The 47,387-nt window shown below is 47.7% G+C and carries 40 protein-coding genes and 2 pseudogenes; 30 read left to right on the top strand and 12 right to left on the bottom strand.

Annotated features, from left to right (window positions below; genetic code table 11):
• The first annotated feature begins 592 nt into the window (after positions 1-592).
• The 10 genes from A6049_RS27785 to A6049_RS27740 all read left to right on the top strand — a co-directional run bounded on the left by A6049_RS27785 (position 593) and on the right by A6049_RS27740 (position 11,351).
• The gene (locus A6049_RS27785; protein ID WP_053783970.1) at positions 593-982 is read left to right on the top strand and encodes a GntR family transcriptional regulator; all 390 of its coding nucleotides are present in this window, start codon (positions 593-595) and stop codon (positions 980-982) included.
• A complete protein-coding gene (locus A6049_RS27780; protein WP_063567699.1) occupies positions 975-1,877 on the top strand; it encodes an ABC transporter ATP-binding protein in 903 nt (300 codons plus the stop codon). Before A6049_RS27785 ends, A6049_RS27780 begins: the two co-directional genes overlap by 8 nt.
• Positions 1,852-3,876 (top strand): hypothetical protein, encoded by a 2,025-nt coding sequence (locus A6049_RS27775; RefSeq protein ID WP_063567698.1) that lies wholly within the window; start codon positions 1,852-1,854, stop codon positions 3,874-3,876. Before A6049_RS27780 ends, A6049_RS27775 begins: the two co-directional genes overlap by 26 nt.
• 441 nt (positions 3,877-4,317) lie before the next feature.
• The gene (locus A6049_RS27770; protein WP_145921963.1) at positions 4,318-5,211 is read left to right on the top strand and encodes a hypothetical protein; all 894 of its coding nucleotides are present in this window, start codon (positions 4,318-4,320) and stop codon (positions 5,209-5,211) included.
• Positions 5,212-5,319: 108 nt separating this feature from the next.
• On the top strand, positions 5,320-5,793 hold the full coding sequence (nikR, locus tag A6049_RS27765; protein WP_063567696.1) for a nickel-responsive transcriptional regulator NikR: 474 nt from the start codon (positions 5,320-5,322) through the stop codon (positions 5,791-5,793).
• A 346-nt stretch (positions 5,794-6,139) separates the two neighbouring features.
• Positions 6,140-7,783 carry an ABC transporter substrate-binding protein gene (locus tag A6049_RS27760; protein ID WP_063567695.1) on the top strand — a complete coding sequence of 548 codons (1,644 nt, stop codon included), beginning with the start codon at positions 6,140-6,142 and terminating at the stop codon, positions 7,781-7,783.
• A gap of 41 nt (positions 7,784-7,824) precedes the next feature.
• Positions 7,825-8,820, top strand: coding sequence for an ABC transporter permease (locus tag A6049_RS27755; RefSeq protein WP_063567694.1), 996 nt, complete (start codon positions 7,825-7,827; stop codon positions 8,818-8,820).
• Positions 8,817-9,800: an ABC transporter permease gene (locus A6049_RS27750; protein ID WP_063567693.1), complete on the top strand. Its 984-nt coding sequence runs from the start codon at positions 8,817-8,819 to the stop codon at positions 9,798-9,800. The genes A6049_RS27755 and A6049_RS27750 overlap by 4 nt, the downstream gene beginning before the upstream one ends.
• Before the next feature lie 2 nt (positions 9,801-9,802).
• A complete protein-coding gene (locus A6049_RS27745; protein ID WP_063567692.1) occupies positions 9,803-10,759 on the top strand; it encodes an oligopeptide/dipeptide ABC transporter ATP-binding protein in 957 nt (318 codons plus the stop codon).
• A complete protein-coding gene (locus A6049_RS27740; RefSeq protein ID WP_063567691.1) occupies positions 10,749-11,351 on the top strand; it encodes an ABC transporter ATP-binding protein in 603 nt (200 codons plus the stop codon). The genes A6049_RS27745 and A6049_RS27740 overlap by 11 nt, the downstream gene beginning before the upstream one ends.
• Positions 11,352-11,591: 240 nt before the next feature.
• Here A6049_RS27740 and A6049_RS27735 read toward each other — a convergent pair whose 3' ends face one another.
• Entirely contained in the window at positions 11,592-12,788 is a 1,197-nt protein-coding gene (locus tag A6049_RS27735; protein ID WP_063567690.1) for a MalY/PatB family protein, read from the bottom strand.
• A 330-nt stretch (positions 12,789-13,118) separates the two neighbouring features.
• On the opposite strand from A6049_RS27735, the gene A6049_RS27730 reads away from it, so the two are divergent.
• Positions 13,119-13,811, top strand: coding sequence for a stalk domain-containing protein (locus A6049_RS27730; RefSeq protein WP_063567689.1), 693 nt, complete (start codon positions 13,119-13,121; stop codon positions 13,809-13,811).
• A 247-nt stretch (positions 13,812-14,058) separates the two neighbouring features.
• On the opposite strand, the gene A6049_RS27725 is transcribed toward A6049_RS27730, so the two are convergent.
• Positions 14,059-16,059, bottom strand: a complete 2,001-nt coding sequence (locus A6049_RS27725; protein ID WP_063567688.1) for a S9 family peptidase — start codon at positions 16,057-16,059, stop codon at positions 14,059-14,061.
• Between the two features lie 343 nt (positions 16,060-16,402).
• Between A6049_RS27725 and A6049_RS27720 the strand changes: the two genes are divergently transcribed.
• The 6 genes from A6049_RS27720 to A6049_RS27695 all read left to right on the top strand — a co-directional run bounded on the left by A6049_RS27720 (position 16,403) and on the right by A6049_RS27695 (position 20,538).
• The gene (locus A6049_RS27720) at positions 16,403-16,972 is read left to right on the top strand and encodes an STM3941 family protein (RefSeq protein WP_063567687.1); all 570 of its coding nucleotides are present in this window, start codon (positions 16,403-16,405) and stop codon (positions 16,970-16,972) included.
• Positions 16,973-17,009: 37 nt separating this feature from the next.
• On the top strand, positions 17,010-17,876 hold the full coding sequence (locus tag A6049_RS27715) for an aldo/keto reductase (RefSeq protein WP_063567686.1): 867 nt from the start codon (positions 17,010-17,012) through the stop codon (positions 17,874-17,876).
• Between the two features lie 190 nt (positions 17,877-18,066).
• Positions 18,067-18,477 carry a GntR family transcriptional regulator gene (locus tag A6049_RS27710; RefSeq protein WP_063567685.1) on the top strand — a complete coding sequence of 137 codons (411 nt, stop codon included), beginning with the start codon at positions 18,067-18,069 and terminating at the stop codon, positions 18,475-18,477.
• On the top strand, positions 18,470-19,168 hold the full coding sequence (locus A6049_RS27705) for an ABC transporter ATP-binding protein (protein ID WP_063567684.1): 699 nt from the start codon (positions 18,470-18,472) through the stop codon (positions 19,166-19,168). Before A6049_RS27710 ends, A6049_RS27705 begins: the two co-directional genes overlap by 8 nt.
• Positions 19,165-19,905, top strand: coding sequence for a hypothetical protein (locus A6049_RS27700; RefSeq protein WP_063567683.1), 741 nt, complete (start codon positions 19,165-19,167; stop codon positions 19,903-19,905). The genes A6049_RS27705 and A6049_RS27700 overlap by 4 nt, the downstream gene beginning before the upstream one ends.
• A 135-nt stretch (positions 19,906-20,040) precedes the next feature.
• The gene (locus tag A6049_RS27695) at positions 20,041-20,538 is read left to right on the top strand and encodes an LURP-one-related/scramblase family protein (RefSeq protein WP_063567682.1); all 498 of its coding nucleotides are present in this window, start codon (positions 20,041-20,043) and stop codon (positions 20,536-20,538) included.
• 151 nt (positions 20,539-20,689) lie between these two features.
• Here the strand turns inward: A6049_RS27695 and A6049_RS27690 are convergent, their stop codons facing one another.
• Together A6049_RS27690 and A6049_RS27685 are read right to left on the bottom strand one after the other, a co-directional pair.
• Positions 20,690-21,583 (bottom strand): WYL domain-containing protein, encoded by an 894-nt coding sequence (locus A6049_RS27690; protein WP_095206237.1) that lies wholly within the window; start codon positions 21,581-21,583, stop codon positions 20,690-20,692.
• Positions 21,531-22,886 (bottom strand): helix-turn-helix transcriptional regulator, encoded by a 1,356-nt coding sequence (locus tag A6049_RS27685; RefSeq protein ID WP_063567681.1) that lies wholly within the window; start codon positions 22,884-22,886, stop codon positions 21,531-21,533. Before A6049_RS27685 ends, A6049_RS27690 begins: the two co-directional genes overlap by 53 nt.
• A 435-nt stretch (positions 22,887-23,321) precedes the next feature.
• Between A6049_RS27685 and A6049_RS27680 the strand changes: the two genes are divergently transcribed.
• The 4 genes and pseudogenes from A6049_RS27680 (at position 23,322) to A6049_RS27665 (ending at position 26,383) form a co-directional block, all read left to right on the top strand.
• Entirely contained in the window at positions 23,322-24,815 is a 1,494-nt protein-coding gene (locus A6049_RS27680; protein ID WP_063567680.1) for a TROVE domain-containing protein, read from the top strand.
• A 24-nt stretch (positions 24,816-24,839) separates the two neighbouring features.
• The gene (locus A6049_RS33800) at positions 24,840-25,646 is read left to right on the top strand and encodes a nucleotidyltransferase domain-containing protein (protein WP_063567679.1); all 807 of its coding nucleotides are present in this window, start codon (positions 24,840-24,842) and stop codon (positions 25,644-25,646) included.
• Positions 25,630-25,884, top strand: a pseudogene (locus tag A6049_RS33795) (polynucleotide kinase); the annotation flags it as partial. The gene A6049_RS33800 and the pseudogene A6049_RS33795, both read left to right, overlap by 17 nt.
• 247 nt (positions 25,885-26,131) lie before the next feature.
• Complete coding sequence (locus A6049_RS27665) at positions 26,132-26,383, top strand: RNA-binding protein (RefSeq protein WP_063567677.1); 252 nt, start codon at positions 26,132-26,134, stop codon at positions 26,381-26,383.
• Positions 26,384-26,578: 195 nt separating this feature from the next.
• Here the strand turns inward: A6049_RS27665 and A6049_RS27660 are convergent, their stop codons facing one another.
• Entirely contained in the window at positions 26,579-27,499 is a 921-nt protein-coding gene (locus A6049_RS27660; protein ID WP_063567676.1) for an AEC family transporter, read from the bottom strand.
• A 120-nt stretch (positions 27,500-27,619) separates the two neighbouring features.
• Here A6049_RS27660 and A6049_RS27655 point away from each other — a divergent pair, with 120 nt between their 5' ends.
• From A6049_RS27655 to A6049_RS27645, 3 genes are all read left to right on the top strand, one after another.
• Positions 27,620-28,135: a mismatch-specific DNA-glycosylase gene (locus tag A6049_RS27655; RefSeq protein ID WP_072735185.1), complete on the top strand. Its 516-nt coding sequence runs from the start codon at positions 27,620-27,622 to the stop codon at positions 28,133-28,135.
• A 199-nt stretch (positions 28,136-28,334) separates the two neighbouring features.
• Complete coding sequence (locus A6049_RS27650; protein ID WP_063567674.1) at positions 28,335-28,907, top strand: RNA polymerase sigma factor; 573 nt, start codon at positions 28,335-28,337, stop codon at positions 28,905-28,907.
• The gene (locus A6049_RS27645; RefSeq protein WP_063567673.1) at positions 28,888-30,489 is read left to right on the top strand and encodes a DUF4179 domain-containing protein; all 1,602 of its coding nucleotides are present in this window, start codon (positions 28,888-28,890) and stop codon (positions 30,487-30,489) included. The genes A6049_RS27650 and A6049_RS27645 overlap by 20 nt, the downstream gene beginning before the upstream one ends.
• A 112-nt stretch (positions 30,490-30,601) precedes the next feature.
• On the opposite strand, the gene A6049_RS27640 is transcribed toward A6049_RS27645, so the two are convergent.
• Entirely contained in the window at positions 30,602-31,660 is a 1,059-nt protein-coding gene (locus A6049_RS27640) for a LacI family DNA-binding transcriptional regulator (RefSeq protein ID WP_063567672.1), read from the bottom strand.
• Between the two features lie 247 nt (positions 31,661-31,907).
• Between A6049_RS27640 and A6049_RS27635 the strand changes: the two genes are divergently transcribed.
• Positions 31,908-33,227 (top strand): glycoside hydrolase family 125 protein, encoded by a 1,320-nt coding sequence (locus A6049_RS27635; protein ID WP_063567671.1) that lies wholly within the window; start codon positions 31,908-31,910, stop codon positions 33,225-33,227.
• A gap of 299 nt (positions 33,228-33,526) precedes the next feature.
• Here A6049_RS27635 and A6049_RS27630 read toward each other — a convergent pair whose 3' ends face one another.
• A complete protein-coding gene (locus A6049_RS27630) occupies positions 33,527-34,582 on the bottom strand; it encodes a Gfo/Idh/MocA family protein (RefSeq protein WP_063567670.1) in 1,056 nt (351 codons plus the stop codon).
• A 75-nt stretch (positions 34,583-34,657) separates the two neighbouring features.
• Positions 34,658-35,545, bottom strand: a complete 888-nt coding sequence (locus A6049_RS27625; protein WP_063567669.1) for a sugar phosphate isomerase/epimerase family protein — start codon at positions 35,543-35,545, stop codon at positions 34,658-34,660.
• 130 nt (positions 35,546-35,675) lie between these two features.
• On the opposite strand from A6049_RS27625, the gene A6049_RS27620 reads away from it, so the two are divergent.
• The gene (locus tag A6049_RS27620) at positions 35,676-36,563 is read left to right on the top strand and encodes a helix-turn-helix transcriptional regulator (RefSeq protein ID WP_063567668.1); all 888 of its coding nucleotides are present in this window, start codon (positions 35,676-35,678) and stop codon (positions 36,561-36,563) included.
• 126 nt (positions 36,564-36,689) lie between these two features.
• Here A6049_RS27620 and A6049_RS27615 read toward each other — a convergent pair whose 3' ends face one another.
• Positions 36,690-37,373 carry a hypothetical protein gene (locus A6049_RS27615; protein ID WP_063567667.1) on the bottom strand — a complete coding sequence of 228 codons (684 nt, stop codon included), beginning with the start codon at positions 37,371-37,373 and terminating at the stop codon, positions 36,690-36,692.
• Between the two features lie 263 nt (positions 37,374-37,636).
• Between A6049_RS27615 and A6049_RS27610 the strand changes: the two genes are divergently transcribed.
• Positions 37,637-38,554 carry a PD-(D/E)XK nuclease family protein gene (locus A6049_RS27610; protein WP_063567666.1) on the top strand — a complete coding sequence of 306 codons (918 nt, stop codon included), beginning with the start codon at positions 37,637-37,639 and terminating at the stop codon, positions 38,552-38,554.
• Between the two features lie 151 nt (positions 38,555-38,705).
• Here A6049_RS27610 and ald read toward each other — a convergent pair whose 3' ends face one another.
• On the bottom strand, positions 38,706-39,839 hold the full coding sequence (gene ald, locus A6049_RS27605; RefSeq protein ID WP_063567665.1) for an alanine dehydrogenase: 1,134 nt from the start codon (positions 39,837-39,839) through the stop codon (positions 38,706-38,708).
• A 190-nt stretch (positions 39,840-40,029) separates the two neighbouring features.
• Between ald and A6049_RS27600 the strand changes: the two genes are divergently transcribed.
• Positions 40,030-41,700 carry a PucR family transcriptional regulator gene (locus A6049_RS27600; protein ID WP_063567664.1) on the top strand — a complete coding sequence of 557 codons (1,671 nt, stop codon included), beginning with the start codon at positions 40,030-40,032 and terminating at the stop codon, positions 41,698-41,700.
• 54 nt (positions 41,701-41,754) lie between these two features.
• Here A6049_RS27600 and A6049_RS33040 read toward each other — a convergent pair whose 3' ends face one another.
• The gene (locus A6049_RS33040; RefSeq protein WP_139295722.1) at positions 41,755-42,039 is read right to left on the bottom strand and encodes a hypothetical protein; all 285 of its coding nucleotides are present in this window, start codon (positions 42,037-42,039) and stop codon (positions 41,755-41,757) included.
• A 345-nt stretch (positions 42,040-42,384) separates the two neighbouring features.
• Between A6049_RS33040 and A6049_RS27590 the strand changes: the two genes are divergently transcribed.
• Entirely contained in the window at positions 42,385-44,454 is a 2,070-nt protein-coding gene (locus tag A6049_RS27590) for an nSTAND1 domain-containing NTPase (RefSeq protein WP_063567662.1), read from the top strand.
• Positions 44,455-44,749: 295 nt separating this feature from the next.
• Here A6049_RS27590 and A6049_RS27585 read toward each other — a convergent pair whose 3' ends face one another.
• The gene (locus A6049_RS27585) at positions 44,750-46,444 is read right to left on the bottom strand and encodes a sigma-54 interaction domain-containing protein (protein ID WP_063567661.1); all 1,695 of its coding nucleotides are present in this window, start codon (positions 46,442-46,444) and stop codon (positions 44,750-44,752) included.
• Between the two features lie 455 nt (positions 46,445-46,899).
• Here A6049_RS27585 and A6049_RS33035 point away from each other — a divergent pair.
• Positions 46,900-47,387 (top strand): annotated as a pseudogene (locus A6049_RS33035) (YVTN family beta-propeller repeat-containing protein); the annotation flags it as partial.

The raw sequence follows: 47,387 nt of genomic DNA, 5'->3' as shown, positions 1-47,387 counted from the left end.
ATACACGCTTTGTCGATGCTGTGGATGTCGAATTTGTTTCAAAGCTACTTGACAAGCTTGCAGTTTCTGGGCGATTACGTTCTATAGAATCATTCTGTTTCTGTTCATTCATCCCGAATTCTCCCTCATGAGGTTTTTATAAAGCCATCTATAAAATATGTACGCATAGGCCAGACGGAGTGAAAACTGTACTGACAACGAGCGAAGCGAGCACGTGAACCAGTAAATGAGCACAACGTTCTTCTCCATCATAACGGAAGGGGAAAGATCAGAACAAGCTTTGAACGTATTTAGCGAGATAAGCGATTTAACGAACAGTAGCAACCCGCCCGAACCAACCAAACTGAACCCAAAATCACGCCTTTTAAATACGGGAGTGATCTATTTTTATTTGCCTATATGTCACTTTAATCATATATATAAACCTAACGCGAATCATACGAGAAGTCAAAGTAAATGGTTGACAATCTGTATTAACTGTACTAATAATAGTAATACAGTTAATACACCTTAGGATTGGATATATACACTTCAATATACAGTCATCGTTCATCAATAGGGTATTACAACTTTTATAGAGAGGAGGTGCGGGATGTTCGAATTGGATGTACGCAGCCGTAAGGCGATCTATGAGCAACTAGTAGACAAAATCAAAGAAATGATCGTGTACGGTGTTCTCCAACCCGATGAGCAGCTGCCTTCCGTTCGCACACTGTCCGGGCAGCTTACGGTTAATCCGAATACGATTCAGAAGGCGTACCGGGAACTTGAACGTGAAGGTTATATCTATTCATTGCAGGGAAAAGGGAGCTTCGTATCATCGTCCGTGGAACATCCGAATGCAGCCATGAGAGATGAAATCAGAGCCGCTCTGGTGAAGCTGATTGCGGAAGCTTCATATTCCGGTTTGAGCAAAGCCGATATGACGCTTTTATTTGAGGAAGCGATGGCCCGTATAGAGAAGGGGGAGCCACATGATTGAGCTGAATCAGGTCATTAAGGCATTTGAACAGGAAAAAGCCGTTGATGGCGTCACGATGCAAGTACATAAGGGATCGATCTACGGTTTACTCGGTTCCAACGGGGCAGGAAAAACGTCGCTGCTCAAAATACTGGCAGGCATCTATCGTCAGGATAGCGGAACGGTTCGCATTGAGGGACAAGAAGTATTTGAAAATATGGACCTCAAGGGACGCACCATTTTTATGGCGGATGCGCCATACTTTTTCCCGCAATCGTCCATCCATCAGATGGCTGCCTTCTACCGTTCGGTATATCCGCGCTGGAATGAGGAGCGTTTTGTACAGCTCGGCAGTGTATTTAAACTGGATGTGAAACGTAAACTGCATCGCATGTCCAAAGGCATGCGCCGTCAGGCAGCCGTATGGCTTGGACTTAGCTGCATGCCTGAAGTGCTGCTCATGGATGAGCCAATTGATGGGCTTGATCCGGTCATGCGGCAGCAGATCAAGAACCTGCTGTTCCAGGAAGCAGCGGAGCGTCAGGTGACGATTCTGATCTCGTCTCACAATTTGCGCGAGATTGAAGACCTATGCGATCATGTTGCCATCATGCACAAAGGGCGGATTATCGTAGAGAAAGATCTGGATGATCTGAAGGCTGATACACATAAAATTCAGGTCGCTTTCCGCCATCCTGATCATGCCAAGGCTATGGACGAACAGGTGAATATTTTGCATGAAGAGCAGCGTGGAAGTGTATCCCTGTTTATTGTGAAAGGCAATCGCGAGGCTGTGACGGAACGGTTCCGTGCATTTGATCCCTATCTGCTGGATGTGCTGCCGCTGACGCTGGAAGAAATATTTATCTATGAAATGGAGGATGCAGGATATGATATTCAACCGATTGTTCTGTAACCGGGGCATCCTGTTCCAAAATTTCAGGCAGCATGGATGGATTGGCATTTTGTATCTGCTCACGTTGTTGTTTTCGCTGCCGCTCTATATCGGTACAGAATACCGGGAAGTACCACAGCGGATTACCAGCTTGTTCCAGGCGAATGGGGAAGTGCAAATTCTGTTTGCCATTACGTTCCCGGTAGCTGCGGGTATATTTTTATTCCGTTATATGCAATCTGGTGCACCTTCGGATCTGTTCCACAGTTTGCCGCTGCGCCGCAAGCATCTGTTAACCGTTAATTTGTTGACGGGGTTCGTCGTGATTTTGGTTCCGGTCTGGATTACCGCAGCAATAACCGGTTGGGTGTGGGCAGTACTGGATCATCCAGCTTTTACTTTCGGTGGTAGTTCAATCTGGATGTGGGGCCTCAGTATGAGCATCTACTCGCTGTTTATGTTCATGCTGACCGTGGTGGTAGGCATGTGTATCGGACAGTCCGTATTACAGGGACTCACCGTATACGGCATCCTGATGTTACCGGTCGTTATCTGGTTTGTTTTCTCACTGCATCTGCACCACTATCTTCTGGGGTATGTTTATGAAGACGTGGGCTTTAATGCAGAGAAACTCTCACTTGTCCTGCGTATGGGTTCCATCAGCAGTGCTCCTGTAATTCGTTTGGAACTTATCATTTATTCGGTTCTAGCCATTTTGTTCATCCCTTTGGCATATGTAATTTATGCTAGAAGACAAGTGGAGTCCGCCACTCAGGCAGTCACGTTCCGTATTGTAAAACCGATATTCCGTTTTGGATTTATGTTTACACTGGTTCTGATAGGTGGGGCTTATTTCACCTCGATTGCACCCAGAGCTTCTGTAGGGTGGGACGTATGTGGTTACGTCCTTGGTGGAATTGTGGGCTATATTGGAGCAGAGATGATTATCCGCAAAACCTGGCTCATTTGGACCAGCAGATTGGTTCCGAAATTGGTTCTATACGGTATCGTGGCTGGATTGATCTTGTATGTACCCGTCGCTGATTGGAACGGATATGCTGCCCGGGTGCCTGATATAAGCAAGGTCAACAGTATTAAGCTTGGCGGAGATCGTTACATTTATAGCAATGGTATTAATGTGAAGGTGGATGATAGTCCATTCTATTCGAATGATCCGGAATATATGGAAGCAATCATCGCTCTCCATCAAAAAATTGTCGATACCGATCTGCCTTTGAGAGATCCAGTTAATCCGGACGATGATTATGATGAGAATGTATATATCAACTACAAACTGGAGAACGGCAGGGTGATGAAGCGCAGATATAATATCCCCGAAACCGAATTCCACAAGGAATTGATGGCTGTAAAACAGACAATAGATTACAAAAGGGTTGCGTATGATACGTTCAAATTGGATGAGGATGCGCTGAGTATTGGACTGCGCTCAAGTCTGAGTCCGTATCGTAAGGTATACATTAGCAATCCCAAACAAGTTCGTGAGTTCAAAGAATTGATGAAACAGGACATCTTGGATCAGACCTACGAAGAACAGCGCTCCCTTTGGCAGTCCTTTGCCTACGCGGAATTGAATCAGAGTTCAACATCTTCCGATCCTTATCAGCCGAAAGAGATGTGGAATTTTGATATTAAACCGAGTTATAAGCGAGTACTGGCATGGTTGGAAGAGAACAACTTATACGACCAGCTTCAAGTCCCGGCAGACGAAGTCGCTTCGGCACAATTTGTGAAGCAGGAGATTGATAGTCCGGGTAAGGCGAAGTGGGTTTACTCTGATTCGGATTATATAGACGGGAATTCAAGCGGTAACAAACAGATCGCAACTAAAAACAAAAAAATAATAAGCGATCTGCTTCAACGTCAACGAGCCGGATATCGGACAGAGAAGGATACGGTCTACCATATCAAGCTTAATTTCATTCGTGGTGAGAATGTGTACATGATACTGACGGAAGAGGACCTGACGGAAGAAATGAAAGCCATCCTGGCCGGACAGTAAGTTAATCTGCAAGCGGGAAGGGTTCTCCCGGTAAATATGCTGATTTCTCGATCTGACTTGACCAGAATACAAGTATGGAATATATTAGAAAAAGGTAATGATTCGATTCGAGATGATGACCATTTCGGCGAATCCCATATGGAACGGCTTATGAGGGAAGCACCCGTAAGAGCAGGCAATACGCCTGACTTGCGGGTGCTTTTTTTGTTTTTTGCCAGTTTGTATATCAGGGATCGTAATTGAATCACCGCACAGATACGCCAGCAGGTTCTAACTATCAATTCACATGGAAGGGAGCAGAAGAGAATGCAAACTGGAATTTTGGAGGACAATGCAAGTCATCGGGGGGGCCATTGTTCAAGTTCAGTGCAAGCCAGGCAAAGCCTTTTAAATGAGGGCAATGACAACCAAAAGATTATGAATCAATCACTTATGAGGAGCATGAAGAATCATAGTTTCATGAGCAACCTGAGCAACCGATACGGGTTACGCCCAAACCTTCACGCTAACGTTTGGACCCGTATGAGCCTGGGACTCATCATCATATTCAGTATGAGTGTGATGTATTATTCCTCCGCTGCTGAAGCGGCAGGCCCTGAGCTCGGCGTAACAGCCCAGAAGGCGTGGGAAACCGTGCTGAGCAAGGCTGATTCGCAAACCAAGTTGTCCCTGCAACGAGCGTACGAGAACGTTGGCAACTGGACGACGCAGGAACAAGCTTGGGAACAAAAGACAAAAACCATTCATGCCGCCAATACCAAGGAGCTGGAACAATTACGTGTGAGTATAAGGCAAATCGATGATGCAAAGATCGCTGGTTTAATCGAAAAGGTAAAACAAACCGAGGCACGGTATGAGTCTTTGTTTGCTTTGTACAGTTCAGTGAATAGGCAGCTCGATGCTGCCAAAGCGATCAAAAACAAGGAATGGAGTGCGGCTATTCGCACCCAAGCGGATACGTTGAAACCAGTTGTTCAGCTTGCCCGAGAAGACATTCGTTTCAAGAAAAAGGAGCTTGCCGAAGCCCGCAAACGAAAGAGCACAGAAGTGAAACGGTTGCGTACTTTACTGGCTGGAGCTGATCCGGTGAAGAAGCAGATTCAAACGGGCAAAAAACAGGCGAGCCTATCGAAAGAGCGATATTCAAACGCGTTACAGCAATTCAAACAGAGTGCAAAACTAGGCCAGTCATCACGCGTATTAAGCTCATTGAACTCCTTATCCGCAGCAGCAGAGAAATGGGCAGGCTCCAAACAACATATCTATACACTGGAACAGAAGGTAAGTGCTATCTATGCCAAAGTCAGACAGGAACTGACCAAGAGACCTAAATAAAAGCGAGATACATTATCTTTTTTGCCACTACCGAGAAACAACAGTATAGTCGATGAGAAGACAGGACTGTGGTACACTCGAAGCAAATGAGGCGGCAGGAGGATATGAATGGCAGACAAAGAAGATTTGACCCGGTTCGGTGTGGCATTTCCCACGCCTCTGATCGAACAGTTTGACAGCTATATCGAAGAGCAGGGATACAAGAACCGTTCGGAAGCTTTTCGTGATTTGGTCCGTAAAACATTGCTGGAGCCCTCTGCATTGCATTCCGAGCAGGATGTAGCTGGAACCATTGTGATGGTGTATGACCACCATATCAGTGATCTTCCTATTCGATTAATGGAGCTGCAGCACGAGGCGCACCATGACATCATCTCCAATATGCATGTGCACCTGAACCATGATCAGTGTCTGGAGGTCATTGCGGTACGGGGCAACCTAGGACGATTGCGTCATCTGCATCAGCAGATCCAGGTTCAAAAAGGAGTACTGTATGCAGAGCTGTCCGTAACGTATGTGGATGAGCTCAACAAAATGGCAAGCCACCACAGTCCTCACAATCATGATCACAGCCAAAATTAATAATCATCACCATCATCCTGATTCCTCAACGGATTAACTTTTAAAAATTCAATAACCGATTCATTGGCTTTAGCCCACTTTGTCCATAGCACGTATTTTGAACAGCAGATTATTGGTCCAATACCGATAATCTGTTGTTTTTTTGTGTTGTTATAATACCTGACTCCAATCAGGGTGTCGTCTATTTATACCTCTGTTAATCTCATTTAAATTCCCTATAAATGAAAATAAATGGATTTTGAAGTTAAGTTTGTTGACACAATAAATCTATTTTGTGCTACAATTTTCAAAAAAAGTAACACGGAATTGGATTGAATCGTAAAAATTAGAGGGGGGAACAACGTAAATGCGTGGATTTTCATGGGGGAAACGATCAGTTAGAGCGGGAGTAGGCATTTTACTGATATGCACAGTTGGGCTGTCGGGATGTACACAGGGGACATCCTCAACAGAGAGCGTCCATCAGGCGGCGACTTCTCTTCCCAAAGAAGAATTGGTGCTGGCCGTTGGCACGGAACCGGAAGGTGGATTTGATCCCACTACGGGTTGGGGACAGTACGGTTCGCCGCTCTTTCAGAGCACTTTGCTGAAAAGGGATGCCAAACTCCAACTGGTCAATGATCTGGCGACAGATCATTCCGTCAGTGAAGATGGGCTGACTTGGACCGTCACACTGCGGGATGATGTAAAGTTCTCCGATGGTGAGCCACTGACGGCCGAAGATGTCAGGTTTACATTTGAAACGGCTGCCAAGAGTGGTTCGGTCATTGATCTTACCAATATGGCTGATGTGGAAGCACCGGATACAACAACTGTCGTCTTTACATTGAAGTCGCCGCAGTCCACGTTTATCAGTCTTCTGACTACACTCGGTATTGTGCCTGAGCACGCCTATGGTCCTGATTATGCCGAGCATCCGGTTGGGTCTGGTCCATACAAGCTGGTGCAGTGGGATAAGGGTCAGCAGGCGATCGTCGAGGCTAACGAACAATATTACGGGAAAAAGTCCACATTCCATAAACTGACGTTCCTCTATCTGGATGAGGATGCAGCCTTTGCAGCGGCGCAAGCCGGAACAGTCGATATTGCGGCTATCCCGGCGGCATTCAGCAAGCAACAGGTAAGCGGCATGAAGCTGGAATCAGTGAAAACAGTCGATAACCGGGGCATCATGTTCCCGATGCAACCCGCAGGAGCTAAGTCTGGTGACGGCCTGCCGGCAGGCAATGATGTTACTTCCGATATCTCCATTCGAAAAGCGGTAAATGTCGCGATTGATCGCACTGCATTGGTGGAGGGGGTACTGGAGGGGCAAGGTCGTCCAGCCTACTCGGTCAGCGACGACCTGCCGTGGAGCAATCCGGATTCTGTTTTTGCAGATGGGAATCTCGATGAAGCGAAGCAGATTCTGGCTGATGGCGGCTGGGTGGATACAGATGGTGATGGAATTGTAGAAAAGAACGGCATAAAGGCCGAGTTCAATCTGATTTATTTTGCAGGGGATCTAACGAGACAATCTTTAGCGCTGGCTGCTGCGGATATGGTGGCCCAGGCAGGGATCAAGGTCAATGTAGAGGGAAAGAGCAGGGAAGAGACGAAAAAGCTGGCCTATACTAATGCCGTATTATTTGGGTGGGGAAGTCATGATTCGCTTGAGACATACAACCTCTACAGTAGTACCCATAAAGGGGAAGGTTACTACAACACTGGATTGTACAGTAACCCAACTGTGGACAACTGGATGCAACAAGCTCTCCAAGCGACAACGGAAGAAGAAGCACTGCCCTTCTGGCAGAAAGCGGAGTGGGATGGATCGACAGGATTTAGTTACCAAGGCGATGCGCCATGGGCATGGCTGGTGAACATTGACCATCTGTATCTGGTGAAGAATGGTTTAAATATCGGTGAACAGCAGATCCATCCACATGGTCATGGGTGGCCTGTGACATCCAACCTGGAAGAATGGTCCTGGGAGGAAGAATTGAAATAGAAACGCTGCGGTAGCTTTAGCCTGAATTGGGGAGAGATTGGATGGAGGACAGGATGGGATGGGCCAGATTTGTCGGATTTAAAATGCTGCGGCTGTTATCTTTGCTGGCAGGAGTCAGTGTGGTGTCTTTTATATTAATGCAGTTCTCTCCAGTGGACCCGGTGGAGGCTTACATAGGTGGAGATATGATCAGGGTGAGCGCAGAACAACGCAGTCTTATTGAAGAACGTTGGGGACTCAATGATTCACCCGTAGAACGGCTGTTTTCTTGGGGGCAGGCACTAGTTCAGGGGGATCTGGGAACATCGATGATCTATAGACAGCCGGTTGCGGACATCATCCAGGAACGATTCATGAATTCTGTCGCTCTTATGGCGGTGGCATGGGTGTTATCCGGTCTGATTGGATTCGGTCTGGGTGTCGCTGCTGCTATGAGGCGGGATTCGCGGCTGGATCGTCTGATCTGTTGGTACTGTTACACACTGGCTTCCACACCGGTATTCTGGATTGCGCTGTTACTGCTCATGGTATTCGGTGTATGGCTTGGCTGGCTGCCAATCGGACTTGGTGTACCTGCGGGCATGGTAGCAGATCAAGTGACATGGGGAGATCGGGCTATGCACATGATTCTGCCTGCGCTGACGTTGAGTCTGACGGGCGTAGCCGCTATTGCCTTACATACCCGGCAGAAGCTCGTGGATGTGCTGGACTCCGATTATATTCTTTTTGCGAGGGCACGAGGTGAGCGAGGTGTTCAACTGTTTCGTCGTCATGGGTTCAGGCATGTGGTACTGCCAGCTTTGACGCTGCAATTTGCTTCATTTAGTGAATTGTTCGGTGGAGCTGTGCTCGCGGAGCAAGTGTTTTCCTATCCCGGATTGGGGCAAGCAACAGTCCAGGCTGGATTGCGCGGTGATGTGCCGCTGCTGCTTGGACTTGTGTTGTGCAGTGCGATCTTTGTGTTTACAGGCAATATGCTGGCCGATATTCTGTACCGTATCATTGATCCGCGCATGAAGGAGGAGGCTATAGGATGAAACAGACATTGGAACGTCCCTCCCGGCCTGCGGCTCAGACTGCACAGCATCCGAAAGTTATCTCTCCCGAAAGTGAGGCGGGGAACAAGAGAAATTGGAGGTCAGTACATCCACGTACTCATGGTGGGAAAGGTTATTCAGGTGGCAGTAATTCTCGTTTCCGTAATCCGCGCAAATGGGCGATAATCTGGGGTGGCCTGGGTGTGACATGGATTGCAACCGTGTGGCTGACAGGCAGACTGCTGCCCGCTGAATCGACGCTGACCTCCTTGATGGATCGGAATCTGGCTCCGGCTTGGGCGCATCCTTTCGGTACGGATTGGCTGGGACGAGATATGTTCATGCGCACATTGAAAGGATTGGCAACGAGCATTCAGGTGGGGTTACTCGCGGCTTGTGGCGGCGGACTTATCGCGCTATTGCTGGGTCTTGCTGCTGCTTCAGGGAAAGCTGCGGACCGGGTCATTTCATGGATCATTGACCTCTTCCTGAGTGTTCCTCACCTGGTATCGCTGGTAATGCTGGCCTTTGTGTTCGGTGGAGGTTTGCCTGGGGTGGCGTTAGCCATTGCCCTGACCCATTGGCCGAATCTGGCCCGCATTGTACGGGCAGAGATGATTCAGCTGAGATCAGCAGAGTATATTCACATCTCACGCAGATTGGGTCATTCGCGAAGGCGTATTGCGGTGCAGCACATGCTGCCCCATCTGATCCCGCAGTTATTCGTGGGAGTGCTGCTGATCTTCCCTCATGCCATTCTGCATGAGGCAGCGATTACGTTTCTAGGGCTGGGGCTGTCACCGCAGCAGCCAGCGATCGGTATTATTTTATCGGAGTCGATGAGATATTTATCCGCAGGGATGTGGTGGTTGGCTTTTTTCCCAGGTCTCGCATTGTTGTTGGTTGTTCGTGCGTTTGATGTGTTGGGCGGTAGTCTGAAGACATTAACGGGAACCGGCAGTTCAAGGGAGGTGGTGTAAACATGGCTCTTCTTGAAGTAGAGGGAGTGTCGGTTTCGTTCCGGCGTGCTCGGGGATGGTTTGGGCACGAGGAGAACCATGTTATTCAGGATCTGAATCTGTCTGTCAATGAAGGGGAGATTGTCGCCGTTGTAGGGGCAAGTGGATCTGGCAAAAGTGTGCTGGCGCAGGCGATCATGGGCATTCTTCCTGCCAATGCGACGATAGAAGGTCGGATTAGCTATGCAGGCGAGCCCCTGACCATGGATCGGCAGCTTCATCTGCGTGGAGATGAACTGGTGTACATTCCGCAATCGGTCAGTTATTTGGATCCGTTGTTGAAGGTGGGCAGGCAGGTTCAACCTGTAAGCCAAAAGACAGGGCGTAAGCACGGATCGACGCTCCGATCCACGATGCAAAAGGCAGAGCAGGAACTGACGGGACGTTATGGATTGCCACAGGGCACGTCGGGCAAATATCCGTTTGAGCTGTCAGGTGGTATGGCTCGGCGGGGGTTGATGGGCACGGCCACCTCCGGGGCTCCAAAACTCATTATTGCAGATGAGCCAACACCTGGCATTCATCCCGAAGTGCTGGCTGAAACGATGAAGCATTTTCGTCAACTGGCCAATGAAGGCGTCGGCATCCTTTGGATTACCCATGATATTACGACTGCTTTGACGGCAGCAGACCGCATATCCGTATTTTACGCAGGCTCCAATGTGGAGACGGCGCAGGTTTGTGATTTTACGGGAAAGGGCGAAAGATTAAGACATCCATACACGAAGGCGCTCTGGAATGCATTGCCGCAAAATGATTTTCAAAATCTGTCTGGTACCCAGCCTGCAGCAGGTCGGCAGCAGGTAGAAGGATGCTCATTTGCACCACGCTGCATTGGAGCGACCATGGCTTGCACGAACGAACGTCCTGAGCTGCGCAAAGTTCGTGGTGGGGAAGTGAGGTGCGTTCATGCCACTTGAAGCTAGAAATGCAGGGTATCGTTATGGTAAAGACGCTTGGGTATTTCAGAATATAAGTATGGAAGTACAGCAGGGAGAAGTCGTTGGTTTGTGGGGTCCCAGTGGCTGTGGCAAAACAAGTCTTGGACGAATCCTTGCAGGTTATATGGAACCGATGGTAGGTCAAGTGCTGCTGGATGGGAAGTCGCTTCCGCTAACCGGAGCCTGTCCGGTCCAACTTGTATTCCAGCATCCGGAGAAAGCGGTGAATCCACGCTGGCGCATGCGCCGTGTCTTGAAGGAAGCCATGATCGAGGATCAGGAGCTGCTCGATGACTTGGGTATCCAGATGAATTGGCTGGATCGAAGGCCCGGTGAGTTGTCAGGCGGAGAATTGCAACGATTCTGCGTTGCACGTGCACTCGGCACAGCAACTCGTTACGTGATCGCTGATGAGATGACCACCATGCTGGATGCGATCACACAGGCACAGATCTGGCATACCGTGATGAATATCGCGCGTCAGCGTAACCTGGGACTGTTGATCATCAGCCATGATTGGGAGTTGCTGGACAGGTTATGTGATCGGATTGTGCAGATGCCAATTTCATAGCTTACGGGTATAAACCGTTTTCCAATATAAAAGGGGTGTCCGAGTAGTCCATCATGAACGTTAATCATGGATATGACTACGGGGACAGCCCCTTTTTGCAATTTTAAAGAAACCAATGCTTTAACGAAACTAGCGCACGCTATTAGACGGAATTCTACACTTTCGGTGTTGGAACGAATCGTAGACACCTTATATGCCCGATTCGTTAGCGTCTTTAATTTCCTTTAAAAGTATCTCAACTTATTTGTTCGACAGTCTGCCCACCAGCACAGACAATCTGCGCATCGCTTCTTCCACTGTTGAACGTGGGCAGGCTACATTCATGCGCATGAATCCTATGCCTTCTGCTCCGAAGATACTTCCATCATTAAAGGCGAGTCCCGCTTCCTTAAGCAGCATCGTACACAGCTGTGCATGCGGAATATTCAGCTTCCGGAAATCCATCCACAGTAGGTAAGTTGCTTCCGGAAGCCGGATTCCGATTTGCGGCATATGCTCTGCGACATACTCCTGCACGTAATCCATATTTCCGCGGATATAGGCAAGACAGTCATCCAGCCATTCTTCGGCACCGTTGTAGGCCGCTTCGGCTGCAACTGCTCCCAACGTGGAGATGTTGGCAAGTCCCATCGTTTTCACGCCCTGCATGAATGATTCCCGTAGCTTGGCGTTTGGAATGATGATATTCGAGGTGCAGAGACCGGGTATGTTGAACGTTTTGCTTGGTGCTGTACAGATGATGCTGAGTTCAGCGACAGCTTCAGAAATAAGGGCCAGCGGTGTATGTGCACCGCGTTGGTGTACCAGATCGGCATGAATCTCATCCGAAACGATAATTACATTATATTGCACGCAGAGTGCAGCAAGGCTTTGAAGTTCTTCATGAGTCCATACCCGTCCAACCGGGTTGTGAGGACTGCACAGAATTAACATTTTGACCCGACCCGTCTTCAGGCAGGATTCCAGATGCTCCAAATCCATGGAGTAATGTCCATCGTTCTCCACCAACGGATTGGTCATCAGTTCTCTGTCTTGACCACGTACCACATCATAGAAGGGTGCATATACCGGAGTCTGAATTACTACTGCATCTCCCGGTTTGGTGAACCGTTGTACAGCAATGCTGAGTGCAGGCACAATACCTGGGGTGAATACAACCCATTCATCGTTAATGCTCCAGTTGTGACGTCGCTCCATCCATCCCGATAGCGCTGCGTGATACGCATCTGTTCGCACCGTATAGCCAAAAATTCCATGTTCCATTCGAGTCTTCAACGCTTGAATGACCGACGGCGGAGCGGCGAAATCCATATCGGCAACCCACATGGGGAGTGCATCTGCAACACCAAAAATCTCCTCAAGCGCATCCCATTTCTCTGATCCCGTGGAGAGCCGATTAATCGGCTCGTCAAATGTATGATTATTGTTCTTGCTCATTGCTTAAATCCCCCTTGAAATCCGTTCCTTCGACTACAATCGACAGATTATTATCTAATAAATTTGGTGTTTTCGCAACTTGTAACCGTCAGATGGATTCCATTTTGTATAGAGCTGCATCCAGGAATATATTCATGTAATAACAATGATTCGAGCGTGCGTAAAACAAAATAATGAAACGACTAATTTTGTGCGCCGCTGGTCCTGTTTTCCTCTTAAATCATGTACAAGCTCTCACCAGATGGTATTATGATTCCAACCTTTGGTTTAACAACGAAGCAGCAACCGTACATATATTTTCGGTAATAAAACAATCAGGAGGTATTTCGGATGAAAAATAAAAGGTGGATGTTAACCGCTGGTGTCTTAGGCATGGTGTTAACGGGATCAGCAGGGGTATATGCAGGAACGCAATTGGAAACCATTAAGGCTTATTTGAACCATGGGTTAGGCATTGAAGTGAACGGACAGAAGTTCACACCAACAGGTGATCAGGGCAAGAAGCTCATTCCTATTACATATCAAGGCAGTACGTATCTCCCAGTTCGTTCCATTGCAGATACGTTGAACACGGAAGTCACGTATGATTCGAAAACTAATAAAATAAGCATCGGTTCTACAAGTTCCTCCAGTGGGTCCAGTTCCACAAGCAACAGCGGCTCAACTTCAACATCAACAGATAAAAACAATCAGGCTGAAATTGTGAAGGCCAAATATTTACCAGCTGATTTACCTTTACCAACGGATGCCAAGATAATTAGCCTGATAGAGTCTAGTGTAGACGGCGGCAAGAACAAAATCGTCTTTACATATACAACAAAAGAAACGCTGCTGACGGTAGGCACTTCCTACAAAGGTTATTACCAGAACAAAAACCTCACTCAATACAGCCAAGACGTACAGGGTGAAGGATTCAACGTTATTGCCCGTAAAGAAGGGAAATTTGCCGTATCCATTACTGGGTCCACTTCCACAACCGACAAGGATGTTAATGAAATAACTGTTGTATGGGAAGATGAATAAGAAATCGTGACAACAAGTACTCGTAGCCATGCTTTGATAAAAATAAACTTGGGATAGTAACGTAGAACGCAGTAACTGTCCTATTTCCAAACGTCCAAACAGTAAAAACCACCAGAGAAGGTCAGGATATGACCGATTCTACTGGTGGTTTTTTTGCTGATCCTGGATTCTTCTCGCTCAGGCAGACATGAAGAGCAGGAGGAAGAATATTTATTTTTTATTTCATAAATGTGATCTTATTATGGCGTTACAAGTGCTCGTTAAACCATCCGGCAATATGCTCCAGACGACGTACCCTTAAGTGCGGGTGACCTCCACGGGACAGCTCGTGATTGGCTCCCGGGAAACGAACGAACCGAGTGGTCTGTTTGCGCCGCTTCAAGGCAACATACAGTTGTTCAGCCTGTTCAATCGGACAACGCAGATCCTGCTCACCATGCAAAATCAGCAGCGGCGTGCTGACATTACCCACATATGCAAGCGGGGAGTGTTTCCATAACTTCTCGGTGTCATCCCATGCATTACCGCCAATCTGGTCTTCCGTGAAAAAGAATCCAATATCACTGACTCCGTAGAACGAGAGCCAGTTAGAGATGGAGCGCTGAGTGACGGCTGCCTTGAAACGATCAGTATGTCCAACAATCCAGTTAGTCATAAAGCCACCATAGCTGCCGCCAGTGACGCCCAGACGGGACTCGTCGATAAACGAATATCGGGACAACGCATAATCCATGGCTTCCATCAGATCACGATAATCCCCGCCGCCATAGTCACCCCGGCAGGCATTCACGAATTGCTGCCCGTATCCGAGCCCACCTCTTGGATTAATATATACAACAGCATAGCCCTGTGCTGCGAGGATTTGGAACTCATGCATAAACGTAAAGCCATACATCATATGTGGACCGCCGTGAATTTCAAGGATGGTTGGGACTTTGACTCCTTCCACCATACCAGCCGGTTTCAGCATCCAGCCTTGCAGTCGCAGGCCATCAGAGGAATCGAACCAGAAGGTCTCGGGTGTGCTAAGTTGGATTTCTTCATCCAGTTGAGGATTGCTATGGGTCAATTGTATAGGCACGGCCCCAACTTCATCAGGTTGAGTATATAGAAAGAGATCACCAGGACGAAGTACGTCTGCTACGCCTGCCACAATCTGTCCATTTTCCAGCTCAGCAAACTGATAGAACTCTTTCTCGTCCGGCAAGATGTATTCGGCATGACTGCCATCTCGTGCGAATCGGGCAATCCGGACGCTACCTTCAATAGTAGCAAGACAGAGAATGGATGAACCATCACGACTGAATACCGGACCCGTATTAGTTAAGTGTGAGCGCATATCACCAACGAGGCTATGATTGATCTGTACATCCCAATCCTTACTCAGACATACGGGTTGGCCGCCTGAGACCGGAAGGGTATAGAGCTTGACCAACGTAGCATTTCCATAGGAACGGTCGCTGGCAAGCAGTGCAAGGGATTGTCCATCAGGTGCGTACGACAGCCGGCCGAAAGAGTATCCTTCCGGAGTCAACTGCTGCACGTCAGATCCGTCAGCCTTGGCACGATACACATGGTTTGTCAGGGTGTAATCGTTATGCTGCTCGCCTTCTTCCGGAAACTGAGCGATCCAGGCAATGGACTCTCCATCCGGCGACCACGCATAGTCCCCGACGTCATAATGGCCTGTAGTTACAGGGATCGCTTCTCCGCCTTCAGTTGGAACACGGAAGAGATGGGTTCGTCGACCGTTCCACAATCCACCGCTGTCAGATTTCATTCGAATTCGATCCACGACAAGTTCTTGCAGCAGTTTTTTATCTATGTCTTCAGTTTCATCTTCGTCTTTTTCACTCATGTCCACAGATGATTTAACAAGCAAAGTGAGCCCATCCGGTGACCAGAGCAGGGAGCTAACGCCATGCTTTAAATGGCTGACTTGCTGTGCTTCTCCACCATCTGAGGCGATCAGCCACACTTGTGTTTTGCCTTCATGTTCTCGTAAAAAAGCAAGCTGTGAACCATCCGGCGACCAAGCAGGAGCGTGATCCTTATCTCCGGATGTGAAAGCTCTGTCCTTCTGGTTCTCCAGGTTAAGGAGTCTCAGGTGAGAAGAATAACCGTCTCGTGCTTCGTTTGTTTTCCGACTTACATATACCAGTTGTCCGCCCTGAGGAGACGGAGTTGGATCATTAACCCATGTAATCTGAAAAAGATCTTCCGATGTTATGCCGCGCAGACTATTCATTGTTTGTCCTCCCACCACGATCAAATTGTTTTAATTTCCTAACCTTTCCATTTATATTAACGGAAAGCATGAGGCAGGACAACTCGATTCTGAACGAACGTACTCCTATTTCTTAACAATATCACCTGTGCCCGAAAGGAATTATTGGAAGCATGACGAATCCTAATGTTGAATAGTCATGAAATAGACGAAATGCTGTCTGAAAATGATGTTTAATGTCAGTTGAATCTGTTTAATGAACAATGCTATTTAGGTATATTTGGTAATACAGCTCATTTAATGAGCTGTACCCCGTTTATATAGATCATTCTTGTCTCAGTCACCATGAAGGAGGAGCATCACTTTGTCCACATCCTATGATCAACAGCACGTGGAATACCCGAGCCGGAAGCGAATGGCATGGCTTACAGTGGGGGCGGCACTTTTTGTAGCAGCCGGATTTTTTTTGATGTTTGATGGTTCTTCAGCCAAGGGATCTGCCATTTCTTCCGTTATAGGCTTGTTCTCCATTATATTTTTTGGGCTTTGTCTCTGCTACAGCCTGGTGAAGATGATTAAGAAGGAACCTTCCTTTGTTGTCGATGAACATGGGTTTGTAGATTCATCTTCTTACACATCAGGAGGGTTAATTGCCTGGAAAGATGTTGAGAATATTTTTATGTATGAATTCATGGGACAGAAGATGATTGGGGTTAAATTGTGGGACGAGAGAGCGTTTCTTGATCGTCAGAATGGGATGAAGCGCAAAATAATGACGGTAAATAGCAGCATGGTCGATGCTACGGTAAGCATTGCCCAGAACAGCCTCACGTTACCACTGGATCAGTTGTATATCATGATGGTGGAGCGTTGGAAGCGATCGAATGAAAGGGCGAGTGAAGGGAGTAGCTTTGATCTGTTTAATAATCAATAGATAGGAAGAAGAGTATTCTCAGATTGGAGGAGTACAGATGCAACAAGGAAATCAAACGCGTACGATCCAACTGCCCGATGGGACAACACTGCCTGCAATCGGACAGGGAACATGGTACATGGGTGAGAAACAATCCAGTCGGAGAGAAGAAGTTCAGGCACTGCGTCACGGTATTGAACGTGGAATGACAGTAATAGATACGGCTGAGATGTATGCTGAAGGCGGGGCGGAAGAGGTCACTGGTGAGGCTACAAAAGACTGTCGCGATGATGTATTTCTGGTATCCAAGGTGTATCCTCATCATGCGGATCGGAAGCAGATGATTACCGCTTGTGAGCGCAGCCTTTCGCGTCTGGGTACAGATCGCTTGGATCTGTACCTGCTGCACTGGCGTGGAGGTGTGCCGTTGGAAGAGACGGTTGAAGCTCTGGAACAGCTGAAACAATCAGGCAAGATTCTGCGCTGGGGTGTTTCGAATCTGGATACAGAGGACATGCAGGAGCTATGGAACATTCCAGCTGGTCAGCATTGTGCAGTGAATCAGGTGCTGTATCATGCAGCTTCTCGTGGTATTGAATACGAGCTTCTTCCCTGGTTGAGGGAACGCCGTATTCCTGTTATGGCCTATTGTCCGCTGGCCCAAGGTGGCAGGCTTCGTAAAGAATTGTTGGAGCATTCAGTCATCCGTGAGATTGCCAAGGATCGAGGAGTCAGTCCTTCGCAAATTGCGTTATCCTGGGTTATCAGGGATGGAGACATAATGGCCATCCCGAAAGCCGTACAGCTGAATCATGTTGCGGAAAATGCTGCGGCGATGGATGTTATTTTGACCCAAGATGAAATTGTTCGGTTGAATGAGGCATTCCCTGCACCTAAGGGCAAAGTGCCTTTGGATATCGTATAGAAAACTTCTTGTCAGACCGATTACATCATACAATGAACGAAGTTGAAAGAATCAAGAGTAATAAGAGCAGATCTGAGGATCTGTTCTTTTTTTTGCATTTGAGGCCATTTTAAATAAATGGGCTTTACAACAACAAATCACTAGTGTACTATGTAACTAACACACAGATACAGAGAGGAGCGAGGACATTGTGAGCATCGAATTTGACAACAACTTGCCAATCTACCTGCAGATTATGCAGTACATCAAAAGACAGATTGTGACCGGAACACTTAAGGCAGGCGATAAAATTCCTTCGGTTCGTGAGCTCGCGGCCGAATTACAGATCAATCCCAATACAGTGCAGCGAACATTTCAGGAGTTGGAGCGGGAAGAAGTGGTTGAAACCAAGCGAGGTCTGGGTCGATACGTGACAAGTGAGGAGTCGAAAATTATGACGATCAAAAAAGAGATGGCTGGTGAATTGCTGGAGCGTTTTCTGACAGGAATGCAGGAACTGGGCATCGAAGAACAGGATATCGTAAATATCGTGGCGGATGCCGTTGCAGAGGGAAAGCAATCACTGCATCGTGATGGAAGAGGAGGAACAGGGAATGAGTAATATTCTTGAGCTGAACCATGTGAGCAAAACGTATGGCGGCAAGAAAGCACTTCATGACATCACGCTTGATATCGCACCAGGCCGAATTGTAGGTCTGCTGGGCAGTAACGGCAGCGGTAAAAGTACGTTGATGAAGCTGGTTGCAGGGCTTCTGCACCCCAGCAGTGGAGATGTTCGTGTTACGGGAAAAGCGGTAGGTTTGGAAACGAAGTCGCTGGTATCCTTTATGCCGGACCGCCCATTAACCGAGAGTTGGATGAAGGTACGGGACGCGATTGCGTATTACCGCGATTTCTACGCTGATTTTGATCAAGAGAAAGCGAGAGAGATGCTTGATTTCATGAAGCTTGGAGAGGGAGATAAGGTAAGACATCTGTCGAAAGGCATGAATGAACGACTGCAATTAACACTGGCTCTTTCCCGTAAAGCTCGTCTTTATCTGCTCGATGAACCGATTGGCGGGGTAGACCCGGTTGCACGTGGCAAAATTCTGGATGCGATTGTGAAGTTCTATGACGAAGACAGCAGTCTGATCATCTCTACACATCTCGTAACGGATATTGAACGAATTTTTGATGAAGTGATCTTCATTCGTGAAGGTGAATTGGTGATGCGGGAAGAAGTGGAGACACTGCGTCTCAAGTACGGTAAAAGTGTGGATGAGATGTTCAAGGAGGTCTATGCGGAATGATGACATTGCTGAAGTATGACTTTAGAAGGAATTGGAATACGCTTTTGGCTGGGTTAGCCGTATTGATTATCGTTCAAATTGGGCTGGCATTGTTTTTTTCTGAAGTAACAGGGAGTGTTATAGGTGTCATTGCATATGTCGGAGCAGGTGTGGCCATTTATGTGAAAATGATCAAGACATACCGATCCAATATCCGTTCGTTCAACCGTCGTCTTGTGCCGGTAACAGGGCTGTCTCACGTCTTGTCTCCGATCATATTCGGAACACTCTGCTGGTTGGGCTTAATGGTTGTTGCTGCCATTCACTACTTTATTTACAGTACAACGCATACAGGGATTAACTTTACCAGCTACATTAACGATTCGGGTATTCATGTTTCGGAGATTCTTAATGTGTTGCTGTTTCTCTGGTGGGTGGCTATGTTCAGCATCATAATCATCTTCCTCTCCATTTCTATCGGAGGCAGCTTCCGCTTTAAAACAGGACCGTGGATCAGTATTGTCGCATTTTTCGTACTAGTCAATGTCATTAGCTGGCTGGAGAATATCATCTTCTCGGGTCGTTTTAATTCGAACGAATTATTTCATTTCACTGAAGAAAGCACAGCGCTCTCCTTTACGTCCAATCGGATTACATGGTCAGATGGAACATGGGCCAGTATTATTTTTGAAATCATCGTGGCTGTGATTTTGGTTGGTGTTGCTGTGTATCTGAATAATAAAAAAGTTGAAGTTTAAGATAAGATTCTGTCAGCTGCAATTTAGCTGGCAGATTTTTTTATTTGAAGCAATTCCCAGTTCTTATACGTAAATAGGGATATATGTCGTTTTACAATATGGAAGAAGGTTTATTTCTTGTAAGGGAGGAATTCCATGGAACTCTATTTCAGAGATAATTTCTTTAATGCAGGGTACACCGAGATTATGAACCGTGAACAGGAACAGGCAGGTCATCTCGATTTGAAAAGTGCCTTTGGTTCATCGCTTGATGTATTCGATAACTTGGGACTCATTTGTAATGGTAAATTCCGCATGTTAAGTAACCGTTGGGATGTGACCTCAGCCGATGGAAGGGAATGGGGTGTCTTACGGGCGAGAATCAGTTTCCTCAGTAAGAAGTATGAGTACGATGCAGGACCGCGTGGTGTGTATGATGTCTCCGCTCCGGCGTTTTCATATGAATATGATATCACCGGGATGGGCGGTAAAGTTGTGGCAAGCTTCAGGCGTACAAGTGGCTGGTTCGGTTCAGGCGCATTTGTGTTAGACAACCAATCAGAACATCTGGATACGTATGAATTGATAGCGGTTGTGATGGGTGTGCATGCGACTAATAAAAGAAGGAACTCGGCTGCCGGTAGTGGTGCGTAGAGAAAACATATGAACAAAGAGGCTGTCCCTTAGGTCGTTAGTATAACGGGGGACAGCCCTTTTTGTATTATATTATTCTAATGAAACGAACACACGCTATTTGTCCCCCTATGCATAAGTTGGACGTTTAACGAATCACAACTAACAAGAGCTATGCAGAATCACTGCCGTCTGCATTGGCGAAAGGCTTTTCAATGGGGTGGCTCCGTACTCCTCCAGAAGTCCGTTCAGGCATTGCTTCAAGCTCGGTTTCCGCATAGCGTGCCAATACTTTGGCGGCTGTCTCGGACATTCGCTCTCGAAGCGCAGCATTGTCTGCAATCCGTACTCTTTTGCCCAAAAAACGCATTTTGGACAGCACATAATCCATCTCATTCCGCGGGATGGTCAGTTCAATGCGGTACGTCTGTTGGGCTTCCACAAATTCCACCTGCTTCTCGAAGCAGGAAAAGGCATACAGAATTCGCGACAACTCCTGATTGAACTCCGGCAGCACTTCGATCATTACGGTCGTCTTCCGGTTTTCCGTTAAAATCGCGATTTTGGCAGCATATTGAGAAGCAGTTTCCGGTTGAAGCGGCTGAGCTTCCGCGGTAATGATGCTGTGCAGCTTGGTGGACATCAGTTTGTTGTAGAGTGGAGCATACCAGAGTACGTACCATTCTTTTTTGACCATGGAATATTCGAGCTTGTAGGGGTATCCAAACTGATCCTGACTGATTCGTCCATTGCGTACACGCCCTGTCAAGCGAAACCCCTGATGATGCAAAATCATCTGCCGTAATGGTTTGAGCAGCGGATGAAAGACACTGTTCTCTTCACTTTTGGCTTTTTCGGTCAGGTAATCCTGAAGGTCCAGATCCTGCTCTGCATCCAGCATGTCATGCATTTTGTGCAACGTATCAGGATGCAGCGCTTCTGGTGCGGCAGGGTGATTCAGCATCATGCGCAGCCAGGCTCGTTCCTGGGAAGTCCAGGTGAACAGTCCGGTTTCATTCAATCTCGTCATCATCTGGTAGTTGAACATCTTCTCGAACAGATTCATAATATTGCGCAATCTCCTTCCATTCCTTAATCATCTCCTGACGCAGCCTCTGTGGAGCGATCACCTCACAGCTTGAGCCAAAACTCCGAAGCCATGGCTTAATCTCGGTGATCCCGTTGACCTGGATTTCATACAGAAAGGTATGTTCCGTTTCGGGCGTAATCGTTCCCCATTGGCCTTGCAAACGAACCCGATCCAGAATGAAGTTACGCTGGCCGTCCTGAGGATGGAAGAATCGTGCTTGAACCGTCACGGTATTCCCTGTATCCACCAGCCAGCTGTAATTGCTAATCTCGGCCCACTGTTGCTTCAATTCGAGCATATATTGTTCTTCAATCGAATCCTGTTCCTCCAGCTGTGTAATGCCTTCCATCCGGAATTTCACAAAGCCACGGCGTCCCTGATATCCAATGACATACCAGCGACCATACTGATGGTCATAGACCACTTCAAGCGGTACGATCCGGTTGGATCGTCCGCCTGCTTCCCGTTCAAAGCGTGGATTCGTATTCTGCGAACTGTAGCTGGACGGTTTTTTCGGTGAATAATACAGAAACTGCACATGTTTTCGTTGGCGGATCGCACTAAGCAGAGTGTACAGATGTGCTTCGTCCAGAATGCGTGAATAATAGTGGTATTTATAGATAAATGGTTCGGTGGCTTCTTCCTGCGGATAGCTTGCGGCAATGGCTTTTTTGAGACTGTCGCGCAATAAATATCCCTGCACGGACGGGACCTGGGTGTTCGCCATAATATCCACAAAATCATACAGCTCCAGCTGTTCTTCCACGGTTAGACCCGTAAGTACGTCCTGCTGCAAAAGGTAACGATATGGCCTGCCGCCAGGTTCCTTGCGGATCACCCCCACTTCTTCCAGATACTTCAGATCGGAGCGAATGGTCTTTTCGTCAGGCAGCGCCAGTTCCTCTGGAAGTTCAGCGCAGCAGGCATCCAGTAATTCCATTGCGGTTAAAGCTTGATCTTGCAGGGTATGCAAAAGGACAGAAAGACGCTGAATTTCGGTCTCTTTCATCGACTTGGCGCGAAAGAGGAAGAGCAGCATAGGCTCAGCAGATTCTCCGTACTGGAAGCGAACAAGGTCCGCCATTTCTTTGTTTGGTTCCGAACCTGAGCGTTGGTCAGCGACGGTCTGCATGATTTCTTTTAATCTGCGTTGGGTTTTATCAAAAGTATGTACGGAGATGCCGAGTCGTTCGGCATACTGTTTACGGTTGTACGCACCACTTGTCAGGGACAACATGCGCAGAAATTGAATTTCTTTGTCAAAGCTTTCTTTAGCCATGAATATTCACTCCTTGGTGGCCTGGAGTCAGGCGGATATAGTGGATGACTATGTTGGCAGAACAATTCTGCGATATATAGAAACATTCGTGATCTTCCCATTTACTATATCCCTACATTGTATCAGGATGAGGGGCTGGTTTCATTTTAAACTTATGGAGGTCGCCATACTTTCGCCATGTTCGCGTGCAAATGTGTGAGGCATAATAAGGTTGTGAAGCGAGGCAGCAACAAGCTCTGCGGATCAAGGTTCCGAGGCGCCAGGGAGGGTTACTTCGACTGTTAATCGACCAGGTCGTTGGTTCGAATCCAATCGCCGCCGTTCATGGCGGTGTAGCTCAGCGGTAGAGCGGGTATTATACCTTCCCACCTTTTTCCTCGGAACATTTTATTATGGAATATCAGTAAATAGACTCACACCGGGAGGTCATGAGGGATGAGCAGAGCAAAACAATTATTTAATCAACCTCAGCCAACGACACGTAATCATGGGGGCTACGGAGCCTATGAGCGATTGGTGGAGGAACAATATATACAGATGTTGATGACCAATACATTGAACAATACGTTTTATGCAGATACACAGCAACTGATGGATGATGCGATGGTCAGTCATCAGGAGATGGCTGAGGTCGATGCAGGGTTTATGGCGCGGGCGCTGGTCTATGCTCGTAATGAAGGTTTGATGCGGTTACAGCCTCTATACGGGCTGGCACTGCTGTCTAAGGTGGACCCGGATCAGTTTGCGAAGGTATTCTCCAAGGTTGTACAGACACCGGCTGACTTGGCCGATTTTCTGACGATTCTAAGAGGAACGGGTCGGGGACAGGGCGGTCGAGCGGTGAAGCGCCAGGTGAGTCAATTTTTGAACGGCATCACTGAGTATTGGGCAATCAAATACAACGGGCGAGGGCGAGGATACAGTCTGGGCGATATGATCGCTACAGCACACCCCAAGCCGACAGATATGAAGCAACAAGCCTTGTTCCGTTATTTGCGAGGACATGAGGTGGATCTTACGGACCTGCCGCAGTTGCAGGCGCTGGAAAAGCTGAAGGCTACCCCAAACCCGGCAAGTCGGATGCATCTGATTGAAAAAGGCAAACTGCCGTATTCGGTGGTCACATCAATCATGCAGCCGACACGTACGGTATGGGAGGCGTTGATGTCCCAGATGCCGACCTTCGCATTGTTACGTCATCTGAATGCAATGGATCGGGCGGGAGTGTTTGAGAAGTCGAAAAATATCGATTACGTAACGGGCCGTCTAACGGATGCAGAAGCCCTGCGCAAGTCGCGCATCTTACCTTTCCGATTCGCCAGTGCGTATGAAATGATCGCAAGAGAAGAGCTGCGCTATGCTTTGCGGGAAGCGGTGGAGCTATCGATTGGCAACCTGCCATCGCTGCCGGGAAGAACCGCCATTTTCCTGGATCGCTCCGGTTCCATGCAAGGGGATTATTTGCGGATTGGTTCGGTGCTGGCACTGGCGCTATATAAACAAACACGAGGCAACTCGTTGTTCTGGTTATTCGACCATATGGTTGAAGATGCTCGTCCCAAGATGGATGAAAGCATCCTTTCCCAAGCTCACCGGATTCGCGCACAAGGTGGAACCGACACGGGACGGCCTGTACGAGAGCTTCGGGATATCGGAGAAAAAGTGGATCAGATCATTATGATCACCGATGAACAGCAGAATGAAGGCAGTCCGTTATATGTTGAGCTTGAACGTTATCGACGGATGATGAATCCGGACCTGAAGGCATTTATTGTGGATATTGCACCTTATCAGCAGGCAATGGTACCGCCACGGGATGGCAAAACCTTTTATATCTATGGATGGAGTGAAACGGTACTGACGTATATTGCTGAGACTATAACGGGATATGATACACTTGCGAACCGGGTGAGAGAGATAGAGATTTAAATTGGAAATGTGGAGGCCACAGAGATGACTCATGTTCATGAAGAAATGAGAGATACGATTAGACAGCAGCTGAAGCAGATTGAAGAGGAGGAGCAGGTACGGATCATTTATGCCTGTGAATCGGGCAGCCGGGCATGGGGATTTCCTTCACAGGACAGCGATTATGATGTTCGTTTTCTGTATGTGAGACCGCTGGAATGGTACTTGTCGATTGAGGATAAAAGGGATGTTATCGAACGCCCAATCAGTGATCAGCTCGATATGAATGGTTGGGATTTGCGCAAAGCCTTGAAGCTGTTTCGCAAGTCGAATCCACCACTGCTGGAGTGGCTGCAATCCCCGATTCAGTATGACGAACCGTACAGTGTGGCAGAGCATATTCGTGCACTGTCGCCTTTGACCTTCTCGCCAAAGTCCTGTATGTACCATTATCTGAATATGGCGAAGGGAAACTTCCGGGATTATCTGCAGGGTGAGCAGGTGAAGATCAAAAAGTATTTCTATGTGCTGCGCCCACTGCTGGCCTGTGGCTGGATCGAACGTTATGATGCGATGCCGCCGATGGCCTTCGAAGAGCTGGTGCAAGAGCTTGTACCTGAGACTACACCGCTGTATATGGAGATTCATGAGTTACTACGCCGGAAAAAGGCAGGCGAGGAACTCGACCTGGAACCCCAGCTACCCGCGATACAGGCTTTTTTGGCAGAGAAGATTGCGCATTTTGAACAACTGGCCGGTCAACTGGAGAGTGAACAGATTATTCAATATGAAGAACTGGACCGTATCTTCCGTTTTGCACTGCAAGAGGTGTGGGCTCCAACCTGCGATTAAAGTACGAGGTCGTGCGTATTTGCACATCATTTATGGTATGGATTACCTCGCACCGGACAATTTGTCCCGGCTCAGCAAACGCAAAACGTCCAAAAAAGAGCGCCACGCTCTGATGGAAAGTGCCTTGGGTATGGAGGGAATCGAGCGTTTTGTGCGCATGGAGCCTGTGGAAAGAGTGCATGAATGTGTGCTCGCAACATTGGCTTTGGAGTCTGAACCGGTGGACCCACGTTTGTAATAGAATCGGTGAAGCATGAGACTTCTGATTCCTTTGGATGCAAGGTAATAGGGCAGGTTTGGTATATCCAAGCCTGTTTTTGTTTATTTTTCGTCAAAATATTTCATTCGAGATAATTAAAATTAGGATTTTTAAGGTTAATATAAATAACTAAAGCCCTATATGTTTCCAATCCATTCTGGGTAATAATTAATAGTAAGCAAGTGGTCATTGGAATCTCACAACGTAACGATAGGGGGTAACCTGTATGGCGTCAATGATTCTGTTGGTGAAACAGACGGAAGACGATGAAAAGGTTATTTATCGATTCGGACCGAATGAGCGGAAGATGGGACTCATTGAAATGAATAAGGTCAAGGAAAGTGTGAAAGAACTGGAACCTGTTCAGGTCGAGGGTGTCAGTCCGAGTTTTTATTTCAATCGGGCCGCACAGCGACTGGTTCGATGTTTGTTCAGAGAAGGCGGTAAGTTCCCTGAACGGACGACATGTGAATCTTAGTTTTTTAAGGCTGGTAAGTCGAACAACAGACTTGATCAGATGGCATATGAAGATAACAAAGAGGTCCAAGTGCATCCGGAATATGGATGCGTTGGACTTTTTTTAGTTGAGCTGTTATATCATCCATATCCGCATAACCAAAAAGTTCACTGCTCCTTGGAGGAAAGTGAACTGGACATTTTTTAAAATATGGTATCAGAACGTCTTCGCAAAGGAAATCAGTGCAGTAATTGTAATGATGTTAAGCAGCGTCGAGATCAAAACTGTCTGGGCCGCAAAGTCTGGCTCGTTATCATACTCCTCGGCCAGAATGGACGCATTGACTCCGGTAGGCATACCGGATGCGATAATAAGAGCCTGAGCGGCGATACCTTGCAAACCGAGCAGCAATACAATCGAAATCCCGATGGCCGGGCCAATCAGCAAACGCAGAAATGTGCTAATATACACATCAAGACGATACAGGCGGATTGGATATTTCACAATTTGGGCGCCAAGTGTCAACAATGCTACAGCGACCATACTTTGCTGCGCGTAAGTCAGTGGCATAGACAGGAAAGTGGGCAATGGAATATTCCCCATATGAAACAAAATACCGAGCAACAGTGCATAAGGAACGGGCATTTTTAGAAATCCAATGATTACCGCACGGTAATTGCCTTTGAGCTTCGCACCCTGAATGGACAGCACACCATAGGTAAATGTCAGCAATGCCTGTAAAGACATGACCAGTGCCTGGATGGAAGAGGCCAGCGGATCACCACGAAATACCAGGGAGTTGATGGGCAGACCATAATTGCCTGCGTTGTCCAGCATGATGCTGTTGTTGAAGGCAGCCTTCATGCCTTTGTTCATGCGAAGCGAGCGTGCGAACACAGACCCCACAATATAGAGAATAAGTACATATAAGGCGTAAAAAAGCGTGACAGTTCCGAGCAATTCCCCCGACATATCGGAGTGATACATGCTCATAAAGACGGCTGCGGGGGTAATACAATAGAAATTGATTTTGGCGAGGGTGTACAAGTCCAACTTGAACACCTTTTGCATCCAGGACCCGACGGCAATCAGGAGAAAGACGGGCAGGACGACTTCAAGCATGATGTCTGCAATCATCAGTTCAGCTTCCTTTTTCATGAAAATTTCAGTCCGATTTCGAAAATACTTCAACCATTATATCATTTTATACACAGATGAAAGATGTAAATGACTAAAAAAGATAAGGGGCTTTTCATTATGATTCCAGATCATCTGGATTATGGTTTATCGATATTATTTATTGGATTCAACCCCAGCATCACTTCTGGAGAGACAGGTCATCATTATGCTTATAAAGGAAACCGTTTCTGGCGCATTCTTGAACGTTCCGGATTGACCCCTCGTTTATATGATGCACAAGAGGATGGAGAGTTGCTGAAGCTGGGGTACGGATTTACGAATATTGTGGCCCGACCGACAAGAGGTATGGACGATATTACAAAGGAAGAATATGCAGAGGGACGGCAGATTTTACGGCAAAAGTTGGAGGAATACCGACCAGACATCGCCTGTTTTGTTGGGAAAGGGGTATACACCCAGTACAGTCAGCGTGCCAAAGCGGAATGGGGATTTCAGGACGACCCGGTCGTCAAGGAAATTCATGAATTTGTAGCCCCGTCATCCAGTGGGTTAGTGCGTATGTCGATGGACGAGATCGTAGCGATCTATTCCCAGCTTAGTGATTTTGTCTCAGAGAAAAGCAGGGAGGACTGAAAAACGAAGCGAAAAAGAAACTCCACATGGCAGCAAGCGCCGCAGCAATAATGAAACTTCAATGGTTGCAGAGTTCGCCCATCCGGTTTACACCGGGTGGCGCGAATTCTTTTTTTTGGATAAAGTGAGAAGTTTCAGGAAGTGTTTCCGTCTATATAGTACAGAACCATGCATGGAAGCTGTAGAGAAGGGGGATTACATGACTCAACAGATACCAGAGGAGGAGCTCATTCAGCGTATTATTGCGGGAGACAAACAGCTATTCGCTGTGCTCGTGGATCGATATAAAAATAAAGTCTTCGGCATTTTGCGTGGAATGGGTGCGAGTCATCAGGATGCACAGGATCTCGCTCAGGATACGTTTCTTCGGATTTACCGCTATCTTCCGACACGAAGGGAAGGAAGCAGTTTCTCGTCCTGGGTATACACCATCGCTGTGAATCGGATGCGGGATTTTATGCGGCAACAGAAACCTGTGATGACCGCTGTTCATACGGGCTTGGAACAGACCAATGGTGAAACACCAGAGAAACATGTACTGCATAAGGAAATGCAGCGTGAAATATATCGCCAGATGGACCAACTACCGGAATCGTATCGGCTAGTGCTGCTGCTTAAATATACGAATGAGCTGAGCTATGAAGAGATTGCAGATATCACGGACATGAGTCCGACTCAAGTGCGTAATGCACTTTACCGAGGGAAGAAAACGCTGAAGAAACAAATGGAGCGCAAAGGAGGTTTATCGACGTATGAAGCCTATTCCAAATGATGAGGATCGATTGTGGGAACAGCATTTGTTCCGTGAGGAACCGGATGCGGACTTTACGCTTGAGGTGATGCGGAAGCTGGAAGGGGTGTCCATGGAGAGCGCAGAAGACGGGGATCCATTTACTAAAAAGGCTTCCAAGTCCCATTGGATGCGCCGTACGGGAATCGCAGCGGCGGCAGTTGTGATCCTTGTGGGAGGGGCCTATTTTGCTTTTGATCACACAGAAAAATTGACTCAACCCACGGTGAATGCCGTAAATAACCCGCCATTACCTAACATACCTGTTCCAGAAGAACTTAAGTATTCCTATTATGCCGATGATTACAAACGTTTGAAGCCACTCGGTCTAGTGGTTAATCCAAATATTAACATTGAGGATCAGGGCTACACGCTTAAGATTGAAAATGTGCTTGTAGATCGTTCTCAGATTGTAATGACCTTACAGCAAAATGCACCAGATGGCAGTATGATTAATCCGGTTTATCCCGATTTGGGAAGAGTTCATATTACAGATGAGAAAGGAAATTCGATTGCATCATTGTCTTCGCCTGGGGATCAGACTCTGTACAGTTCAAAATATCAAAGATTTGTATACCAGTTGCAGGACGAAATTCCGGATAAAATCGTTGTTCGAGGGGAACTTAGTCATTTAAAGATTCCCAGTTATTATAATTCCGAAAAGGAGGAATTTGTGGAATCTAGCGCAACAGTTGACTGGAGCTTTCAATTCAACATCGATATGACCAAAGCCAAATCACTGGCTGTTGAGGCTCCCATGAACAATACCTACACCACTCCTGAGGGTTTGAAATTAGATATGACACAGCTTGTACGTACGCCAAATGGGACCCGCCTTGATATGAACATCAGTCTGGATGATCAACTGCGTGCCAAAGTCGGAGAAGATTGGGCAGATGATATGGACTTGATGTATCACCTCGAAATTCCTGAAACGAATGAGTATCGAATATTCAACGGGAGCAGACCAGATGCCCGTCAACCCAAGTTCCGGTTCCGAGATTTGAGTGGATTAATGGATGGTGGTCCATTGAAGTTATCGGAGACATGGGACCCTGCTTTTGTTACGGTGGATGCGAAGAAGATTCGCTTTGTCCTGGAAGGCTACACCATCCCAGTGTGGGGAGAGAAGTCGGTGGAAGTGGATCTGGAAAAGATGCGTAAGGATGCTGAAATTTACACCTACGTACTGCAATTTGAACAATATGGAGATGAAATTTTATTTTCTGATTTCAATTTCAAACCGGTGTGGGAATCCTATGACAAAAACTACTCACTAGTCCTGGAGGGAAGAGGGAAGTTCCGAAATGCTTTTAATGGCGATCGCTGGGTGGCCGTAGATTCGGAAGGGAAAGAGTATCCTGTTCAAGTAATCGGTTTTCCAGACCAGCCTAATAATGACGGAGAATACGTTGCAGACAATCTGAAATTGGTCATCCGTGGTTTTTACAAAGAAGATGGAACGAAATTAACCTTAAAACGAACCGTAGTTAATCGAGAGTATCGAGATGTGAATTGGGAAGTAGATCTTCCGTCGTACAGTAGCCTGCCTTGGCTGAAATAAAGAAACGGAACGGAATAAGCTTGGATGAATAACAAGATAGTGATAAAAGGCCTCGCATAATAACATGCGAGGCCTTTTTGATATTCAATAAAGTTAAGTTGTGCACATTGAGCTACGCCGATTCCCGTGGAATAAGGGATGTGGATAACATGACCGTTTCCTTTGGTGTTCCTGGGCGTTCAATCCTGCGCTGCAAAGCTTCGATCGCACGCTGACCGAGCTCCTCTTTGCACAGGTTGACTGTGGTCAGGGGCGGGGACGATGTAGCGGCGGCATGCACATTATCGATACCGATGACAAGACAATCCCCAGGTGTGGAGAAACCCATTTCCTGCAACTTATTCATCCACTGCAAGGCGATATCATCATTGACGCCAATCCAGGCATCAGGCCGTTCGTCGGCGGGCATGTTTTTGATTGTGGCAGCCAATTGGTCAATCCATTCGCCGTTCTCATAAGGAATATTCCATTCTCTGAACGTGGTCAACCGACTGCTGTCTGCGTGAAAATGGTTCAAAGCCAGTTCGATGCCGATCTTCCGCTGTGCAAAGCTGGCAGCCCGGCCATCATCCGTAATCAGACCGATGCGGCGGCACTGCATCGACATTAAATATCTAGCCACAGTAATGCCTGCTTCCAGGTTATCATGGCTGATGGTATCACAGTTCAACAGTGGCTCCTGATGATCCACGAGCACAATGGGGCGGCCTGTCTGGCTCAGTCGTTGCAGGACAGCATGGGGGAAAGCGCCCATGGCGATGACTCCTGCACAACGTTCCCAATCCAAGTGAGGAGCGATTGCCCGTTCTGGAGGCGTGTGTTCATCAGCGACTCCCAGAGAGGGAGATACAATGGCATGATGCCATCCTCTTTCATTACAGGCAGAGATCATGCCGGAGAGGACGCGCTGCCAATAATGGGGCTCACCCCGGTTGAGCTGATTCATGCAGATGAGAGCAAATGGGGGCTCGGATTGTTCCGTATGGATTGCAGTTGGAACAGTGCTGCTTCCGGGGGTGCTTTGGCGATATCCCAAGGCACGGGCTAATTCCAGCACACGGGCGCGAGTCGCTTCGCTGACACCTGTCTTGCCACTGAGTGCACGGGAGACGGCATATTTGGATAATCCAAGCTGGTCGGCCAGCGACTGGATGGATACTTTACGTGACATTTCATTACTCCTTCATATGTAAACAATTTGCATAAATCCAACGAGCCATTTCAATCTACAAGATATGATCCAATTTATTTTTTAATATACCATCCGTTATGAATTGACGATCATCTTCCGGCACAGTACACTTACAAATAATAATGTTATTATAATTTATCATAACGAAAATAACAATGCGACACAAATCATTGAATGAAACGATGCAAACAAATATGGAAACTTTAATTCAAAGGAGACGACATCCATGGAACAGTTCAGATTACCGAAAATCCCCATGCCGCATCTGGAATTACCGCAAGCTGTGCAGAACATTCTTACCGAGGCCGAGGAACGACTGCAACATAGACCCAGATTGCTGGCACAGTTCCGTAACTGTTTTCCCAACACGTTGGAAACGACGACAAAGCTATTGGATGATGGGACAACCTTTGTTATTACAGGGGATATCCCGGCAATGTGGCTGCGTGATTCAGTGGAGCAGGTGATGCACTACGTTCCGCTGGCAAAGGAAGACGAACAGCTGCAGCGGATCATTGGCGGGCTGATCAAACGGCATACATTCTATGCGGACATCGATATCTATGCCAATGCGTTTAACGAAACGGCTAATGGATGGCATTGGGATGCAAATGATGAGACAGAGATGTCGCCTTGGGTGTGGGAACGCAAGTTTGAACTGGATTCACTTTGTTTCTCTATGCGGCTCGCCTATGCGTATTGGCGTGAGACGGAATTGACGGATATATTTGACGAGCGTTTCAAGAGGGTGATGGAGAGCATAGTAAGTCTATGGAAAACAGAGCAGCGCCATGGTGAGCAGTCCCCATATCGATTCATGCGGCGGAATTGTCCAGCCCATGATACGCTCCGTAACGAAGGATTGGGGATGCCGGTAAACTATACCGGGATGATCTGGTCCGGTTTCCGCCCCAGTGATGATGCATGTGATTTTCATTATAATATCCCGGCAAATATGTTTGCAGCGGTGACTTTGCGTCAAATGGGGGAGATTGCGAGGTGGGTTTTCAGAGATGAGAAGCTGGTCAGCGAGATGGCTCATTTAGAAGAAGAAATACGACACGGTATTTCCTTATACGGTACTTACCGTCACCCCGAGTATGGGCAGATTTATGCCTATGAGACGGATGGTTACGGCAACTTTTGCCTAATGGATGATGCAGGTACCCCGGGACTTATGTCTATTCCGTATTTGGAGTATGCTTCCACCGAGGACATCGTGTACCAGAATACACGGCGCTTTATTTTGAGCAAGGAAAATCCGTTTTATTATGAAGGACAAGCAGCCAAAGGCATCGGCAGCCCTCATACTCCTCCCGGCTACGTCTGGCATATGGCGCTGTCCATGCAAGGTCTGACCGCAGACAATGATAAGGAAATGCTGGAGATGATTAATCTGCTGGAGAACACAGATGCAGGTACCGGGTACATGCATGAAGGTTTTCATTCAGATGATCCAAACACGTTCACAAGGCCCTGGTTTGCTTGGTCGAACAGCCTGTTCTCGCAGCTTGTGTACAAGGCAATGAAAAAAGGAATTCTATAAAATGATGTAAGTTCAAAAAAATAACTGCCTGCAAAGCAGTCGTTCCGGTTACGAATCGTTCTTTCTATCGCTGTTATCCCCGGATTTTTTGATTCCCTTTTTGTAAGGGGAAATCCGGTGATAAAGGCGAGCACTTCGTTTCTCCAGAATCGATTTCGTTCCCTGCACTACTTCGCGTTTTATCAGAAACTTTTTTTGTACCTTGTATAGGAAAAGGAAGTAGATAAAAAACAATAAAGCCCAAACTGCTAAACTTTTGCAGATTGGGCTTTATTTAATTCAAGTACATAGGCGCTTCGCTATGTGGTTTTCAGCAGATCGGCGATGAGCACCTTTTGACCTGTACGTGCGCTTTCCAGGGATGCGAGAACCATGGCCATACTGAACTGGTTGTCACTGCAATCGGTCTCAGGCAGTTGTCCGGATTCCAGCGCTGCGAACATGTCTTCGAGGCAGCCGTGATGTCCGGTTTTCTCCATGACGGGCAGGTATCCCTCAATCCGCTCACACGGTTGGAAAAAGGACGGTTTGCCTTCCGCATCCAGATGTTGCGCCGAGACAACTTCAGCATAAATGTCATCATTGCCATCCCAGATGGCGGTTCCTTTTTCTCCGGTTACGCGCCAGGATGCTTCCCATGAAGTAGGTACACCTTCTGCGCACCAGGACCCGCGATAGTTAAACACGGAGCCATCGGACATTTCGAAGATACATAGTGCCATCGCATTGCCTTGATACCATGACCCCGGAGGATTGAATTCGTGGCAGTACACCGAGACCGGGTTGGCACCGAGAATATAACGTGCCTGGTCGAAGGTGTGAATCGCCATATCCAGCAGCAATGGACTATCCATCAGGTCACGGAATCCTCCAAAATGTGGACCCAGGAAGAAATCTGCCCCTGCAAAACCGACCTGACCAATCGTTCCGTCGGAAATCAACTGCCGATAGGCGCGAATACGTGGATCAAAACGGCGATTTTGCATCACAGCTTGAATATTGCCCGTACGGCGTGCAGTCTGAACAATATCTTCACAGTCAGAGAAGGATTCCGCCAGAGGTTTTTCGCCAAATACATGGCATCCTTGTTGTAACGCTGTCATTGCAATGCCGTGATGGCTCGCTGGAATGGTGACATCAAATACGATATTGGCATCAGTTGCTCGAATGGCCTCACTGATATCCGTAAACGTGGGACAGGAGAGACCGTGTCGTGCAGCGAGTGCAACGGCAGTCTGTTCATACAGATCGACAAGCCCCACAATTTCCGTGTCCGGTCTTTGCATGGCGTAATCAACCCAGGTGTTGGACATGGCCCCACAGCCTGCCACAACTACCCGATAAGGATGACTCATCCTATCATCTCCTTATGCTTTTCATTTTTTATGCTCTTGCAATGGATATCATGCAACTCAATGTTAATCCCGTTTCTATACCGGATTGGGAACAAAATCTCCACCACGACATTGTTTCAAATATTTTAAAGCGTGCACCTGTCCGGTCATTTCGAGTTCATCTTTGTAGACAGGATCATGCCAACCTTCAATATCAATCGTTCCCTGATACCCATTTTGGCGCAGAATCGTAATGATGTCGGACCAGTTGGTATCCCCGAATCCAGGCGTACGGTGCCAGACGAATTCTCGTGGGCCGTGCACGCCATATTCTTTGACGATGTCCCAGGCAATGGTGGCATCTTTGCCGTGCACATGGAACACTTTAGGCGCCCACTTGCGCAGCTGCGGAATCGGGTCGATCAGGCTGGACATTTGATGGCATGGCTCCCATTCCAATCCGATGTTTTCGTCAGGAACTGCATCGAACATCATCTCCCAGGCCGTTGGATTATGCGCAATGTTCCAATCACCCGTCTGCCATGTACCGCCCATATCACAGTTTTCAAAAGCAATGCGTACACCCCGGTCTGCAGCCCGGCGTGCCAGTTCTCCAAACACTTCCTTGAACCGTGGGATTGATTGGTCAATCGGTTGATCGGTCAGTCGTCCGGTAAACCCGGAGACGATATCCGCTCCGAAGAGGTGGGCATGGTCAATCACCCGTTCCCAACTGGCCAGTGTATCGGCATTATCCCCGACTCCGGTGAGCGGATTGCCGAACACACTTACTGCAGAGATGACAATTCCCTGTTCGTCCACGATTTCACGGACACGTTTGGCTGTCTCAGTGAGGTCCAGATCACCAGTCGTTTGCCAGAAGGTCAGATTGAATGATTCGAAGCCATGTTTCATAATCTGTGGAATGACGCGGACTGCGTCATGTCCACCTACAAGTGTGCCTATACGTAACGGATTATTCATGGTTGTATTTCACTCCAATATTGGCTTATAGTACTTCGTGACACACTCATTATAGCCGGGCATCTGCCGGATGGCTCTATACAATCTTGTGCAATATTAGTCTGATCTTGTGGGGAGAGGAGGAGACAGCGTGCTGGACCTGAAAGCGCTTCACGAAAATACCCGCATTGACCATAAATCGCATCCATTTCAGCTGTTCCAGAATCGTTGCTGGGGGATGAAAACGGAAGAATGCATTCTGTACTTGCACTGGCATGAACACTTTGAACTGATTTTTATGCGGAAGGGAAGTGCACTGTTTCATATCGACAGCAGGCCTTACGTAGCTCAAGCAGGTGAGGTTATTATCATTCCTGGAGGGGCGCTGCATGTTGGGTATGCTCTGGAGGAAGGGGATATCCATTTTGATTCGGTTGTGCTCAACAGTGCATTATTTCATGATTTTACCCATGATCCCGTTCACTTGAAATATGTTGCTCCCTATCTGGAGGGGAAGGTAAGATTCCCGGTAAAACCGGCGGAGCACGACATAGCTTGCCAAGGCTATTACTCCCTGTTGGATGAAGCCATCGAGGAGATGGCCTCACAGCCGCTTGCCTACCAACTGGTTGTGAAATCCAAGCTGCATGCCTTGTTCACACTGCTTGCCCGTACATTTATGCCACACCAGCTTCCTGATAAAACAAAGGGATCGTATTTTCCCAATCGGGAACGTTTCAAACATTTGATTGAGCAGATTGAAGCGGAGCCAACAGGGAAAATATCCGTTACCGAGGCAGCCGGTCAGGTGGGTCTGAACACGTATCATTTTTGCAAAATGTTCAAAAAACTGACTGGACGCACCTTTGTAGAATATGTGAATGGGTGCCGAATGACGAAAGCCGAACAGTTGCTGCAGGAGAGCAGCCTTACCATTACCGAGATCGCTGCTCAGGTTGGCTGTGATAATGCTAACTATTTTACGAAGCTGTATAAACAATACAAAGGGATGACACCCTCGCAGGGGCGTTTAAAATAGGAAGGCCTTGCGTCAACAGGGTACAAACAAAAATCCGGATCACCGCCAGAGATGTGCGAGTAATCCGGATTATTTTATGAATATCAGATATCAGAACAAACATTTGATCTGTTTTATAAACATTGCTTATTTCATGAATTTCGAGAATAATCGGTTGGCCTTCTTGGAGAGGTCGTCCAATTTGATATTGGCCTGATCCAGTTGATTGTATCCCCATTTGATCGTTTGCAGCATGCGTGGGGAGATGGGCGTACCTTTGATCCGTGGATAAATATTGTGATAGGCCCAGACGAGATGCTCCCAGCGATTATCGTTGCCGTCCTGAATATACTCCGAGACGTCGATGACTTTTCCGCGTCCATTCTGGAGAATTACATTTTTTAGGTGAATGTCCCGTGGATTCAGGCCACGGCTGCGTACTGCCTCACGAGCTTCGTCCACATCGAGCATGACCTGCTCGGGGACCGGGATTCCTTTTTCCAGACATTCGAGCAAGGTATCTCCCGCTTCAAAACTAATCACAAGAACATTCCGGCCGCTGCCGTAATAGGTAGGGAAGTAGGGCAGGCCTTTGAGCTGCTCATATACCTGTTTTTCATTTTCAAGTTTGTCCAGGGCATGATCTGAGTACATCTTGAAGGCATACTGTGGCAAGCCGTCATACGTAAATACCGCCGCATCCGTTCCTGTACCAATACAATTCAGTCCTTCTACATGGCCAATGATGTTCACGAGCTCATTCCGGTCGCTTCCGATGACTTGGATTTGTTGTAATGCCTCTTCCGCCTGGAACCAATCCGGTCGATTCATGGGTGGTGCCTCCTTTTAGGATATGCCTGTACAATTCATCTGTCTAACTGCAAAATCCTGTACTCTTTTAGTATAGTATGTGTTCTGCGTTGTAATTTCATCTTTTGGTGATGTTACTATATAAACGTTACGCATTGAATCGGAAACGGTTGCGGATAGAAGAAAATTACGGAAGGGTGCTTGCGGCGTTTTTGCCCTTTCCTATATACTGTGAGCATTAAGGGATCTCATGCAGATCCGGCATCAGAAAGGCAGAATATCTTATGGCACAATACCCGCAGTGGTCTTATTCGCAGTCGCGGGCGAGTATGTTCGATGAGTGCCTGCGCAAATATTATTATCATTATTATGGAGCCCATAACGGCTGGAAGGCAGAGTCGGCTGATGAGATGCAGGTACGTCTGTATCGATTGAAGCAGCTCAGTAATCTATACCTCGTATTCGGTGACCTCGCACATCGGATGTGTGAATCGGCGGTACGTAGCAGGGAAGAAGGCAAGGATAAACCTCGTGAGCACTTCCTGGAACTGACGATGCGCAAGCTGCTGAATCAGGCGTATGTGGAATCCATGGATCAGGATCAGTGGCGGCTCGACCCCAAGAACCGGGTGATGTTGTCCGAGATGTATTACGGGGATGACACGTTGAATGACCGGATTGCCACGATCAAAGAACGAGCCTCGGCCTGTGTCGGCAATCTGTATCAGACGCTCACGTGGGAGGACTTGTCCCGTGCGAGTACGGATATTTTGGAGATTGAGAAATGGGATACGATGATGCTGCACGATACGCGTGTGTATGTGAAGATGGACTTGTTATATCGTCGCAGCAACGGCAACATCGTCATTGTGGACTGGAAAACGGGCAAGGAGGATGACTTCTCGGATCAGTTGATGCTGTACGCATCCTATGTGAGGGAGCATTACCGGGTTCCACTGGAGCAGATTGAGCTGCGGGTGGAGTACCTGTTAACCGGGACACACCGAGAGTTTACGGCAACGGAAGAGGATATCCTGAAGGTGGAGGAGAACGTGGGGCGGTATATAGCGGAGATGCGCTCCTGTGTGGATGATGAGTATTACAACCGTCCCAAGGACGTCTCGTATTTCACGCCAATGCCTTCACGCCGCGCTTGCCGGGACTGTAATTTCCGTGAGGTGTGCAGCGAACGTGTAGTATAGAGCGCCACCCGAAGCATCTTCAGATCTCATTCCTATTTCATGTAAAAATAAAACAAGAAGCGCCAGCCTGGACAGGATCTGCCCGGACTGGCGCTTCTATTACGTTCCACAGGCCGGCGACAAGGCGCCAGGTGGAACGGTCATATCAAGATTACTGGACCGCGGCGGTATTCTCCAGCGCCTGTCCTGCGGGAACATAGGCATGCCCGAGATCCCGGGCAACCGCCTCATACGTGATATGTCCATTCAGCACGTTTATCGCGCTGCGAATGGACGAACTGCCGCGAATCGCGGCGGCTGCACCGTGGTTCGCCAGCTGCAGCGCATAAGGCATGGTGGCGTTGGTCAGCGCCACCGTAGACGTGCGCGGCACCGCGCCCGGCATGTTCGCTACCGCGTAATGCACCACACCATGCTTCACATAGGTCGGTTCATCGTGGGTCGTGATATGATCAATGGTCTCCACAATTCCGCCCTGATCAATCGCCACATCGACAATGACCGAACCGGGTGCCATGGTGGTGACCATTTGCTCGCTGACTAGGGTTGGCGCTTTGGCGCCTGGAATCAGCACCGCACAGATCAGCAGGTCGGCAGCCGCAACAGCCGACGCAATATTGGATGGACTCGATACCAGCGTATGAATCTGATTGCCAAAAATATCATCCAGCTGGCGCAGACGATTCAGATTCAAATCGAGGATGGTCACATCCGCACCCAGACCAATCGCGATTTTGGCGGCATTCGTGCCCACCGTCCCGCCACCAATAACGACGACCTTGCCACGGCTTACGCCGGGTACGCCGGATAACAGAATGCCTTTGCCACCTTCCGTTTTCTCCAGCAGCTGCGCTCCAATCTGAGCCGACATCCGTCCGGCAACTTCACTCATCGGTGTGAGCAGAGGCAGCGTACCGTTAACTTCCAGTGTCTCGTACGCAATGGCGGTTACCCGGCTTTCAATCAGTGCCTTTGCCAGTGCAGGTTCCGCTGCGAGGTGCAGGTAGGTGAAGAGAATCAAGCCAGGACGGAAATAGGCGTATTCGCTGGCAAGGGGTTCTTTGACCTTGATGATCATATCTGCCTCAGCCCACACAGTTGAAGCTGTATCCCGAAGCTCCGCTCCAGCCGATTGATATTCGTTGTCTGTGAATCCACTGCCCAATCCTGCGCCACGTTCGATCATGACCTGATGTCCGGCTCTGACAAAATCAGCAGCTCCAGCTGGGGTCATTGCTACACGGTTTTCATTGTTTTTGATTTCTTTCGGAATTCCGATTCTCATCGCCATGCACCTCGTCCATTTAATGGTTGTTAGCTTATACTACAAGTTTATGACCTGGATCATCGTTTTGCACCTTACCTCATGTCTATGTTTTGAAGAATTTATTCAACATAATGTCGAGAAAAGACTATTCAGGACATTTACCCATCGCTTATAATGTAAGAAAAAATGACACTATGAGGGATCGATATTGAGAAATGACCGCGTGTTTACGATAAAGGATATTCTGGCTCGCCCCGTCTTTGCCAAAGCCCGGCTTGCTGCGGGGAAAGAAGGAACATTACGTCAGGTTGGATGGGTTCATGTGTTGGAGATTACCAATGTTTCTCCATTTGTAAGTCCCCATGATCTTATTTTATCCACTGGACTATGGCTTCAATCGGAAGAATGGCGCGAAGAATATCTGCTCCAGTTAATCCGGAGCGAAGCGGCGGGGCTCTGCGTGGAATTTGGTACGAGCATTCATGGCATTCCCGAAGAATTGATTGAACTGGCTGACAGGCATCAATTCCCACTTATCGTGTTTGAGCAACCGGTACGTTTTGTTGAGATCACGCAAGATATTCACGCTTTGCTTATTAATCATCAACACCAACTGCTGAAGAGTCTGGAAACCTATTCCCGTCAGCTTCAGCAGCGAACATTACAGAGTACAGACATGTCGGCTGTACTTCATCTTCTGCATGAATACGCGGCCAAACCGGTTGTGTATATCTCGTCCATGGAACCGGGCAGTTTTGTGCCGGAGCTACCTTCGGAGACACAGCAAGCGATCTACACATGGTACGAACAGGAGGTTGAGCATCTGGATCTCAATGATTCAGACACCGAGTTATGGTTCCATCTGGATGAGGAACAGGTGTTACTGTGTCACCCGGTCGTATGTTTTGGTCAGGTTTTTTCCGCGGTAGGCATGGTTGTACATCCTTCAGCACCCGTCGAGTATCTTAAGCTGTTGCTCGATTATACAGCGAAGGCTGCGGCGGCACTGACTCTGCGGTCGCAGTTTTTGGAGGAGAAGATGGTACGCAACCAGAATGAACTGATCCAGGATCTGATGAACGGTAACATTCTTCATGAAGAGCAGGCACAGACCCGAATGGGGCTCCGTCTGCTGGTAAAGGGACAGTACTGGTTTGCCGGCGGGGTTATTGAGATGGAGCACCGTCTGAAAGGCATCGGCCGTGAGCGAATGGAAACCAACCATCAGGATATTCTGGTTCTGCTGCGTTCGTTACTCAAAAAGAACAATCTGGCCAGCCTCATCATGCTGAAAAATAATCAGGTATATGTATGCTGTGCCAGGGAAGAGAGCAAGACATCCACACGAAATCAACTGGTAAAGTCACTTGAAGGCACTATTGTTGATGTGAAGAGATTTGCGAGTCGCAACCTGAAGCAGGTTACGATCCATGCCGGATTTGGCAAGGTGCGTAACCGTTTAACAGGATTGCCAGACAGTCTGCGGGAAGCGTATCAGGTCATCGAAGTTTCACGATCCGTAGATCGGCTAGAACATATTCATTTTTACGAACGTATGGGTATATATCAAATGTTAAAAGCATTGCCCCAATCGTTTCTGCAGCCTTTTGTGAATGACCATCTGGGTGTTCTGATTGAATATGATCGGACACATCATCTAAGGCTGGTGGAGACCTTGGATGCCTTTCTGCAAAACTTCGGTTCCAAGCGGGATGCAGCTGCTCAATTGTTCATACATCGGCAAACTCTGTACAATAGATTGGAGAAGTTAGAAGAATTAATGGGACCTGATTTTATGGATCAGGAAAGAAGAATCTGCCTGGAGATGGCGCTGCTTGCTCATGCCATGATCGAGGAGGAGCAGGATTTTTCGTCTTGATGGATCAGGCTGGAAGACAGTCTAGACTGTGCGTTATTGAAAGATGTGCACAGTCTAGCAATTTTTACTGATGCGACGAGTTTGTCGTAATGCTCTCGGTAATACAGGGTTGCCAGAATCCGGACGGCGGCCGCGAAACAGTCTCGGTTGGCCAGAGGAAGGTGCAAGGGATAGTGAGGTGGGAGCAGCCAAGCGGTATGGTGAAGAGCTGCGCTCTGGAAGAGTTCCCGTCTCCATTTTTTTGGATGAAACATCGGTTTGACGCAACCATTCATCAAGTCGTTCACGGTTGATTCCTAGTTGTCCGCTCAGATTACAGATATCGAGGTTTTTTTTCACACAAATCCGCCTTTCCTGGAATATCGGGCTGTATAGGTTCTGAAAGGGAAGCATGAAGTTTTGAAAATAGTAGCTGCTTATGGACTTCAGCGTTCTGAATCACATCAAATGCCCACTTGATTGGTGTGCTCGATTAGCGGAATGGCGAATATGTTGAACATCCTCATGAAAGATGTATGTACCCAGTGTTAAACGTTTGCATACAGCTGTTTTGTGTATTTTACTATAATTTGGCTTTTATCTAGATTTTATCACTTCACATGTAACTGTGCGTCTCAATATAGTCTCAACTTGTGAGAAAATACGGTTAAGGGAAAGTACCAGTATCTAGTACGGAGGACACAGATGGAAAACAGTAGTGAGATTCAATACGACAGCCATTATGGTCATGGAAAACGTTTTGTGGGTCGAGCCAAGGAACTGATGCTGTTGGACCGATGGCTCAGCAATCCGGAAGCACCTTTAACCATTTTTTCAGTTACGGGAATGGGGGGGATCGGTAAATCATCCTTGCTGTCCGAGATGTTGTCCATTGCTCGAAACCAGGGGGCAACTGCCATATGGATGGATGGCAGATCCTGCGGCTCTACACCGTCTGTTTTTTTGGAGTATCTCTCCTCTACATTGGGACTTGAGACAATGGGGAGTGATGGTAACAAGCGGCCATTAAGCCTGCTGAGTGAAACTTCAGTTCAGAGGCGGCTGGTCCTTGCTGTGGATAATTATGAGGAGCTGGCTCTTCTGGAGAGTTGGTTTATGGAAGTCTTCGTATCCAAGCTCCCGTTATATGGAGTACTTATTATTCTGGCCTCACGACCGGAGCCGGCTTCAGCATGGCGGACACATCCAAGGTTGCGGCAGCGCCTCGTGCAGATGCCTCTTCAACATTTTACGGGTGAAGAAGTGTCCGAATACATTGCGGTGGCAGGATCATTGAACAGGAGCATAGCGGGGACGATTGCGCGTATGACGGATGGACATCCGCTCGGGCTAGCGCTTGCTGTGGAGGCAGCGGATCAGCGCAGGAATATTCCTATCTCCGATTGGACTGAATTGTCTCAGATGATTAGTGCCAGACTGCTGCTTGAATTGACGCTTCCCCGGCTGCACCCGATGGTAGAGGTATTAACGCTGCTGGAAACGGCGAATCAGGAATTGTTGGCATCTGTGCTGCAAACAGAGGTGACGCTTGAAGAATACAACGTCCTGAGGCGTATGTCATTTATCCGTTCCGGTCCTAATGGTTTGGCGCTGCATGATATGGCCAGACTGCATTTGCTTCGGGATTTCCGCCAACGTGAACCACAGCGTCTGCAAGCCATGCGTGTGCGAATAGCGGGGCTGTTGAAGCCGCTCCATGAACAAGCGGGTCCACATGAGAGACGCCAGATTACCAGGAAAATGCTCCTTTTGTGTCAGGAATCCATGCTACAGCATCGGAAGTATGCTGATGTATCGGCAGATTCACTATTTTCTCCGATGGAAGTGATGCGAGCGGAAGATTTGCCGGCGTTGCACAAATTGCTCCAACAGTGGTGTGAATATAGTGTGGAGCCCTGGCAGGCGCCGTCTTATCCTGCTTTTTTAGACGAACTTGCACAGCGTTATCCTGAGGGAATTGTACTGATGCGTGACAAGGAGGGCGATCCGATCGCGATGTTCATTACGGTGCTCGTGCACCGGGAGAGCAGCGGGATGTTGTGCAACTATTTTCCGGCCGAAATGCAGGAATGTTTCACACCAGAAGAGCTGGATTGTGATCCGGACCAGACGGATACTCACTTTGCGGTACTCGCTGCAGCAAGGGATGATGTGCCAGGTTACAAACGTGAAGAACTTGTGGGTTATATGTCGCTGGATCGGCTGTCACTACTGGGAGAAGGGGCCAGGGTCATATTGGTCGCAACCAATCCGTATCTGAAGCTGTTTTTGCAGAACATTGGTTTTCGGAGTAAAAGAGCACGTACTCGTTTATGTGACCTGTATGAAGATCAGGCATCTGTGCTGGATCTGGATTTACGTAGCGGGCAATTCGGTGACTGGGTGATGTCCCTTTTGGGTCCGGATACAAAGAGCAGCGGGTTACAACAGGGGACATCTGGCGTGAATCAGGTTCCCTGGTCCGAACAGGATGTACGCAAAATGTTGACTCATCTGCACTCTCCCGGAGAATTGCATGAGTCCGCAGCGCGAGTGAATGGCATGACGGATGGAATTCAATTACAGACTCATATCCTGGATTTGCTGGAGGGCCGGGTTCATGGTATCTCCCAGCAGGATCAGATGCTGTTATACACGGCCTATTGGACACATGCTGGCAATCCAACTGCCGCAGCACAAGCATGCTCGATGAGTCGGGCGACATTCTATCGGCATCTGCGAGCGGCTTTGGTCCGACTGGCAAGAGTGCTATAGGTGATAGAAAGCATAATATAATTTCATTGGAAATTAGCATTATCGGAAATTAATATCATTGGAAAAAACAAAAAAACACACAGTAACCGGCCTTTAGAGCTGGTCCTGCGTGTTTTTTTTGATGGAATCATTCTCAATCAGTGACTATAAGATCCAGGGTTATATTAGGCCGATAGGTTAGTGAAATTGAAGCATTAACGATTCGTTTCCACTAAGCAGTCGGCCAGTTCTTCTATCTGGATGATGGTGGCAATGGGGTTCCGTCAGTACCGTTATAACGACAAGAAGAGGCTGGTCATAGACCGAGCCTCCTCATGCGGTTATAGAGCGTTGCTCTGGAGATGCCGAGCTGCCGGGCGAGCGTTCTTTTGTTGCCTCCGGCGGCTTTCAGATATTGCAGCAGCAGTTCCGACTCATAGGTGTCCAACTGCTCCTGATAAGATAGGGTGGAAGTATCTTGCGACTCGTCTTGTTCTCCTTCATGTATTGAAACAGCTGGGTCCGAGCTGCCAGGTAAACGTGACGAGCCTGATTCCAGGCCAGGCTGTGGATGAAGCTGCACTGTCTCGTTCAATATGGATTGTGCCTGATCAATGGATGAAATGAAGGTGTCAGGGAGATATTCAGGCTTGACCTCGCCATCCGTGGTGAGAATGGTGATCCGCTCAATCACATTTCTTAATTCCCGTACATTACCCGGCCAGTCATACTGGAATAACAGCTTGAACACCTCAGGAGGAACCAGTTCAATATGACGATTATAGAGCAAGGAAAACTCTTGCAGGAAGGTCTGTGTCAACTCGTAAATATCTTCCTTGCGCTTACGCAGGGGAGGGATGACGAGGTTAATGACATTCAATCGATAGTAGAGATCTTCCCGGAACTGATTGCGGGCAATCATGCCCAGCAGATTCTGATTGGTTGCGGCGATAATCCGACAGCTTGCCTGTTTCATACGTGTTCCGCCAACAGGGAAGTAACTTTTCTCCTGTAATACACGCAATAGCTTCACCTGAAGCTCCAGCGGCATTTCACCTATTTCATCCAAAAAGAGCGTACCGCCTTCGGCCAGTTCAATTTTCCCTTTTTTTCCTTTGGGATCAGCCCCTGAAAATGCACCCTTCTCGTAGCCAAATAACTCACTTTCAAATAATGAACCAGGAATAGCTCCGCAGTTAATGGCAATAAACGGCGCTGTCTGCGGTTCACGCAGGTCGTGAATGGCTTTGGCGAATAGCTCCTTGCCCGTTCCACTCTCTCCTAGAATGAGCACGGTAGCTGAGGTAGTACTGATCTTGCGAATAGTCTCCAGACAATGGTTGATTACCGGACTGCTACCCTTGATTCTGGCAAACGGATCGGAATCCGGGCGTAGACGGGCAACGGCTTTCTCCAGATGCTGGACTTTGGATGTCATATGTAATAACTCTTGATGCAGACGAATTTCGGTTGTTATATCCACTTCAGCGGCAACCGCACCTACAATACGTCCATCGAGTTGCACTGGACGTGCATTAATCAGGGCGAATAGATCGGGCCTTGGCTGGTGCTGCTTTCGATACACGGTTTCCCCTGTATATAACGTTTTGAGCGATTGAAGGCGATCAGGGGGAAAGAAATCCGCTGCCGGTTTCCCAATGATATCTTTTTTGTTGATGGAAAAAACATGCTCCGCACCCGATGTCCAGTAGGTCACCTTTGCTTCTTCATTAATTAACGTCAGAGCTGAGCCTGCTGTCTCCAGTGTTGTCTCGAAATAAGCTTCCATAAGCCGATGGGCATGCATCATTTCTTGCAGAACATCGGATACAGCGATATAGCCCAATAGAGGTCCATCATCCTGAATTAACAGATAAGGACTGGTATTGAAAAGGGGGATGGCATCTGCCAGTCCAGTGGTTGAAGGGATGGCGGGCATGGGGAGGCCCGAATCCAGGATACTCGTATCTGTACGTAATAAGGTCATTAATTCTGGAAGTAAATGTTTCATCGATATCACCTCAGTTAGGGCATAACTTTCGGAAAGTACACCTGTTGCACGAGCTACTTACAAGTGGCCCCCAAATGAAATGATTGGGGGGATGATGGTTACCCATATTATAGCTTTCCAAATGTAGTGTGTATATATTTTTTGACATGAAGCATACATGTTATCGGCGCAGAAGAGAGGGATATTGATTTTTTATTTTTGTTATGCGCTTACAATTTTATTGTTTAGGAATAATTGTTAATTGATATGAACGAATCAGAATTTTAAGTGAGGTACGAGTTATTAAAACTGACATTTAAATGGTGAGCCGCACTGTTATCTCTCAACCTGATACCGGGCTGTTTAAGTGATTATTCATATAGAACATGAATTGTCCACACCATTAAGAAACTTCTGAATAATGCTATACGAAGGCTCAATCCGCATGAAGAAGAATAAAAAAGGAGGATGATGAAATGGCCATTCTATCAACCGGACCCATTGAAAACAATATTTCAGGTGTAACCGGTACCCGCCCCACTCAATTCGTCACCGTCAAAATCGATAATCGGGATTCAATAGATGTATATAATGTTCTTCTTTTGGGGTACTATCTCGATGGAGTCAGAACGTTATATGTAGAAGAACTGTTTAATGTGTTGCCCAATCAGGTCATAACCAAAGATTATAGCGCAAATTTTGATGCGTTCGAGTTTATATTTTCCACAGCAGACCTCGCTGCCCCGGAAGCGCAAATTTCCGTATGGGGCAAAGACGCCGAAGGAGAGTTAGTCACGGCTCACCGATTGGTATCTCAGGAGTTGCTGGGTGAAACCCTGAGCATAACAGGTGTAACCGGAGCGACAGGAGCCACAGGTGCAACAGGTGCCACAGGTGTAGGGGCAGGCTCAACCGGAGCAACGGGAGCCACCGGAGTGACGGGAGCAACAGGCAACACTGGAGT

Source organism: Paenibacillus sp. O199 (assembly GCF_001636635.1).
Taxonomy (GTDB): domain Bacteria; phylum Bacillota; class Bacilli; order Paenibacillales; family Paenibacillaceae; genus Paenibacillus; species Paenibacillus marchantiae.
The sequence above is the reverse complement of the archived record's forward strand: the minus strand, read 5'-3'. Positions and strand labels throughout refer to the sequence as shown.

Bases quoted from the DNA above. Each gene is read 5' to 3' on its own strand.
- A6049_RS27610 (WP_063567666.1), top strand. From the start codon at position 37,637: ATGGCACAATACCCGCAGTGGTCTTATTCGCAGTCGCGGGCGAGTATG.
- A6049_RS27755 (WP_063567694.1), top strand. From the start codon at position 7,825: ATGGAGGACAGGATGGGATGGGCCAGATTTGTCGGATTTAAAATGCTG.
- A6049_RS27645 (WP_063567673.1), top strand. From the start codon at position 28,888: ATGAAGCCTATTCCAAATGATGAGGATCGATTGTGGGAACAGCATTTG.
- A6049_RS27735 (WP_063567690.1), bottom strand. From the start codon at position 12,788: ATGAGCAAGAACAATAATCATACATTTGACGAGCCGATTAATCGGCTC.
- A6049_RS27785 (WP_053783970.1), top strand. From the start codon at position 593: ATGTTCGAATTGGATGTACGCAGCCGTAAGGCGATCTATGAGCAACTA.
- A6049_RS27705 (WP_063567684.1), top strand. From the start codon at position 18,470: ATGAGTAATATTCTTGAGCTGAACCATGTGAGCAAAACGTATGGCGGC.
- A6049_RS27780 (WP_063567699.1), top strand. From the start codon at position 975: ATGATTGAGCTGAATCAGGTCATTAAGGCATTTGAACAGGAAAAAGCC.
- A6049_RS33800 (WP_063567679.1), top strand. From the start codon at position 24,840: ATGACTCATGTTCATGAAGAAATGAGAGATACGATTAGACAGCAGCTG.
- A6049_RS27690 (WP_095206237.1), bottom strand. From the start codon at position 21,583: ATGAATCTGTTCGAGAAGATGTTCAACTACCAGATGATGACGAGATTG.
- A6049_RS27760 (WP_063567695.1), top strand. From the start codon at position 6,140: ATGCGTGGATTTTCATGGGGGAAACGATCAGTTAGAGCGGGAGTAGGC.
- A6049_RS27655 (WP_072735185.1), top strand. From the start codon at position 27,620: ATGATTCCAGATCATCTGGATTATGGTTTATCGATATTATTTATTGGA.
- A6049_RS27770 (WP_145921963.1), top strand. From the start codon at position 4,318: ATGAAGAATCATAGTTTCATGAGCAACCTGAGCAACCGATACGGGTTA.
- A6049_RS27740 (WP_063567691.1), top strand. From the start codon at position 10,749: ATGCCACTTGAAGCTAGAAATGCAGGGTATCGTTATGGTAAAGACGCT.
- A6049_RS27665 (WP_063567677.1), top strand. From the start codon at position 26,132: ATGGCGTCAATGATTCTGTTGGTGAAACAGACGGAAGACGATGAAAAG.
- A6049_RS27650 (WP_063567674.1), top strand. From the start codon at position 28,335: ATGACTCAACAGATACCAGAGGAGGAGCTCATTCAGCGTATTATTGCG.
- A6049_RS27630 (WP_063567670.1), bottom strand. From the start codon at position 34,582: ATGAGTCATCCTTATCGGGTAGTTGTGGCAGGCTGTGGGGCCATGTCC.
- A6049_RS27685 (WP_063567681.1), bottom strand. From the start codon at position 22,886: ATGGCTAAAGAAAGCTTTGACAAAGAAATTCAATTTCTGCGCATGTTG.
- A6049_RS27625 (WP_063567669.1), bottom strand. From the start codon at position 35,545: ATGAATAATCCGTTACGTATAGGCACACTTGTAGGTGGACATGACGCA.
- A6049_RS27775 (WP_063567698.1), top strand. From the start codon at position 1,852: ATGATATTCAACCGATTGTTCTGTAACCGGGGCATCCTGTTCCAAAAT.
- A6049_RS27680 (WP_063567680.1), top strand. From the start codon at position 23,322: ATGAGCAGAGCAAAACAATTATTTAATCAACCTCAGCCAACGACACGT.
- A6049_RS27590 (WP_063567662.1), top strand. From the start codon at position 42,385: ATGGAAAACAGTAGTGAGATTCAATACGACAGCCATTATGGTCATGGA.
- nikR (WP_063567696.1), top strand. From the start codon at position 5,320: ATGGCAGACAAAGAAGATTTGACCCGGTTCGGTGTGGCATTTCCCACG.
- A6049_RS27585 (WP_063567661.1), bottom strand. From the start codon at position 46,444: ATGAAACATTTACTTCCAGAATTAATGACCTTATTACGTACAGATACG.
- A6049_RS27640 (WP_063567672.1), bottom strand. From the start codon at position 31,660: ATGTCACGTAAAGTATCCATCCAGTCGCTGGCCGACCAGCTTGGATTA.
- A6049_RS27730 (WP_063567689.1), top strand. From the start codon at position 13,119: ATGAAAAATAAAAGGTGGATGTTAACCGCTGGTGTCTTAGGCATGGTG.
- A6049_RS27695 (WP_063567682.1), top strand. From the start codon at position 20,041: ATGGAACTCTATTTCAGAGATAATTTCTTTAATGCAGGGTACACCGAG.
- A6049_RS27660 (WP_063567676.1), bottom strand. From the start codon at position 27,499: ATGATTGCAGACATCATGCTTGAAGTCGTCCTGCCCGTCTTTCTCCTG.
- A6049_RS27715 (WP_063567686.1), top strand. From the start codon at position 17,010: ATGCAACAAGGAAATCAAACGCGTACGATCCAACTGCCCGATGGGACA.
- A6049_RS27635 (WP_063567671.1), top strand. From the start codon at position 31,908: ATGGAACAGTTCAGATTACCGAAAATCCCCATGCCGCATCTGGAATTA.
- A6049_RS27700 (WP_063567683.1), top strand. From the start codon at position 19,165: ATGATGACATTGCTGAAGTATGACTTTAGAAGGAATTGGAATACGCTT.
- A6049_RS27750 (WP_063567693.1), top strand. From the start codon at position 8,817: ATGAAACAGACATTGGAACGTCCCTCCCGGCCTGCGGCTCAGACTGCA.
- A6049_RS27745 (WP_063567692.1), top strand. From the start codon at position 9,803: ATGGCTCTTCTTGAAGTAGAGGGAGTGTCGGTTTCGTTCCGGCGTGCT.
- A6049_RS27615 (WP_063567667.1), bottom strand. From the start codon at position 37,373: ATGAATCGACCGGATTGGTTCCAGGCGGAAGAGGCATTACAACAAATC.
- ald (WP_063567665.1), bottom strand. From the start codon at position 39,839: ATGAGAATCGGAATTCCGAAAGAAATCAAAAACAATGAAAACCGTGTA.
- A6049_RS27725 (WP_063567688.1), bottom strand. From the start codon at position 16,059: ATGAATAGTCTGCGCGGCATAACATCGGAAGATCTTTTTCAGATTACA.